This is a genomic window from Legionella lansingensis (assembly GCF_900187355.1).
Classification (GTDB): domain Bacteria; phylum Pseudomonadota; class Gammaproteobacteria; order Legionellales; family Legionellaceae; genus Tatlockia; species Tatlockia lansingensis.
This window is the reverse complement of record NZ_LT906451.1, coordinates 173,014-230,000: the sequence shown is the minus strand read 5'-3', so window position 1 is coordinate 230,000 and position 56,987 is coordinate 173,014. Positions and strand designations below refer to the sequence as shown.

Below are 56,987 nucleotides of genomic sequence, written 5' to 3'. Positions count from 1 at the left end.
TCTTGTGCGCAAATTATTAACACTGTTAATGAGGATTGACTAATGCGCATCATTTATATACTTCTGATTGCTTTTTTTATGCAAGCAAGCTTCGCAGTTGGCAATATTCATCGCCATGGAGAGGACAGCTACCCTTTAGCAGATGCACTAAAAACAGGTGTTGATACGGATGGAAAACCGTTATTTTTGTGTGTGGCGAGATTGTTTAATAGCACCCAGCCTGGCAAAACTTGGTCCGGATATGGTCATTGCAATGTGCCTTATGGTGGTAAGGAATATGTGATTGATCAATTTGAGATTCCTTCCAAAGACATGTTTCGTCGAGTCTACTGGTCAAATAATCCAGGAGAAGCTTTAACTATCGGGCGGGATACTAATGGAAACCCTTTGTTTTTATGCCAAACTTACTTTAAAGGAAGTAGGCAACCGGGTAAAACCTGGCCGGGCTATAACCATTGCAACATTTCTTACGCTGGACAAGAAATCATTACCAATAACTATCAGATCTTAGTAGAAGCCGGGAGAGGTTCTCTTCATCACGGACATAATGGGCAATATCACAGGCATAATGAGCAATCTAACAGCCAATATCATGGTCATCCCAGTCAAACAAATCAACAATGTCTACAAGGGCCGTTTAATCAAGCTTGTGGCTACAATTGTATACGTTCTATTAATAACGTCGCCTGTGCAGCTTCACCAGACCAGCAATGTGTTAGTGATAATTTCGGGCATATTGCCTGTGGTTATGGTTGTGTCAGAACCCCTTTTAAAGTGGCCTGCGCTAGTCACCGGGGTGAACGATGTGTTATTGATCGTTTTAATACAATCCATTGCACAAACCATTAATCAAAAAATCAATTTCGAGAATGTGAGCCACCCCAAAACTCACATTCTCCTTTGTTCATTGCGCTCATAAAGATAAAAGGTCATATCATAACTATTTTTTTCATCTTTTGGGTGAATGCTCGTCTCGCTTATTTGCCAAGCCTGTTGATCGAATTTAGGGAAAAAAGCATCAGCTGGGAACCGATGATGAATAACTGTTAAATAAATTCTAGATGCTAACGGAAGGGCCTGTTCATAGACACTTGCCCCACCAATAATCATAACCTCAGGAGCCCCAACTACCAAAGCCAAAGCCTGATTTAAAGAATCAACCACGTCGACTCCTTCAATAACTCTTTCTTGTCGACTCAATACAATATTTTGTCGTCCTGGCAAAGGCTTACCAATCGAAACAAAAGTATTTCTACCCATGATAACGGGTTTGCCCATAGTAATGGATTTAAAATGTTTGAGATCTGCAGGTAAGTGACATAGCAAACGATTGTCTTTCCCCAACCCATAATTCTCATCGATGGCGGCAATTAAACTGATAATTGGCATTGGTATTTTCCTTTATTTTTGCCATTGTTTCAGCCATTTTGATCGCAGCGACCAAGCTGCCGACGTCAGCCAAACCGGTTCCCGCTAACTCCAAAGCCGTACCGTGATCGACAGACGTTCTAATAATAGGCAAGCCAAGTGTTACATTAACTGCGGCACCAAAACCTGCATATTTTAAAACGGGTAATCCTTGATCATGATACATGGCGACAAATGCATCACATTGAGTTAAATTGCGTGGAGTAAATAAGGTATCTGCAGGAAATGGTCCGTGCACATTGATACCTTCTTTTTTTAAAATGGCCAAAGCCGGACTGATGATTTCAATTTCTTCACGGCCCAAATATCCTCCTTCTCCAGCATGGGGGTTTAAACCAGCCACGTAAATGCAGGGATCCTTTAGGCCAAACTCTTCTCGAAGTCCTTTATCCAGCCGCTTGATTACCCTTGTAATTGTCTCAACGGTTATGGCTTGAGCTACATCCCTTAATGGTAAATGTGTCGTAACCAAAGCCATTTTCATCGTCTCACAAGCAAGCATCATCACCACACCATCTGCTGCTTTACAATGCTTGGCCAAAAATTCAGTATGACCGGTAAAAGCAATTCCTGCGTCATTAATAACGGCTTTGTGCACAGGAGCGGTTACTAGCGCCGCGAACTCACCTTGCAAACATTTGGTACTTCCTACCTTAAGCATCTCAATGACATAGGGGGAATTTTGTGGATTTAACTCCCCGGCTTTTACTTTTGCAACACATGGAATGGAGAGTACTGTGAGCTGGCCTCGCTTAATGGCCAAGGGCACATCGGGTTGATACGCAACGAAATTAAGCTGTAATCCTAACTCTTGGGCTCTTTGGGAAAGAAGATGCTTGTCACCCAAAATAACGATAGGTAGTTCCAAACTAGCGAGGGCAAGACATAAATCCGGCCCGACCCCCGCAGGCTCACCACTACTTACCAAAAGTGGCTTCATGCCAATTCCTTGTCCAGGATATTGATGTAGGCACTGGATCGAATATGTTGCTGCCAATTCTGTACTGCTTCAGTGAATTTGCGTTGTTGTAAGAATTGTCTGACCTGTTGTCGCTTGAACGATTCAGAATCATCAATTTTTTTACGCTCTAGCACTTCGATTAGATGCCAGCCAAAAATTGTTTTTACGGGCTTACTGACTTTGTGTAAAGGTAATTTATCCATTGCATCTTCAAATTCTGATACAAGTTCGCCAGGGTTTACCCAACCTAAATCTCCGCCTTTTACAGCACTCGCTGCATCCAAAGAATACTGCTTGGCCATCAAAGCAAAGTCTTTCCCTGATTTAAGTTGCTGATAAAGATTATACGCTTGTCTGCTTGCCTCTTCAGACGTCATGCTTGTGTCAGGTTTTAACAAGATATGACGAACATGAGTTTTGGTCACCTCATGGTGTTGGTTGTTGCCCCCAACGGCTACTAGTTTAATCAGCTGAAAACCATTTCCTGTTCTGATCGGTCCTGCAACTTCACCCACTTTCATGGTCACCACTTGCTTGGCAAAAATTTCAGGAAGTTCCGCCAAGTGACGCTCCCCCAAATCACCACCTTCCAAAGCAAATTCGCCACTGGATTCAGCAATAGCCAAACGATTAAAATCTTCACCATGTTTAATCTTTGTTAATAGTTCTTTTGCCTTTCCACGAGCCTTATTTAATTGCTCTGTGGTAGGCTCTTCTGGCAGAGGGATAACGATATTTTGGATATGATAAGTCAGCTGACTTCTATCGTCCTGGGCCGTTTTTAAATAATCCTCTACCTGTTCTGGGGTCACAGTGATATCTTTGTTCACAGCCTTTTGCTGCAGCCTACTGATTAACATTTCCTTGCGGACATTTTCTTTATACGTCTGCCAGGCTAACCCTTGTCGGGCAAGTTCCTCACGTAGTTGGGTCAATGTTAAATGATTGGCAGCCGCAATTTTCTCAATGGCCTCATTTAATTCCGTAGTATCAATAGTAATATCGTTTTTTTTAGCTAACTGGAGTTGCAGATCAACATCAATCAAGTGCTGCAAAACTTGCTTGCGTAATACGGTGTTAGAAGGCAGTTGCATGTGCTTGGCTTCGATTTGCTGTCGCAAGAGCTCAACCTGAGCATTCAATTCACTTTCAGTAATCACACCGTCATTGACGATAGCAACCACTTTATCCAAAGGCTGTGCTGCTTCTGCAACAGTAAGTGCTGGCAATAGCAGCATTAGAAGTGCAATTCGCTTTAGCATGCAATTATCCTCTATTCATTTTTTTTTGGCAATTTAGGTTATTCTTAATCAAAATTCAAGCAACTTTGATTAGAGAACGTCCCTAGCTATTATGAAAGTTATCAAGGTAAGTAGGCAAACTAGTATGTATGATGCTTGAAGGATCACTATTGCCCACTGAACCCAACCCCTTTAGCAAGATTTGTAAATAAACGTTGTTATTATAAACCGGTTGCGCCTCAGAATTTAGACTTTGAAAACTCCGCCCCCCCAACAAACGCACCGCCCAACAACAACTATCATATTGTATACCGAAAAAAGACAGCATTTCATAATCTGTAGCAATGTTGTAATTATACCCACCCAAAGTACTCCATCGCTCCGTAAATGGCCAAGCATAAGAAAAGGTTATTTGCTGCAGGGGGTCAACGTTAACATTCGTATTAGCTACTTGAGTGATATCGCCATTAGTAAGATAGGTATAACCAAAATTAACGATGCGATTTACGCCGGGTTGATAATGCAAATTGATACTAGCATTCTTCGAGGAATTGGAGTGTGCGTCCCAAGCATAATCGCCAGTCACAAGCAAGGATGGATTAAAATGATACATGGCGCGGGCTGCCACAGGAGAATACTCTTGTGTTGGTGATAAATAACCCAGGGTAAGTGGATTATCTTCGCAATTGCCAGCGGGATTTTGACACAATTGCACTCGTCTATCTTTAAAATAACGAATTTGCCCAATAGCTACACTGGCTTTCTCAGCACCTGTCTTATCAGATAACCAACGCGAAGTCGCAGCATAGGCCAGTTGATTTGCGTCCCCTATACGATCAAAGCCCGAGAAACGGTTATTACGAAACAATTGATCCACGCTAAATATCATATACCCCGAATCATACACAGGAATCGGTGTCTGATCGTAGAATGGGACATAGAGATAATACAGACGCGGTTCAAGAGTCTGAGTAAGAGGTTCACCAAGAAAAGATGTTGATCGCTCAAAGAATAAACCGCTATCAATGCTATAGCGAGGAATGGTGCGATTATAACTATCAACCGTGGGGGCAATGACCCGAAAACCATAGTCATTCAAGGGATTGCTATCATTCAAGGAAGCGAAATTATTTCTGCTCACGCTATAATAATTTTCCACCACGTCTATTGCCGGTGTGAAAAAACCCCAGGGTTTTCTCTGGGGAAAAGCTAACGCTGGATTTAAATGATAGCGTGGACCTTCCGGAGGCTTAATGTTTGGGTTAACTACGAGTAATGACTTTAGGGCAGGATCATTAGGCCATCTAAATTCATCAAATTGCCCATGTATTGAAAGATTCCCGTTAAATGGCAACATATCATCATATTGCCCGAGTGCCAACAGTTGGGGGAGTCGTTGATAGACATCAGCAATAGGCGTTTGATTTACTGGATGCAACGTTTGATAGCTTTGTACCATTCCTCGAAACAACCAGTTATCAGTCGTGTAGCTCAAATTGGCTTCTCGTAACAACTGTCTCTCAGTGAGCACGGCAAAATTACTACTAAAATCTTGTAAAAAATAGTCATCGGAAACTTGTTGGAAGTTGACACCGAAGTGCAAATTCTGAGTTATCCAAGTGCTATGTAAAGCTTGTATTGACCAACGATCTGTCGATAGTCCCTGCAGAACAGGGTACTGGAGTTGATTATCAAGGATAAAATCTTTAAAAGCACGGTCATTTGGCAAAAAACGGCCATTAAAGACCCCCGTAGAATGAGGGGTTAAATATCTAAATTGCCCACCTAACATTAAACCGCGAAGAGAATAATAATGCGGGATCAAGGTAGCATCATAATTAGGAGCAATATTCCAATAATAAGGTTGGGCATAATCAAAACCCCCTACATTTGATACCCCAAAAACAGGCATTAAAAAACCCGACTTGCGTTCTTTTGAAGTAGGGAAACTGAAATAGGGAGTGTACAATACAGGCACATCATAAATTCGTAACTTCGCGTTGCGAGCAACGCCTGTTGCGCTGGAATCATCTAAAGTGATGGTATCTGCTTCAATTTGCCATGCTCTGTCTTGCGGGGCGCAATTACTATAGGTGGCTTGTTTTAAAAAATAGTCCTTATTGGCGAATCGCTCTATTAAACTTGCCCGTCCCCATGCAGGCAAAACAGCACCTGGACGTTTCGAACTAAAGCGATATAACACATCTTCTACTTTCCCTGACTTATCTTGAGGATTGATTGTCGCCTTTCTTGCAATCATTAAGCGATCAGGTTCCAAGTAATGAACTTCACCAAACAATTCAATTTTGGTGATCTTGTTGGTCTTGGAATCACGATAAACATAAGCCGTTTGGGCATTGACCACGCGCTGCCCCTCCCGGACTTCAACACCACCACTTAATTCTGATCGCCCTTCACTATAAAAAGAAGCTTCACCTGCTGTAATATGTATTGCATCAGGATCATCTAAAGGCCTGATGCTAATGGCTTGATAAGCCCCACCGCAAACTGGGATAGGTTGGACGGGAGGTGGAGATTGCCAGCCTAAGCATTGGGCAAATCGCGAGCGAATAGCATGGGTTAAATCCACATCGCGAGCTACAACGCAGGCTTGAACAGGTTCAACGACCATAGTATTGGAGGCATGGCTACGAACATGATAAATACTCAGAGTTATACTGAGCACACCCGCTAAGGTTGCAAACATATATTGATTGCAAACCATTTTTTTTATTGTTTGCGAGATGCAATCAAGCCTAATGTTCAGAGCCACCAAAATACCTTATCATGCACATGCATAAGATGCACAATGGTTAAATGACATACAACATTTCATCATGTCGCTGCACATTGAAAGTAATATGGCTTGGGAGTATAGCATGCAAAATCGGCAAAACGCACTTAGCAAATGGCTAGAACAGACCCTTAAACTGGATCACATTTATCTCAGCCCTTTATCAGGTGATGCCAGTTTTAGACGATATTTCCGTCTTAAGACCAACGGAATTACACAGGTGGTTATGGATGCTCCTCCACAAAAAGAGGCCCTAGAACCGTTTTTAGCAGTCAGTGAATTATTATTAAATCTGGGAGTAGACGCACCAAAAGTACATAGGTTAGATAAAGTGCAAGGTTTTGCTATTTTGGATGATTTTGGTGATGAACTTTTATTGAGCCACCTCTCTCTTAAATCTGCGGACAGATTATACGCAGCGGCCACGTCTATCATTCTCCTAATGCAGCAATGTCCTTCGGAAAACACGGCTAGATTGCCTTGTTTTGATAAGCAATTTATGCTGCAAGAATTAGCTATTTTTAGAGAATGGTTTCTGCAAGCCTATTTAAACGTTCGACTTAGCCCTTCGGAAGAACAACTGCTGACCACCACATTTAATGACCTCACCGATGAAATTTCAGAGCAGCCCCAAGTCTTTATTCATCGTGACTACCATTCCCGAAATATCATGTTATTAAGTGGCGAAGAACCCATCAGATTAGGCGTCATAGACTTTCAGGATGCGATGCGAGGGCCTTTTACCTATGACTTGGTGTCTCTTCTGAAAGACTGCTACATCCAGTGGCCGTGTGATCAAGTGAGGACTTGGTTGACGTCTTTTTATGAACAGTCCTCCCTGGCACAGCAATGGTCTTTAGCTGCTTTTACACGCGCTTTTGATCTTTGTGGTTTGCAAAGACATCTTAAAGTACTTGGGGTTTTCTCCAGGCTACATTTACGTGATAACAAACCTAACTATCTTCGAGATCTACCTCTGACGCTTCATTATGTCATGTCATGCTTAGAAGGCTATAAAGACTTGGAACCTTTTTTCCAATTCGTGCAAGAGAGGATTCGTTTACCATGAAAACTGCCATGATTTTAGCTGCGGGCCGAGGAGAACGCTTGAGGCCTATTACCGATGAAATACCAAAGGCCATGTGCAGGGTTAATAATAAACCGCTTATTGAGTATCATGTCGCTAAACTTGCAAGCTCTGGGTTCCAACGCATTGTCATCAATCACGCCTATCTCGGAGGCCAGATACGACACTATTTAGGCGATGGTCGTAAATGGAACATAGAAATTTGTTACTCACCCGAGCCCCCCGGTGGACTTGAGACAGGTGGTGGCATCTATAATGCCTTATCTTTATTAGGGAAAGACCCTTTTTTAACCGTAAATGCAGATATTTTTACCGATTTTGATTTTGCAACATTGGCTTTGGATAATGCAGCGTTAGTTAAGCTTGTGTTAGTGGTTAATCCTCCACATAATCCCAAAGGAGATTTTGGCTTAGATGAAGGCTATCTGACTAACGATAGGACTTATACCTACCCAGGTATCGCCTGTTATCACCCTGATGTCTTTCGCGAATCTCATCCTGGGAGATACACTGTTGTTCCTTTAATCAGGAGCCTAGTCCAGAAAAAGCTAGCGGCTGGAGAACTTTTCACAGGACAATGGCTTGATATTGGCGCTCCTGAGCGACTGGCATTTGCCAATACTAGCAATTAGGAAACGTCCCTAAGCAGCCGGTGCTGTGTGACCACCACTCGGAGTCTCCGGTGGCGTTGGAGCTTCTGCTTCTGCTGCGGTAGCGGCAGCTTTGGCTGCTTCTGGCTTTTGCTCTGGGTATCGCTGCAGTCGCGGTGTCACTTGGATTTCTTGGCCATCCTTATTAAATTGCTCTAAAAAATGTGGGAAACCTTTTGTTTTATCAGAAACCATTTGTCTAACGTCTTCTGGATTTGCTCTAAGGGGTTCATCTTTTGAGTCGTGAAGAATTTGCCCTTTTTCATTTCCTTGATAGATGACACTTTCTTTGCTAATCATGTTATTTTCAGCCAGCCAGGCATTGAACAATTTATCCACACCTTGATTAGAATCTTTATCAATGGGTTTGCCATCCACAGAGTTGGCTCTCACAAACTCTGATTTATCACTGATAGCGAAGTTCATGGTAATAGGGCCCTTAACATTAGATGCAACTTTCTTTGCGGCTTCTTCGGCCATATTGTGTTGTAGATTGTGGAAATCAGAGAGCGGCCCAGAGACACCTGCCCAGGGATCAAACTTAAATTCTCGTTGCAGTCTTACTGTCTCAGCAAATGCCTCTACGTGAGCAATAGCATCCTTTCCTTTTTCGCTCATACCGGCTCTTTCTACTTTATTTTTAAACCGATCACGAAAATAATTTGCCGATTCTGGTCTAGTAGCGACTTCTTTGCATTGCACCAAAGCCTCTACAGAAGGTAATGAATCTTTTTCATGCCTTAGCTTCATAGCTATACTCTCAAATTAAATTAGCAACGTCAGTACAAATACTCTGAAACATGGTTTTCTGACTGAGTATCAATAAAATTATTATAACAAAATTAGTACAATTGATTTATAGCTTCACAGACGACAATCGTTAAGAGAAAGTAAAATTTTATATTTTTCTATAATAAAGATACTTCTTAAGTAGGGCACAATCATTCAATTGAAGTATTGTGCCCTGCTGTGGTTATTTATCTAATGGATTAGGAATCGTATCAGTCACTGAAGCAAAGGATTTCTTTTTCATCGATTCAAAAGAAAATTCATCCACCTGAATAGCATCCCAGCGAGCTCTCTCTACAGCAACGAGCTTATCCATTTCATCCTGAGTTAACTCTCCTTTTTTGACCTTAGTTACTAATTGCTCTTTCAAAACACTGAATTTCGCACGTCTTAATTCTGGTATCTTCTTGTATAACGCACCATGCTTAATTAGCAATTGTAAAGCCTCTTCCATTCTATCAACAGGTTGATTGTGGTCACCACTTAAGTAGATAAAACGTTTTAATTGGTCACGATAATGATTATTGGACATCATTAATTGAGCCAATTGATGATCAAGATGATCATTAGGATAACGCATGGTTTGTCCTAAGGGGAAAGCTATTAGTCGCATTAGCAAACCAAGCGCTTTTGATGGGAAATTTCGACAAAGAGAAAGCATTGATTTTTGCGCATGATAGAAGCAATAACGTGCTGCCCACATTGCATGTAATTTTTCGTCTGCGTGTTCTTCATTTTTTTGATAATAACGAAGTGCAGCCATCGCCATATATAAGTATGACATACCATCCGCCAATCTTGCAGATAAACGCTCTTTTCGCTTTAAATCACCACCCAAATAAATTAAGGATAAATCTGCTAACCATGCGTATGCATGACTCAAACGTGTAAGACGTTGGTATTCTCGTTTTAGACTATTGTCTGGGGCAGCAATAAATAATCCACCAGTCCAACCTGAACATATTGTCTTAGCAAAATTACGCATAAAATAGGTAATATGCTGCCAAATTAATCCTCTGAAAGCGATTTTATCCTCTTGTGATACAGCATAGAATTCATCGCGCACAAAAGGGTGACAGGCCATCGAGCCTTGCCCAAAAATCAATAGGTTGCGCGACATAATATTGGCGCCTTCGACTGTAATAGAAACGGGTAAACCCAAATAATAGCTAGACAGATAATTACGTGGTCCCACAACCACAGCACGGCCCGCATGAATATCCATCGCATTATTAATACTTACTCTGGCAAGTTCTGTATTGAAGTATTTAGTAATGGCTGATGCAACAGATGGTTTTTTGTGTTCATTTACAGCAGCAACCGTTAACAACCGAGTAGCATTGGCTAAAAAATTTAATCCAGCAATTTCAGCAAGTTTTTCTTCCACTCCCTCAAACTGGCCGATCTCCACATTAAATTGTCGACGAATTCTTGCGAAAGCGCCGGTGGTTAAATAGGCAATTGTCGAAGAGGCTGCTCCTAACGCTGGCAAGGAAATTGAGCGGCCAATTGACAGACATTCCACCAGCATTTGCCATCCATGCCCAGCATTTTTTTGTCCTCCAATGATAGTGCTCAGGGGTACAAAAATATTCTTGCCACGTAAAGTGCCATTCATAAAGGGTTGCATAGCTGGAAGATGACGATTACCGATTTCAAGGTTCTCGGTATCGCGAGGTATTAATAAACAGGTGATACCTTCCTCCCCTACGCCATTAAGCAAACTGTCGGGATCCTTTAGGTTAACAGCTAATCCTATTAAGGTGGCAATAGGAGCGAGAGTAATCCAGCGCTTATTTAGTGTGATATCAAGGCCTAAAACCGTTTTGCTACCCACTTTTTTTCTTACCACAATCGCTTCAGATTGAAGAGAAGTGGCATCACTGCCTGCACCAGGCTCAGTCAAGGCAAAACAAGGAATATCAATTCCCTTTGCTAAGTTAGGTAAATATTGGGCTTTTTGCTCCTCGGTCCCGTAATAATTGAGCAGTTCTCCTGGACCTAAGGAATTAGGTACCATCACTGTCACTGCCGCAATACCAGAACGACTTGCGATTTTCATAACCACATCGGAATGAGCACGTGCAGAGAATCCTTTACCCCCATACTCCTTCGGGATAACCAAACCAAAGAATCCCTTCTCCTTTATAAAATTCCATACCTCTTCTGGGAGATCACCAGCTTGACTTATTTGCCATTCATCAAGCATGTCACATAAAGCTTTGGTTTCATTATCAAGAAAGGCTTGTTCCTCTGTGGTCAATTCGGAAGATATCGTTGCTAGCTTGTCCCAGTTAGGCGAGCCAGTAAAGATATCTTTTTCTAGCCAGGTATCACCCGCATTCAACGCCTCTTCTTCCGTCTTTGTAAGTTTTGGGATGAACTTGCCGATTCGTGTAAACAAAAAATCACTAATAGCAAAGCGGATTGACTCCACACGCATGATTAATACCGCTGCCAGGATCGCCGCCCAAACGAGAATCCCCGGCAACCAATGCATGCCAATAAAAAACGTGGCAAGCAACAAATAGATTGCACTACCTACCTCCCAAATCAATGGGTTCAAACCACGATAGAGCACGATGAGGGTAAACCCAAGGTAAACAAGAAACAGAAGTGTGGCCATATCAATACCTTCCTTTGTCTTTGGTGGTGATAATCGTAGAATAGACGAAGCAATTCTCCACTGCAGTAGAGTTTCGAAAGAAGTCTAATGAAAATAAGTATATACTCGACTACTGTCATTTTGCGAGATAAGCTGGACGTCAGAAAAGAAAAAAATAAATTTTTACACTATAAAAAAGCATTGATCTCAGATAGCTATCTAACTGCATAATTTTTTACTAACTATAACCATGAACCAACGCCTAATTTGGAATTTTGAAATTAACCCGCAGCCACCATTGGACTTAAACGCTTTAGCAACTAGCGAAGAAGATAAGATCAAATGGGAAGCAAGGTTTTTTTGGCCCGAAAACACGATTATCGTCTTAACAGGTCTTCCTGCTAACTGTCTTGATTTGACGAAATATCAAATCAAAAAAAGGGAAGATCAATATCTATTGCTCCCGGGTTGTGACTACAACATCAAACGTCGGCGCGGCCAATTGCTTTATAAACCCCAACTGCAATGCACAGATAATATTCGTGGCTACGGCAAGAAAATTAATCTTAATGAGGATGGACTCGGGCAACTTTTGATAGAAAATCAACGTTTATCCATCTTAACTAATGAAATCACAGTATGCAAAATTGCTCTAATCCACGAATTTCCAACCGAACCTACAATCAAGCTTGAACTTGCAAGACTAGAAGTAGCACAGAAAATTTTTTTCAGTGCTTGTATCGAAGGGAGGTCACAAAACCTAGTAGAGCAAATAAGCAAACATTTGCTGGGGAATGAAGTTTCTTGTGACTACGTTAGTTTTCTGCAAAAAATACAAACATCATGATTAAAACCTTACTTTCTGTGATCTGGAGTTTTGGAAAAATTGGTATTATCTCCTTAGGCGGAGGGAACTCCATGTTGAAATTGCTTGAATATGAGTCCGTAAATTATCGCCATTGGATTGGTCAGGAAGAGTTTGTGCAAATGGTAGGCTCCACCTTTTTATTTCCGGGATTAACAGCCGTCAAACTATCCGCATTGATTGGCTATAAGGCAGCAGGGATGACTGGTTTAATTCTCGCGGTTGCTTGCTTGAATTTACCGGGGTTGGTACTTGCTGTTTTAGGTTACCAATTATTAAGCAGCCATAATGGACCTGTAACATACAAGATCATGGTGGCCGTGCAATATGGTGCTTTGGCATTGTTGGCTGCTGCTTCTTTTTCTGTAGCTCAGGGTGTGGTAGCAATGCATTATTCTTTGCCTTTGGCGTTGGTATGTGTGCTGTTCTTCTTCTGTTTAGTTTATTGGCAACTCTCTCCTTTTTGGGGCTTCATTGCCTTCATCGGTGTTTGTTTCTTTCTGGTGCGTTAACCTTGCCTCAAACAGCAAGGTACATTACCCTAGCCCTATATGAGGCTCACTACTATTAAGTTAAGGACTTTTTCTATTCTCGAATTACCGCGGCTTGACCGCGGTATCCATTCGAAATCACTTAACTTAATGGCAGTGGATAAGAGGCTGTCTCTCCTTAGGAGTTTTGCTTTGACTGATGAGTTAGATAACCCGGAGTACTATATTAACCGGGAATTTACAGCTTTGGCTTTCAATGAGCGGGTATTACAACTTGCAAAAGATGAGCACGTCCCTCTTTTGGAGCGTATGCGTTTTCTTTGTATTTGTAGTGGCAACTTAGACGAGTTCTTTGAAATCCGCGTGGCTGGTCTGAAAGAAAAAATTGCCCTTTCATCAAGAAAACAATACATCGATGGCTTACAAGCTGACGAAATTTTCACTCAGCTAAGCAAGAAAGTACACATACTTATCGATGAGCTTTATCATATTTTTAATAAAGAGCTACTTCCGGCAATGAAAAGAGAAAATATCCACTTTTTGGCAACGGAAGAATGGACCGATGATATTCATTTGTGGGCAAAGCACTATTTCAAAAACGAAATTTTACCTATTGTCAGTCCTATAGCCCTCGACTTAGCTCATCCTTTCCCACGATTATTCAATAAAAGCTTAAATTTCATTATTTCTTTGCGAGGTAAGGACGCTTTTGATCGTAATATTGATTATGCAGTTATTCATGCTCCACGTTCTATACCACGTCTTATTCATTTACCTTCAGAACTTTGTGAGGAAGGAAGCACATACTTTGTCTATTTATCTTCAATTATTGAAACACATGTTCATAGTTTATTTCCGGGAATGGAAATCAATGGTTGCTATCCTTTTCGATTAACACGCAATAGCGATTTGTTTTTACGTGAGGAGGAAATAGAAGACTTGGCTGTTGCTGTTCAGCGCGAGCTTTTTTCACGCCATTATGGACACGTAGTACGTCTTGAGGTAGATAAAAATTGTCCGGCTAATATCGTCGATTTTTTATTGCAAAAACATCATCTACATCATGAAGATGCTTACCACTGTGATGGTCCAGTGAATTTGCAGCGTTATTTTAGTGTTATCAACCGTATTGAGCGGCCTGAGTTAAATTATCCACCACTCATTGTCCATTATCCTGAGATGCTATATAAACGCAATCTATTTAACGCCCTTGATGAACAAGACATTCTCTTGCATCACCCCTATCAAAGTTATGATGTGGTTATTGATTTTGTCCGTCAGGCTGCAGCCGATCCCAATGTTTTAGCGATTAAACAAACATTATATCGCACGCACTCGGAATCAGTTATGGTCAAGGCTTTAGTTGAGGCAGCGAGAACAGGTAAAGAAGTCACTGCCGTTGTTGAATTAAGAGCTCGTTTTGATGAAGAGTCCAACTTAAGGCTGGCCAACCATCTTCATGAAGCGGGTGTTCTGGTTCTATATGGGGTTGTAGGTTACAAAACTCACGCAAAAATGACCTTGGTTGTCAGAAGAGCACACGGAAAATTAAAGCGTTATGCCCACTTGGGCACTGGTAATTACCATGAGCAAACGGCAAAACGTTATACTGATTTTGGTTTGTTGACCTGCGAGCCAACCATCACGTCTGATGTACAAATTATTTTTCAGCAACTGACTGGTTTAGGAAGAACAGTAAAACTCAAAGCATTGTGCCATTCTCCTTTTACCTTACAGAAAAATTTACTGCAACTTATCGAAGATTGCATGCAAGCTGCTCTCGAAGGGAAGGAAACGGAAATCAATATTAAAGTAAATGGCCTTACTGATAAAACCATGATCAAAGCACTTTATCGTGCTTCACAAGCAGGGGTAAAAATTAACCTTCTGGTTCGTAGTGTTTGTTGTCTTAAACCAGGAATTCCGAATGTTTCTGAGAATATTCGGGTAATATCTATTGTCGGACGTTTCCTCGAGCATCATCGAGTTTATTATTTTCGAACAGGAAATGAGGAGCGGTATTATTGCTCAAGCGCAGATCTTATGGAGCGTAATTTATATACTCGAATAGAGCTGATGTTCCCTATTCTTGATGAGAGTCACTGTAAACGTATCAAGCAAGAAATTTTTAAAAATTATTTAAAAGACAACTGCAATGCATGGGAAATGCAAGCAGATGGAAGTTATAAACCGATGACCAATGGAAAATACAGTGCTCAAGAGAAATTAATTGAGCTTTACAGCAACAAAAATGGGGATTAGTACAAATGAACAATATATTAGTACAGTGACAGCCTAAACAAAAATTGTCTTACTTTCTTTTCCTGGTTCTTCACGTGCCAATCGTGGTAAAAGATAACCAGGCAATCTCTTTTGTAATTCTCTATAAATGCTTAATGCTTCTTCTTCGGGAATATCAAAGTGAGCTGCTCCCTTTACCTTATCTAACAAATGTAGATAGTAAGGTAATACTCCACAGTTCAATAATTGCTCGCTTAGCTCAGCAAGCGTATCTACCTCATCATTAACGCCTTTTAATAACACCGACTGATTCAACAAGTGACAACCGCTTTCACGTAATGCCTTGCAAGCCTCAAAGACAGCATGGTTTAATTCTTGAGGATGATTTGTGTGCAGAACAATCACTTTTCTAAGGGGGGTAGCTTCAAGACACTGCAAAAAACCTGTATCAATACGCTCCGGAAGAACAATAGGGATGCGTGTATGAAAACGGATCGTTCTGAGATGACTGATTTCTTGCAATTGTTGTAGAAGGGAAGCAATAACCTGGTTGCTAGCCAATAGCGGATCCCCTCCACTTAAAATGACTTCGTGAATTGTGCTATCTGCTTGAACGTAATCGAGAGCCGTCCGCCATCCTTCTCTGCCTGGGTTATGGTTTTCATATGGGAAATGACGTCGAAAGCAATACCGACAATTAATAGCGCAAGCTCCGGTTAAGGTTAGCAACACACGGCCCTTATATTTATGTATTAGACCTTGTCTGGGATGATTGTTGTGCTCGGCAAGAGGATCGGAAATATAACCTTCGACATCGGTTAACTCCTCATTTACCGCAAGAACCTGCAAAAGAAGCGGGTCACGAGGATTTCCTTGTTGCATACGAGCAACAAAACCACGAGGAACACGCGTTTTAAAATTCTGCTCAGCCATAGTACTACCTAACGTCAAAGGCAAGGATAAAAATTCAAGTAATTCATTGACCGAGGCAAAACCCTGCGCCAGAATTTTTTGCCAACTCACAGAGGAATCTCGCATTAATTGTACAAAATTGATAAACTGCATGAACTCTAACGAAATTAGAACAAAATCTCAACAGTGGAGCACTGATGGCAATCTACAGCACCAATGAATTCAAAAATGGTTTGAAGGTTATGGTTGATAATGCACCTTGCAGCATTGTCGATTGCGAATTTGTTAAACCTGGAAAAGGACAAGCTTTTACAAGGGTTAAAATTCGCAACTTAAAGACGGGCCGTGTTGTTGAACGTACCTATAAGTCAGGCGAAACTTTGCCTTCCGCCGATGTAGCCGATGTAGAGATGCAATATTTATATAACGACGGAGAGCATTGGCATTTTATGGTTCCTGATACCTTTGAACAATACGCCGTGGGACATGAGGCGGTGGCTGATGCTGCGCAGTGGTTGAAAGAACAAGATCTGTGCGTTGTGACACTATGGAATAATGAGGCCATTCAAGTGACGCCACCTAACTTTGTGGTATTGGCGATCACTGAAACCGATCCAGGGGTTAGAGGAGATACTTCTGGTGGTGGTGGTAAACCAGCCACCCTGGAAACAGGTGCCGTTGTCCGGGTACCTCTTTTTGTGCAGACAGGTGAATTGATCAAAGTTGACACTCGTACCGGTGAATACGTGTCGAGAGCTAAAGAATAAGGAGATGAAAAAATGACTGCAATTAATTTTAAAAAGGCATTTAAAATATTGCAGCTCTTACCTGGTGCTGATTTAAAGACGGTCCAAGATCGATATACCTCCTTGGTTTCAGCATCTGATTTTAATCTCAGATGGGAACAAGGAGACAAAGAAGTGCAAGACATTGTGGATGCTTACAACGATCTACAACTCCTTTTAGAGCCCTACGAAAAACTATCAAGTCTTGAACAACAACGACTACTGGGGGCATTGAATGAACTGCCCGAAAATGAATTAAAAGAACTTCTCCTCCTTTATCCACATAATAGTGTTAAATTTTATTGGGATAGTAAAACTTATGAGCACCTGCGTAATTATCTCTATCTACCCAAAAACACAAACCTTACCAGCTTGATAGGTGGATTCTTCGCCATATTTAATACTTGTCCTGTACCTTCTTTTGCTAAAGAAAATCCATATGATAATGTTGGTCCCTCTTTATGGGAGAAAAAACATCAATAAGCTATTTCTCTTGACGAATTAAAAATAGACACTTGCATTTCAAATTTGCCAGTTGCCAAAAAACATCACTTGGATACAATGCTCTCTTTGTATCTACAGGTAACTCTTCATGGGATTTTATTTTAATACCCCCGATCAGATTAACGGGGATAAGGCTTATAACGAGGGGAAGTTTGATGAGGCACTCACCTATTATTCACATGCTTTAGAAACCCTCCTTCGTCATGCTGCTTCTAGTGACCAACATCTACAGTATTATGATGCCATAGCTCACGTGTTTGCCGATATTATCATCACCAAAAGTGTACTCATTAGGATAAATGCTCGAGATTTTACCAAGGTTGCAATGTATTGGCGGGAAATACTGTCAATGATTCAAGAAATGGAGGTAGTTTATAATCAGAATCTTAAAGATAGAAAGCACATTTATTCTAGAGAAGTAATAATTAAAGCTTATTCGATGCTTGCTGTTACTTGTGAGAAAGTGAGTGACAAGATCATGGATTACCTGGACGACTCAGGTACGACTTCAAAAAATATTCTCGTTAACCAGCCCACGCTTAGTGATGCTATTCAATGGATGCAAAACGCTATTATCTATCAAATAAAAAGCGGTCAAAGCATTAAGATCGATAGCAGTTGCGGTTATTTAAATTTGCTTGAACGTCAGTTTAAAGAAACAAACGATGAGCAAACTCTTGCTCTAATGTCTGCGTACATGGCAGAACATAGACTTCTCGAGCAAGTTATTGAAGACCCTATGCAAAAACTTGAACTCCTTAGCTATGCTATTCGTATAGCGATAGTCACCAAGCAAGACAACCTTGCTGTACTTACTACAACTTGTCATGAAATCTATCAATCTCTTCCCAGAGAGAATGATGACAATCCTATACTGCAAGATCTCTCAACACTTATTGAGCTAGAGCCGAGGAATCCATCTCTCGAAGACCAACATGGCATAGAGAAGCTTGAAGAAGAAGAGGGTATACTCAGTCCTACTGAAATGTCTCTTGAAACACCTCATCCTGATGATGAGAATTTAGGACAAATTGAGCTTCATCCCTCTACTACATCCCCAATTCCTACTGCCCCAATGCCTAATGAACAAGTGGCACGCGCTTCACAGCAAGGCATGTTTGCTATAACGAAGGGCATACCATCAGCACCCGATACGCTTGAAAATCACAGCCATGCTTTCATTACAGCACTTGATAGGATTACCAAGCGCTCAGGGGATACAAAATATTTAGCTAATTTATTGTCACTTGTTGCTGACTTTTTTAAGGACTACCAATCAAGCGGTATACCCAAAAAAAATTGCATTCTTATAGCCTTTGATGCTTATCAACAGGTATTACGCATCTATCCAGAACATCGCAGGGCTATGCAACAGCTAGGGCATTTGCCACAACTGCATCCCCAATTGGTTATACCGTACCAACAATTTGGGTCTACACCCTTAAACCATAGGGATCCGCGAATGAAGGTGATGGAACCAAAGTCATTTTTTATCGAAGCGTTAGAGGAAATCACCACTCAAGTAGAAACTCTTCTCATCCATTCGCCACAAGATGCTACCACTACTTTGGATAGGTTAATACATTATCTCGGAGCCAAGCTAGCAGAAGGTGTAATAACCCACAGACCATACCCCGAGATAAGAGATAAACTTGTCATGGCTTATCAGGAAGAACTTAATAAAAAATCTCCCTCTTCTATTTTGAGCTAACTTTAAGGACGTTCCCTATGTCAGCAGACTTACCATCTGCTGACATAGCCATACCAAGCTTGAGGGGCACCACCAAAGTAAACACCACGGTAACCACCCCAATAACCAGACCTCCAACCATAACTTGTAAAGTAAGGAGTTCCCCAATAAGGCCGGTATCCATAATATCCTACGGAATAGACAAAATCATTCCCATACCTAGGAGAATAGCTGGCCGTTGTTACAGAGCAGCTAGTCAGGAACACCGTTGGCGCAAATAGAATCACAGCCAAAATTAACTTTTTCATAACGCATCCTTGCCAAAGGAGGTGTTATATTATTATACGACATGGCCATAATTTATTCAAAATGATACTTCTTTATTTGCAAAGCTCGGGGTTCTTTTTATTATCAAAAATATCAATCACGGAAATTTTCAAACTGCAGTGGCAATTTGATGTCGGATTTTTTCAATAAAGCAATAACATCTTGTAAATCATCACGTTTCTTCCCTGTTACTCGTACTTTTTCACCCAATATCGACGTTTGAACCTTTAACTTGCTATCCTTGATTAATTTAACAATTTCCTTAGCGGTCGGCTGATCAATGCCTTGTTTAAAGGTCATTGAGAGCGAAAAAATCTTACCACTGTGGACGGGCTTGTCCTCAATATCAACACCACCTGTATCGACGCCTCGCTTAGTACAATGATTGCGAAATAAATCTTCTAACTGACGTACTTGAAAATCGGATTCGGATTTAAGCGTCACAATCAAATCATTCAGTTCAATACTCGCCTCCACGTCACGGAAATCAAATCGCGTACCCATTTCGCGCACGGCATTATCCACCGCATGACGCAACTCAACTTTGCTAACCTCAGAAACGATATCAAAAGAAGGCATAATTCCCTCGACGAAAATTAAAGAATTTATTGTAACTAAAAAAACGGCGCCAGGTATATATTAAAGCGTTTGCCTATATCTCTTTTGCCGCCCTATATTGAAAGAAGAGCTTTTTTTGACTATAAATCAAAAAGGGGCACATGATCTCAATCTCAGCACAATAACAAGGAGGGTAGAACATGCAACTTCCTATTCAAGTGGTATTTCGCAATATGGAGCCCTCACCCACTGCTGAGCAAAAAGCCCGCTCGTTAGCTCAAAAACTGGAACGCTATTTTGATAAGATTATGGCCTGCCGCGTAGTTATAGAATCTCCTCACCGACATCATCATAAGGGAAAACTTTATCATGTCCGCATTGATCTCACTGTACCGGATGCTGAACTGGTAGCAAGTCGCGAACGTTCGGAACATCATGCTCATGAAGATGTTTATGTCGCAATACGGGATGCTTTCAATGCGATTAAAAGGCAACTTCAAAGTTATGCAAGACAACGTCGTGGCGAGGTGAAACATCATGAACAGCCGCTCTACGGCCATGTGCTTGAAGTTTGTCCCCCTGCCGATTATGGTTATATCGAAACGCCAGACGGACGACAAATTCGCTTTACAAGTCATAGTGTAATTGATTATGACTTTACCAAGCTCGAAGTTGGCGACAGGGTGCGTTTTGCAGAAGTAGAGAATGCTAATGCTGAGGAACCTGTTGCTAGTACCGTCTATGTTGAAAATACGACTCATCGGTAGTTTGATCATCTTAACACAAAGGAGGTGTTATGCGAGTAGGTGAATTCTGTAATCGAGAAGTCGTCATGATCATGAGCGACGAGTCGGTAAAAAAGGTCGCAGAGCTTATGCGTTTGCATCATGTGGGTGATGTCATTTTGGTTGAAGAACAAGATGGTAAAAAAACTCCCGTGGGGATTATCTCTGACCGTGATTTAGTCATTGAAGTGATGGTACCAGGCTTAAACCCTGATGACCTGGCCGCACGTGACATTGTCACCCGTTCTTTAATGGTCGTTCATGAAGACGATAGTCTTTTAGATGCTCTTGATTTGATGCGAGAAAAAGGGGTACGTCGTTTACCAGTAGTAGACATTAAAAACACATTAATAGGAATCATCACCCTTGACGATATTACGGATCTCTTAGCTGAAATGCTAGGCAATGTCTCAGGTGTAGTCGAACGTCAACGACAACTTGAGAGTAAACAAAGACCTTGATGTTCTTACTCATATTTTTGCGTTGTCTATGACGTTGATTTAATTCAGAAAGAATTGCATTCCTAAAAAAGCCCCTGTTAAACCAATCGCGATTATAGGGAAAATGATAGGTAATGAGAATGTGCCCGATTTTTTCTTTTCTCTAAGCTTAATTTTAATGAGAGAGACATGAATCATTATAAAAATACAAAGAATAATACTACTGGTTAATTTAGCCAGTGTGGTAATTGGCAATGCATATGCGAACACTAAAATAATAAACATAACTAACAGGGTGGCATAAACGGGTGTTTGAGTTCTTTCAGCTACGATCGAGAATAATTTCGGAGCATTTTCTTGCTTAGCCATACCATAAATAAGTCGTGACGCCATGATAATCTGTACCGCTACTCCATTCGTTATCGATACCAAAGCAATTAAGGTAAATAGTGTTGGTGATTGTCCTTGCCGTTCGATAATTTTTACGAGCGGTATATTGCTTTGGGCTAAAATGTCTGTAGGTAAGGTCGCAACAATGACCCAAGCGATGAGCAGATATAAAATACTGGCACTTGCTATCGCGAGAAAAATAGCAACAGGGAGTGTTCTCTCAGGCTTGATAGTCTCTTCTGCAGTATTCACCATATCTTCAAAGCCAATGTATGCATAAAAAGCGATAAAGGCACCGAGCAATACCCCATCAAAGGAATGGGGCATAGTCAATTGTGAAATATTAAGAGGGGTAAAGGCACTGCGACCATAAACAATGATCATCAATATCCCTCCCACCTCAATGATAGTCATGATCATGATAAGCGTAGCCGATTCACGAATACCCCAGAGAGCAAGACCGCCTAAGATGAGGATTAAAATGGTGATACTTATGTAGGAAGGTATGGGAAAAAATAAAGCAATATAATTGGCAAAACCATGAGCTATTGTAGCTGCTGAAATGACACCTGTTAACACAACAACCCAGCCAATTAAACCTGATAACCACGCATGATCGAACGCTCTTCTCACATAAAGAGCAGAACCCGCACTTTGAGGGAAACGCGAGCTTAATTCCGCGTAAGAAGCAGCAGTAAAAAAAGCAATGACGGAGGCGATTAAAAATGCTAACGGTGTGAATTCTTCGGCCTGTTTTGCGACTTCACCTACAAGGGCATAAATGCCAGCACCTAAAATCGTACCTAAACCATAAAAGGTTACGAGCGTTAAAGATAATGTTCTCTTCAGAGGCATGTTACATCCTTGTAAGCTGTGAGAGGCCTTAGTTACTCCAGAATGGATTCCCACCTGCGCGGGAGTGACACCGTTTAAACGAACAGTCCCCTATTTATAGTTTCGCTAATATTAAAAGATGGAGTAAGATTCACATTGTAACTTAGAGCACTAATTAAAACATCACATGATGTGAGCTCATTAGTATAGGGCAAGGAATTGAAGCCAATTACGCATACTGGTTTTGACATAAGGCAAGTTAATATAAAGCAAATTATTGCCTGGGCATTATACGATTTTGCCAACTCATCCTATTTTGTGGTTATATTTACTTTTGTTTTTGCTACTTATTTTACCAATGAAATAGCTGCCAATGAGATTGAAGGAACCGCTCTATGGGGGTATACGATTTCAGCCTCAGCATTGCTCATTGCTGTGATGAGTCCATTTGCTGGTGCATTAGCAGATTTTGGTGGTTATCATAAATCCTGGCTGTTCTTTTTTACTTACTTAGGTATTATTTCGACAGCTTGTTTGTGGTTTGCCTACCCTAATCAGAATTCCGTTCCTCTGGCTTTGGCATGTATATTCATTAGTAATTTTGCTTTAGAGGTCGGTACCGTTTTCTATAATTCCTTTTTGCCAAAACTATCACCCCCAAATTATATAGGACGCATTTCTGGCTGGGCCTGGGGATGTGGATATTTAGGTGGGCTATTATGTTTAATCATTGCGTTGGTTGTATTTATCAAGGGGGATTTTGGACTTTGGTTCGGGAAGGAACAATACGCGAATATTCGTGCGATCACTTTATTCGTAGCATTGTGGATCTGTATTTTTAGCTTACCTTTATTCATCATTGTTCAGCAGCAGAAAAGTAAGCAGTTTTCAATGGCTATTGCTATCAAAAAGGGAACAGCAGAGTTGCTAACCACTTTAAAGAACTTACCTGGGCAAAAAGATCTACTGTTATTCTTAGTGGCTCGTATTTTCTACATTGACGGCTTGAATTCGGTATTGGCATTAGGCGGGATTTATGCCGCAGGCACATTTAAATTAAGTATCAGCGACATCATGACATTTGGGATCATTCTTAATATCACAGCAGGATTTGGTGCAGCATTATTTTCCTGGTTTGATGATTGGATTGGTTCAAAGAAAACAATCTTTATTGCCTTGGGTTGTTTAACCCTGACGTTTTGTTTTTTACTAACGGTTAAATCAGCATTTATATTTTGGATTTTTGCACCAGTCATTGGTATTTTTGTAGGACCAACTCAGGCCGCCAGCCGTACTTTCCTCGCTCGTTTGGCTAAACCGGAAGAAATCACTCGCATGTACGGTTTATATTCCCTTTCTGGCAAAGCCACCAGTTTTCTAGGTCCTCTATTAGTAGGGTTAGTAACCGTTTATACAGACAGTCAACGCTGGGGTATGTCGATCCTCCTGCCCTTTTTTATTATCGGCGGCGCTTTATTATATTTCGTGAATGAACAAAATAAAACGTAAACCACTAGATGAAAACTCAATAATCATACAAATGTGTGCTTTTAGGCACATAACATTTTATTTGCAAAGCAAATTGACGTAATACCTCAAGGCCAGACGCTTCTGCTTGTTTACACCATTGCTGTAATGATTCAATCAGTTGATTTTGAGATGAAGAGGTTTTTAACCAAATATTTTGCAGTGACTGGCGATAGTGATGCACGAGTTGTAGCTTTTCATATCGATTCAACAAGGCTTGTAAATAGGAGTTAGCCTGTGGAGATAATAGTTTCTCCTCTCGTCGTAATAATTTCCCCGCATGTTTAAACACTTGTTTATCAATTTTCTTCTTATCGCTGTTTCTTTTTTCATGACGCAGGATAGGTTTTATAACGAGTTTGTAATACTCAGACATGATATGAAAGCGATTACTGATCACTGCTTTTACTGTATCGAGGTCAACGTATGATTTGTCTTTGTTTGTGACCATTTTGGGGGGCAATTTTTTAACGTGGGCAAGCCGCAAAAAGGCTAAACAGCGAATATAAAGCCAACCTAAATCGATTTCCCACCATTTGATCGAGAATTTTGCCGAGGAAGCAAATGCATGATGGTTATTATGTAATTCCTCTCCGCCAATAAACAATCCCCAGGGGAAAACGTTGGTCGAAGCATCCGGACATTCGAAATTCCGATATCCTGCAAAATGCCCCACACCGTTAACAACACCTGCAGAAAGTGGAATCCACATCATTTGTATAGCCCAGATTGTAATACCAATGCTCCCAAAGAAGAAAAGGTCGAGTAAGAACATCAGTAATATGCCCTTCGCGTTATGGCGAGAATACAGTTTGCGCTCAATCCAATCATTTGGGGTGCCATGAGAATATTTTTTTATCATTTCCTTATCTTTAGCAGTTTCACGGTACAATTCCGGCACTTGCCAAAAAACTCTTTTTAAACCAAATATCTTAGGGCTGTGTGGATCGCCTTCAATATCTGTAGTTGCGTGATGTTTGCGATGAATAGCGACCCATTCTGCAGTAACCATCCCAGTGGTTAACCAAAGCCAGAAACGGAAGAAATGACTAACTATCGGATGTAGTTTTAAAGCTCGATGTGTTTGATAACGATGTAAGTAAATCGTTACTGAAGCAATGGTAATTTGTGTGAGAATTAAGCCTACTAAAAAATAGCCCCATAACGGCAAGTTTAAAACACCAAACATAAAAAGCTCCATTGAGGAACTGGAAATTGAATAAGGATCTTACACTAGTTCGGTCCCGCAGTCTGTAGCTCATCAAAACTAATGAATGAATAGACGCGGGATTTAATCAGATATTTGGCAAATCCCTGCCAATAAATTTCTATATATTTAAATGGTTATTCGCTGGCTGGGCCAAACCAGTGGGTAAATTAAACAGGTCGAATTGTTCAGCCACTCGTTGGAATACAATCCTGTCATTTGGGTTTTGGAGAAAATTAGCTGGACGAATAGCCATTCGTTTAACAATCATATCAGCTGCTTCTAATATATCAGGATGTACATCTACGTCATTACCACCTAAAAGATAGTTGACATACTGATCTGCGACATTATTAAAATTAAGAAAACGTAAGAATCGAACAAGTAAGTGATTTTGTGGGTTCATAATTTAGGTCCTCTGCTTGAAATTAGGCGCTCATTCAAACATATGCAACAAATATTGTCAATTAGATATTTAAATGTTCACTTCTGGCCGATCTCGTTTTCGTGAGTTTTTGCCATAACCATAAAATGATTACATCGTTACACAACCTGATGGTGATTCACTGACATCTGGGTTATCCGGAATATTGAATGTAATGTCCGCTACGTCCTCTATGGTTTTCTTTTCCTTTAATTCTTGCGAGGATTTTTGTAATAATAATAGTATTCCTTCGGACGATTTTTATTTTTCTTATGATAGTCTGCAGCTGATAAATCTCCTACCTCATCTAACATACTCGCTGCCACAAATTTTCTATCCACACAGAAACCAGACTCTTCAACAAATGCAATAACATTTTGCGGTGCCAAGGAAAAACGATACGTTTCTTTTGAGCGCTTTAAAGAAGCCTCTGCAATTTTTGAAGATGCTATTTCTGACATAAAACTTAATAGTACTTCATCGTTATCTTTTAATATTTTTGCAAGAGACGTTAGTAATGCTCTATTTTCTTCTTGACTGAGATACATGGTCAGCCCTTCGCCAATGACTAAGGTCTTTTTTTCTTTTTCAAATCCATGAACTTCTAGCGTATTTAATAAATCATTCTTACCTAAATCACATTCAATATATTTTAAATTATTGCCTACCGAGATCGTACCATCAGAAAGCTCAGTAATACTTCCCTCTTCTAAACTGATTTCTTGCGGCATAGTCTTTAACCCTTTTATCTTATGTTCGCGAGTTGGTCCACGATCCAACTCATAAACTCTAATGTCAGGATGAATAAGAGCAGTGACTAAAGCGCGAATATCGTAACCCCCACCTAGAAAAATAATCTGTTCTACGCCTGCCTCAATAGCACTCTCAATTTTATTTTTTATCATCAGCTTTCGCAGCATGATAAGTTGATCATAACCGGGAACTACCACTGCATTAAAAAAGGATTGCTGAATAGAGTAAGGCATATGAGACAAGCTCTCAGACAATACCCAATTAAAACCGTAGAGGGATTGTTTTCCTATATTAACGAAATGTTTAATCAATGCTAATTCTTGTTTACTGAATAAATAAACATGTCCTGTATCAAGCGAGCGTGCAAACGCCATTGCCACTGACAATGCAGTCACGCTTGGTTTGATATCATCTGGAATTGATTCATGTTTACTTTGCATAATAATGTCCTTATTTATATAACAATCTTCATCATCTAACCGCGGCAAGGGAACTGAAAACCTGGGTTACGGCTTCGCCTAACCCAGGCTACGTTTGCTAATATGCCTTTAAAAATCGATTCAGAATTATATTGTTTAACTCTAGGCATGCCAAATAATTTATTACATGATTGGAATCTAAATATGATCAGTACAAATACTCTTATTTCACAGTTAAAGCACCTTGATCTTCAGTCAAGAGAAGTCATCATGGTTCATGCTTCCATGCGTGCAATAGGCAAGGTATTAGGGGGGCCTGATCAAGTTCACCAAGCGATTATGGATGCTATTTCCCCAGGTGGCACCCTCATGATGTACGTCGGTTGTGAACCAGAATATGAAGCCGTTGGTCGAGGCAAATTCACCACAGATGAAGAAAATACCATTTACCAATATTGCCCTGCCTTTAATTCTGCGACTGCCAGGGCGAGCCGTGATTATGGTATTCTGGCAGAGTTTTTTCGCAGCTGGCCAGGAGTCATTTGTAGTAGTAACCCTGGCGCTCGTATAGCTGCCTTAGGTGACAAAGCGAGCTGGCTGGTAGCTAATCATCCGCTCAATTATGGTTATGGGTCGGGATCACCTCTTGCTAAATTGTATGAAAACCAGGGGAAGATATTGATTTTAGAATCCGATTTAGATCAGGTCACCATCCTGCATTATGCAGAACATATCGCTCCTATCAAGGAAAAGCGCATTAAGCGATTTAAAGTACCGCTTATTAAAGATGGACAACGTGTTTGGTTCGATATCGAAGAATACGATACAAGCGTTGGCATCCGACAATGGCCTGAGCGCTTTTTTGCAACCATCGTTGAAAAATTTATAGAAGAATATCGTCTTCAAGCCAAAAGAATCGGTCAAGCTAAGAGTTACCTCTTAGATGTAAAATCGTTGGTTGATTTTGCTGTACCTATTTTTATTCAAGCCGCAGATAAATACTCGTGCTAAGAATGAAAAACTGTTGACACTCACGTAACGTTACCCCTTACGGTGCCAATCGTCAAACAGAGGAATCCAAAATGGCATACACGGTAAAGAAATTGGCAAAGCTTACGGATTTGATTCAGAGAGACAAAAGCAAGCCATGGTTATTGAACAGAACCCTCTATATAAATTGGCTTATGGTCCTCATTCAATGACCATTGGATGGGTGAGTGAGGGGAGTGCTTTTGTAATATCTTAATAAGCCATTTGCAGTCATCCATTTGAGCGTAATGAAGTGTGAAATTTTTTATAACAAGAGGAACCATTAAAAGGTGCTTTAGTTTTAGAGTATTCACATCAAACTCCAAAAAATACATTAATGATAAATGGCCTTTAAATTCTTCATAGCCCGAAATTCCTTCATAGTCATTTATAAAGTCGCCGCATCCATAAAAAATCGGACACCCTTCAAAAACTTCGAGTCCAATTGGATGATGAGATGAGTGACCATGTACTAGATTGACATGCGCTGATTTAATCAAGCCTTGCGCAAAGATTTGATGAGCCAAGGGAATTTGATACCCCCAATTTTTTCCCCAGTGAATGCTAACGATGCAAAGATCACCTGGTTTTCGATAACATTCAATTGTTTCTTTAACCTCCATTAGTGAATGTTCACTTAAGTCATTCAGCAGCCACACTCCAGGTTGATCGACTTTGGCCCCCCAGATATGAGGAATGCCGCTTGAAGGAACGCCAATAGAGAAAATCAATATACGACACCCTGGCAGTTCTAGAATGACTGGTGTTTGTGCTTCATCCAAGTTTTCCCCAGCGCCGGCATATTGAATTTGAGCCTTTCTTAGCGTCGCCAAGGTTTCTCTTAGACCTTGTACTTCCCAATCCATAATATGATTATTGGCCAAGGCACAAACATCAATTTGCGGGGTGGTTAGGGCATCGATGTTTTTAGGATGCATCCGATAATTGATTCCCTTATATGGCCAAGGAGTGTCGTGAGAGGTAACACTTGTTTCCAGGTTAATCAGTGAAAGATGAGGGCTTTGGTGTCTTAACTCAAAAAGTGCGTCTCCCCACAAATAATCCCCAGATACACCTCGTGGGATAGGACCATTCATTGATTCAGCCAGTCGCACGTAATCTCTGGCATCGGTAACATAAGGCTCATAAATTTCAGGGTTTACCGGATGCGATAAAATTTGATCGATCCCACGCCCAATCATAACATCACCGCATAAAAAAACATTTATGGATTCAATCGGCTTCTTTGACATCCACCGCTCCTACCTAGCGAATAAAAGAATTATAGTTCATCGATCTTGGATCAATGGAATCATAATTATTATGAACAGGTCAGTTGGTTTTCCTAAGAATTTGTATCTATAATATTTTTTCTCTTATTACATGTTTCTGCAAAGGCTCATATTTTATGGATTATGTGACCTATTTTACTCCTTATCGTGGTCTAACCGGTGGAATATTTATCGGGCTTTCAACGGTTTTATTCCTATGGCTAAATGGTCGAATCGCAGGTATCAGCGGTCTTTTGCATGGTCTTTTACCACCTGAAAAATCGACATCCTTCTGGCGTAGCGCTTTTCTATTAGGCTTAATCATTGGTGGCTTTTTATTTTATTTAATGCCTGTCATTCAATTCCCTTTGCGCCACTCTTTTCCTGTTTACTGGCTGTTGCTTGGTGGTTTTCTGACTGGGTTTGGTACAAGGATGGGACAGGGGTGTACTTCAGGTCACGGCGTTTGTGGAATAGCACGATTATCACCGCGATCCATTGCTGCAACAGTGATCTTTATTTTATCCGCCATGATTACAGTGTATTTGTTCCGACACGTAGGAGAAGGGATGCATGTATAGCTTAATGGCTTTTTTGACTGGGATTTTATTTGGCATAGGACTGACCATCTCGAACATGATTAATCCCAATAAAGTTTTAAATTTTCTGGATGTTACCGGAGCATGGGATCCGACCCTGTTAATGGTTATGGTTGCTGCGGTTGTGACCACATTTTTAGGATATCAAATCATCCAGAAACGTAAGAAACCCATTTTCGCCGAGACGTTTTACTTCCCTGAAAAGAAAAAAATCATAGACAAAAACTTACTAATAGGCAGTGCTATTTTTGGGATTGGTTGGGGAATGGCAGGTTACTGCCCGGGACCATCCATCACCGCCTTAGCTACATTCAATTTTGATCCTTTATATTTTGTTATTGGCATGATTTCTGGTTCGCTGGTTTACTATTGGCTATTCTTGCGTAGGTAATTTTTGAAATTCTAATATATAGGCATCTATCCAAGTCGTTGAATCACAATTCAACGATAAACATTATGCTATAATTAACACATTATATTGTATAAGCATTTATTTTTCGAATACTTCCTAAAACTTGTAATCACATTATACCGTCTCTTGTTCGCACTGATAGTGCGCCTCTAATTCACTTTTCTTATTGGGAATAGGATGTCTACTTATACTGCAAGAATATATTGATAATTTAGAAATAGCCCATCGCTCTGGAAATAATTTAGAATCTCTTTTTGTTTGGATGATGGCTCATGTCCAGGGGAAATTTGGTAACCTCAAAGGTCAAATTACTAATAACAAAACGCATGTGGTTGAAAAAATATTTCGAGCTTGTTCTTATGATTAATTTGCTTAAAGATCGTCGTTTCATCTGTCAATTAGTGAACTAATTTCAGTACCTTATTAACAAAAACGGGCCCTGGATCGTTTTTATCGGTTTGATAATTGGGATCTCGTTCCAGCCAAAGATGAGTGTTCTTGAAATTTAAATATTCATTATGACCAATAACATATGTTATTTCTGGATATTTCTTTTTTAAATAGCAGACTAAAAATGCATTTGCTTTTACTTGTTCTTCGGTTAAGTCGTCCTGACTATCTACTCCCCCTATATTTTCAATGCCAATTGCATAATGATTTAGACCTATAACATGCCTTGCCATCCAAGTCTCAGGCATGAGCTGATAGATGCTTCCATCACGATCAACAACAAAATGACTTGATACATTTAGGTTCCCAGGCAATTCCTTTGTGCGCGGAGAGCTTCGTGGAAAAGTAGGAGGATCAAATACACGAAAAGTTGCCTCGAGAGTTGGTATACATGTCCAATGCAACACAATCATTCTCGGTTCAATTTCAATTGATTTGGAGTCAATCCCATAATGGGTTAATTGATATTGCCGTGTTAAAGCAATACGCTCTTCATTAAATTGAATGGGTGCTTTATGAATTATCTGAGGATCATGACAAGAAAAAGCATGCACCAGAGAACTTATAAAGAATAAAAAGGATATTAAAATTTTCATGTTATCTTTTTAGCACCATGAAATAGGCCGTCACATAATTCGGTAAATGGCGGTTTGCTTGATAAAAAGCCTCCCTACCCGCATAACTTCCTGTTAAATAATCAACCTGATACAAGTTATTTTCGAATGCACCACCAGTATCAGCGAAAATACCGGCGCGTGTCACCATTTTTCCTGTCTCATCGAGATATTGTACCACCAGTAGTTTTCCCAAACCGAACTGCTCAAGATCAGCTGCAAAAGTGACTTCGCTATTGACTTGTTATATTTTGGTAATGAGTAACTCTATCTGTAGCTCTGATCACCTCATTACAAAAAATTAATCCATAAAACTCCTGATTAAAGTACATTTATGAAAAAACTGTCGACTCAAAAACATTAAAAATAATTGTAATAAACTATCTGCCTGCTCACCAACAAGAAAATTTTTACCGTCGCAAATATTTCTCAGTTTCTTTACTGACACCCCTAGTGCCAAAGCGAGTTTATTGATATCCATCTCACTATGCTTTGTTAAAACATCAATTATAATTTTCTGTTTGTCACCTTGACCACAAAACTCAACTCTGACAACTGACTCAGGAAACTCTAAGGCACATCCCATGTGTTGCTCCTACAAATAAATTGATAATAATTTATTAAAAATATTAGGTTGACAATTGATCTACAATGCCGACCTGCCATTGTTTGTCTACGCTAGACATAGCGCCGTGAATAAGTCGCGGGACGTAGTCTAAGATGAAATGGCAAGAGCCCCTGATATTTTTATTCTAAAATTTATTAGCCAATTTTAGCCAAATAACTTTATCCTTGTACCCGTAAAAAATACTCGGACAAGTTATTGTATATTTGAATGACGTAAGATCTGAATTGTTTGCTGTTTAGTTAAGCTTCTATTTAAGGATGCTTGTAATTTGTTCTTTATATCAATAATGTAACCTTCTATCGTTCTATGAGATAAACTCATTTCTCTAGCAATATGCTTGGATGTGTAACCCTTCGCAAACAATCGAGCACAATCTGCCTGTTTTTTAGTTAAATACAAGTTATCTGATTCATTTAGTAAAAAGTATCGATTCACTTGCGTTTGTTCGAGAAATGTTTCTCTTGTTTTCTTAGAGGCGACAATATTATTTATTCGTTCCTGATTTATTTTTTGTTGGCTAGGTAAATAAATGCGATTATTTGATGCTTCCCGTATTAGTGGCCTTGCTTTATCATTAAAATAATGGATAAAGCGTTGAAGCAGATCAATATTCCCAATATAGAAATTATTTATTGCGTATTCTTCTTTGCTTGCGGCAAAAATATATAAATAGGTAACATCATTTCTTTTTATAATAAAGCTAATTCCATTATCAATGTTAAAAAAATCTCGTCCTTGAAGATACACTGGATCCTCGCAATCCAATTCTGACCAAAGAAAATAACCTTTTGGCAACAAGTGCTCAATGTCTACTGCCCCAACTGAATTAAATAATGAATTTTTATAAAAATGATCAATCCACTCAGGATTATTTGTTAATAACTCTCGAGAACAATCATCGTTGTATATTTTTAAGTAGTTAAAATAGGTAATACCTATGGAGTTAAGAATAGGATTAAACAATTCTTTTATGTTATTACTGCTGGATAAAGCATAGTGTTTTTCTAAATTTATTTATACCGCCCATAAGCTACTCTAACTCTTTTAAATCAACACAGGTACTTTATTTGTTATATCAATTTGTTTCATCGGTTGAATTAAATTATTAAGTAATAAACCAGGGTCGCTATTTACTATAGGGATTGCAGTTTGTTTTATGTGCATAAATCCACTGCTTTGACAATGCTCTATAAACCTGAATAACTCGTCGAAGTAGTTATCAACATTAAGAAACCCTATTCTTTTATCTATTTCTCCTATCTTAATAGCATTCCATGTTTCAATGGCCTCCTCTAAAGTACCTAAACCTCCAGGCATTACTATAAAGACATCTGCCAGCCCTTGGAGCATCTTTTTTCTTTCTTGCATTGATTCAACCACATGCAGCTTATCTAGAATTTCTAATGGTTTCTCTTGATCTAAAAGATGAGTAGTTATAATGCCAATTGCTTTACCACCCAATTTTTTCACAGTAGTTGCTAAAAGCCCCATCATTCCTAAACTTGAACCACCATAAACCAATATAAGCCCCATATCAACGATTTCATGAGCAAGTTTTATAGTGGCCTGTTCAAATGCTTTATTATTGCCAGAGCTTGCACCTAAATATACACAGACTGCTTTCATAAGAAATTCTCGTTATCAGTTTTTTGCATAGTACAAAAAAATAAATATGCACAATAGGGGTAAAAAATACGGTAATCTTGTAACTTCTTGTAAACATCTTGTTTGAATAAATTCAAGTTCCTGCTGTTACTACAGGCAGGGATACAGGAGAAAACATTAAGCACTGGCAATTCTTTGATTCGTTGAAGGTTTTCTTATCTTTTTAGCACCATGAAATAGGCCGTCACATAATTCGGTAAATGGCGGTTTGCTTGATAAAAAGCCTCCCTACCCGCATAACTTCCTGTTAAATAATCAACCTGATACAAGTTATTTTCGAATGCACCACCAGTATCAGCGAAAATACCGGCGCGTGTCACCATTTTTCCTGTCTCATCGAGATATTGCACCATCAGTAGTTTTCCCAAACCGAATTGCGCAAGATCAGCTGCAAAAGTGACTTCGCTATTGACTGTAATTTTATGCTCAGCATCTTTGCCATAACCTTTGATGCCATCTACGGACTTAAAATACCAGTATCGCTCTTGTTTATACGGGTTTTGGGCTTTATCGTAGGGAATATTGTTGCAGCGGTGGACGTTAAAGATTTTTTCCGGGCTATCATGAGAGCCAAAATCAGCGACAATAGTGCCTTGCATCAAAGCAGCTTCTAAGTCATCTCGATTTAAATAAGCCAGAACGGGGACCTTTTTATTTGTCAACGCTCCTTTTAATATCGCCTGTTTCCCATATTGAAATCGAATAAGTTCAGGTTTAGCGTCCGCTTCCTCAACTGTCAGGGATTCTTCGTCCCTTGGAAGCGCATAAAGCGCTAAGGGATAGGCTGGGGTGGGTTTGCTTGATGCCTTGGCACGATGGACATAATACTTAGTCATTAAAATTTTATCTTTTGGCAAGTTGGCGACTAACGGTTTATTTAATCTCAGCGGCTTGGTTTGTTCGATGTCCGGATACCAACGAACGAAATCAAAATGGTTTTTAATAAAAGCGGGATCCTGTAGTTCATTTTGATGTTTGCAAATAAATACTAAGGTTGCTTTGACACGTGCAAGTGACACCTTGAAGACTTTGCCTTCGTGAATAACACGCGGATCATAGTGGCTTCCTTTGTTTAAATAGGCCAAGGTTTCTTTGGCTGTTGCACATAAGGCAGGTCCATTAATCCTATAACGAGCGGCAGGTAATGGCTCTGCAGGGACAAAACGAGGAGCAGCAATAGCCTGGCTGCTAATGATTAAAGCAAAAAAGAAAATTTTAATTTTCATTGTTAACAACATTCTAAAACTGTTAATGAATAATTCTTTATTTTGAGTGGTAATTCCAAAATTTGGGTAACGCAAAACAACAGACGCCTACCCCTATCATACATAAAATACCGCCAGATATTAACGCAATTGGGATACCAAAGCCTGCTGCCACAAGGCCCGCTCTGGTATCACCCAATTTGGGACCACTTAAGTAACTGATCATTTCAATCCCAGCCAAACGCCCCCTTAATTCTTGAGGTATAGTATGATTCCATAAGCTGACTCTAAAAATACCGCTAACAGCATCAAATGCACCCGCAAGCGCAAGAAAAAGAAAAGACAACCATAATGACCCTGCTAAACCAAACCCAATAATGGCAGCCCCCCACAAAGCAGCAGCAACAGCGATTGCTCTTCCATCATGAGTAATTTTTGCAGTCCAACCGCTAACGAAAGAAATAATTAATGAGCCAACCGCTGGGGCAGCATAGAGTAATCCTAGAGTTTTAGCCCCTCCAAACTGCTGGGCAATGGCAGGCAAAAGAGCGTTTGGCATAGCAAAAATCATGGCGAAGAAGTCGACAAAATAACTTCCAATTAATTCTTGTCGACTAAAAGCAAAACGGATACCCTGTTTCAACGATGATAAAATGGAGGGATGTTCGTTGATTAGAGGCTTGGGTATTGAGTGCATTAAGCTTAGATTGACCAATGAAATGATAAAAGTCAGCAAATCAATGATATAAGTTATTACAATACCATATTGAGCAATGATTAGTCCTGCAATCGCTGGCCCAACAATCATACAAAAACTAAACTTGAAACTGCTAAGAGCCCCTACTTTTTTATAATCCTCTGGCTTAACAATTTGTTGTATGATGCTGTCAAAAGCAGGTCGATGCAATCCGGTAATCGCTGACATTATTGAAGCGATAATAAATATCAGGATTACGTCAGGATGAGCAAGATTGGAGTTGAATGCCAGGAAAAAGCAACCAATAGCAAGTAATAATTCACTGATAATAAGTAATCCACGCCGATTATATCGATCGGCAAAAACACCACCTAGCAATGCAGTAATAAGTAGAGGCAGCAATTGCACCAGGCTGAGTAGCCCAACCATCAGAGTAGATTCAGTTAAATGATAAATTTGATAAGGCAGAGCCACACCAGTAATCATTGTGCCTATAAATGAAATAAATTGACCTAAGTAGAGTAAGGAAAAGTCACGGTTTTTTTTAAGAATAGATAAATCGAGTAAATGGCTCATGTTAGGGATCTGCAAATCAGACGTTTATCGTTAATCACATATTAGGGGCTGTTGACAAATGTCAACAGCCCCCTATTTAATGGAGCGGGTGATGGGAATCGAACCCACGCCATCAGCTTGGGAAGCTGAGATTCTACCATTGAACTACACCCGCAAAAATAAGCTAACACTTGGAGGTAAAATTTAATTACCAGGCGAACGTATAATGCGTTGCTTTAGAGCTCCAGCCATCAGTTATGTGTACTTCTAGCTTTTTTTCAGATATCAAATTAAATTCAATTACTGAGCCCCAATAAGGGTTATAAAAACTAAAATTTTGCTTTGGCCGCTCGCCTGAATAATCTAGCTTACAGTTAATTGATCGCGGCTCAGGTGCACCAAGTCCATCGCCATAACCTAAATCCAATTGAGTGGATCCCTCTGAATGACCCGCAGAAAACAGCTCATTTAGCCCATTGCAATTAATTCTTACAAGCTGAGAGTGTTGATTCTTGAGTTTTAAACAGCTTCTGTGTGTTATTGTACAGGGTTTCGCAAAACTAACTCCTGTCATGAGTGCCACACCAAGGAAAATATAAAATCTAAACATTGCTAATACGAATTTGAGTTTGAGGTTTTTTATCATTTTTACTAATCTACTGTCAATAAAGAAAAATAAATAATCAACTTGGTTATTTAATGTTGACTTAAGGTGAGAATGATATTCTGCAAGTCTGTAGCAATTAGAGAAAATATTTAACTCCTTGGTTAAAAATCAAATATTTTATCCGTTGCTACAGACTCCCAATTCCGGTTTTCGGAATATCTTTATACCATGCTCCTTAAAGGCCGCAATACTCTTGGTCAGTGAACAGCTAGATGTGCCTTTCCATTCTTGGCAAATGCCCTTAATATAGCCATAAAACGTGGGGTACCACAAAAACAGTATTTGATAAATTCAGAGATGAATGAGGTATAAATGAATCCATCTAATTGTGTGGTAATGAAAGAATTTAATTTATTAGGTGAAGACGAACGAGGTATTACCCAAGAATTTTCCTTACCAAGAAAACAAAAAGATTTTATTTTTATTACTCGCAAGAAAGGAAGCATTTCAGGAAATAGCTATCACACAGGGAAAAGTATCGTTACCAATCCTAAAACGTTTATCCTTTTATCTGGACAAATAGAGTTCTCATACAGAACTAAATCAGCAGCTGATAAAACGCTCCAGATAATTAATGCCCCCATGATAATAGAAGTACAACCCCATACCGTTCATGCTGTGAAAGCATTAACTGATATTATTCTTATCGAATGCAATTCTATTGCCGAAATTAGAGACGATATAATCAAGGAAGCTGTTTAATCTAATTAAAGTAACAACGCCCATGGTATATTGCACACAAAATTAATGCATTATGCGATGTAATAATGACTAAAAAACAATACAATATTGTCAAATTAACTGCACTGGGTGGCACGTTAGAATTTTACGATTTTACTATCTATGCTTTATTCGCCCCATTTCTAAGCCATCATTTTTTTGCCAATACAAACCCAATGGTTGGGTTAATTAATACGTTCGCCGTGTTTGCTTTAGGATATCTGGCGCGCCCACTGGGTGGAATCTTTTTTGGTCATTTGGGTGATCGATATGGTCGCAAATCAGCTTTTTCACTAGCCGTTTTTATGATGGCTGTGGCTACCTTATTGATGGGATGTTTGCCGAGTTCTCAATCAATGGGAATTGTTCCATCCCTTATATTGATCGGACTGAGACTCGTTCAAGGATTTTCCGTTGGCGGAGAAATTCCTGGGGCGGTTGTCTTTATCTTGGAACATATTCCAAAAACAAGACACGGATTTTCCATAGGCCTTGTGTTTATGTGTATTACACTCGGTAATACACTAGGGGCGGGGGTGGGTTTATTGTTAACGACTATTCTCAATCAACAACAAATGATGGCGTGGGGTTGGCGAATTCCTTTTATTCTTGGCTTTCTTTTAGGGATTATTAGTTATGTAATACGTCGAAAAGCCATGGAAACACCCGTATTCATTGCTATGAAACAAGAGGAAAAAATATATCATGTTCCTATTTTACAATTACTAAAATCATCACGAAAAAAACTACTGACTGGCTTCTTACTTACTGCAGTACCAGCGTCCATAATTTCTTTATTTCTTTATTTGCCCACCTATCTAACCAGTATCGCTAAGATGGAGATTTCCTATGCGTATTGGATAAACTTCATCAGTTTTTTAAGTTTTGCTCTTATGACTTCCTTGTTTGGGCGAGTATCTGATTATGTTTCTCGCAAAAAATTGTTGACTGTTGGGGCCTTAGGTTTACTACTCCTCAGTTATTTTTTATTTTATCAATTAACTGTTTGTGGTGAATGGTTTATTTGGGTATTCGTGCTTGGTTTTTCTGTTTTAGGCGGGATGATTAATGGCAGTTATGCAGTACTGCTTGCTCAATCGTTCTCAGGACCCATACGTTATTCGGGTGTTGGCTTCAGTTACAGTCTTGGGATTGCTCTATTTGGTGGAGTAGCTCCCTTAGTATTTACTTGGTTCATTCATTTTTTTAATTTGATAGAAGCCCCTGCTTTTTATTTATTAGGATGCGCTGCAATAACCTTAACTGCTGTTGGTTGTTATAAATTGGGATCCTCTCTTGACCCTAACGTTGCGTGATAGAAGACACTTCAATATTTTGGAGACTACTAGCCAATTTGATCAGAATGCTGCGATTATCATGCTTCCATTAGTCTTTGTTTTTTGAACTATACTAGTGACTGGAATAATGCAAAATATTAAACAATAAAAATTTCAGGGATGATTCAATTAAATGGATAACAATTGGCATAAAAACGCCTTAAGCTACTTAAGTAACTTTCGATTGAGTAGAGCTACACTTAATATCATTTTTATTGTCGCACTTTCTTTGCTATTAATTATCAACATCATATCTTATAATCAAGTAAAAAATTTAATCAAAGCCAGTAATTGGGTTTCTCATACTTATGAAGTCATCCAAACTATAGATAATTGTCTTTATAATGTGGTGGATATCGAATCTCGTCAACGTGGCTATCTTATTCGAGGTTCAGATCCCCAACTTCTAGTTGATGCGGATCTTATCAAATCAACATTGAAATTGAATTTAGACAAACTTGTTCAATTAACAGAGAATAATCCAGAACAAAATAAACGAATTCACCATTTTATCGATTTGATCGAACAGAGACTAAATTTGTTAAATCAAGTCATGCAATTAAAAACAAATGGCAAACTGGGCACTCAAGAAGGCTATGACTTGCTCAATCAAAGCCGGGATCTGTCCAATCAGGTTAAAAGTCTTGGACAAGAAATCAAATCCGTCGAGCTTGTGTTGCTATCAGAAAGAAATACCAATGCGGTTCAATGGGCTGATACAAGTAGTTTCATTTTAATTATTGGGGGTACTGTCAGCATCTTGTTTTTAACGGCTGCTTTTATTCTGGCAAATATTGAATTATCGACTCGCAGAAAAACTGAATTTCAGAATCAGAGTACACAAGTCCAATTGCGGAGAATTATAGAAAGTGCCAGTGATATGATCGCAGCTTTTGATAAAGAGCATCGATTTATCACTTTCAATGAGGCTTATCAACGTGAATTTAAACATCTTTTTGAAAAATCGATAACCATTAATATGTCCATGGAAGAGGCTCTTGCTGATATTCCTGAAAGTAAAAAAGAATTGGTTCAAGCTTGGAAAAACTCTTTGCAAGGTGATGAAGAAACAAAAAATATCGAATTTAATACAGACCAGGAAAAAAATATTTATGAAATAACCTCCAGACTCATTCAAAATGGTGATAATGAAATTAGAGGAGTAGTGCAGAGCGTTCGTAATATTACCAAACGTGTTCAGGAACATATTGAGCTACAAGAGTCATATGAAAAGCTTGCTAATGGCATGAAGGAACTGCAAGAGAAAAATGAACAAATTACCTTACTGGTTGAAATGAGTGACATCATGCTGGCTTGTAGTTCCCAAAAAGAACTAAGTGAGGTCATGTCCAAGTATTCACAACGGCTGCTTCAATTTTCCAGTGGCTATTTGTTTATCATGCATCCTTCCAAAAATTATTTAGAAAAAGCAACAAGTTGGGGAGAGCCTCGCAAGCAAGAAATAACATTCACCCCCGAGCAATGTTGGGCTATTCGGCTTGGTCGAATTCATTATGTAGGTTCATCTCGTCTTGAGTTGATATGTAGCCATATAACACCCCTCGAACAACAAAAGTTATCTTTTCTTTGTGTGCCCTTAATGGCTCAGAATGATATTTATGGTTTGTTATACTTTGAAATTAATCAAAAGCAATCACCATTGTCTGATGAGAATCAACGACTGCTGATAACAGCATTTGCAGAGCTTACAGCATTGGCACTGGCTAATGTCCGTTTAAGAGAGAATTTGCGATATCAATCCATCCGTGACCCACTCACAGGATTATATAATCGCCGTTATCTGGAAGATTTTCTATTTAAACAATTGCACCAGGCAGAACGTACAAAAGCTTCATTTGCGATTCTAATGTTAGATTTGGATCATTTTAAAAAAATCAACGATTCTTTTGGTCATGACGCCGGAGATGTTGTATTAAAAGAGATTGGTGAAATTTTAAGTGGCGATGTTCGCCTTGGTGATATTGCAGCTCGATACGGTGGAGAAGAATTTGTTCTATTACTCTATGATGTTGATGCTGAAGTTGCTAAGCAGCGGGCTGAAAATTTCCGATCTACCATTTCCAAATTACAGGTTAAATACGGGGCCCAGCCAGTTGGTCAGATAACCGCGTCAATTGGGATATCGGTATATCCTGACGATGCCAAAACACCTGCTGAACTTGTTGACGCCGCTGATAAGGCTTTATACGAAGCGAAAAACAAGGGTAGAAATAAGATAGTCTTATTCTCAGAAATAACATATTGATATTAATCGCCGTTAGTTCCCGGATTACGCCATCATAGGTGGCTAATCCGGGCTACGCTTTTTGGCTTTAACTTTTTACTTTACCGGCACAATTGGTGCGATCTTGCCAGCCGGTGCCAATTCTTTTAGTGACTTTGTGCCTGGCTTTGCTGCTCTCATTCGATTTGCATCTCTGCAGCGCTTGGTTCGGCATTGCATTTTGCATACCCCGTTGTAGCAGCCATAACAACCCCAGTCAGCCCAACAGCATGCCCAATTACCCCCTTCATTTCCCGTCCACGTTCCCCCGGCCAACTCACATACACCTTTCAAATCGTCACCACCTCCTTGTTGCCGCGCACATAAGTTGAATGACAATCCAAACAATACCACAAACAGAAAAAGACTCCATTTTTTATACATAAATAATTCCCTTTGCTAAATTGAGAATCTTATTATGAAATGAAATAGAGAAAGAATATAGGGGGCAAGATCGGCTTTGTTGCAAAAAAATCACTTGAATAAGATAGCAAAGCATAGTCTGATCGTAATCTGAGCGCTTTCTGAAAAGAAATTACACCATAAGGACATGACATGAAAAAGCTAATCGCAATCGGAATGTTGTTAGGAAACTCCATTTTTGCTGCCCCCAATAATGACAACAACTTTCTTGCTACACTAACCGACTTAGCGGGCGCACCCGGTTTCGAAAACGCCGTAAGAAACGTGGTGAAGTCACAATGGCAACACTCCTTGAGCCAAGCCACTACAGATGGTATTGGAAATTTAATTGGTCAATTCAAATCCGATCAAAAAGGACCTAGAGTGTTGCTGATGGCCCATATGGACGAAGTGGGCTATATGGTAGAATTCATTACGTCAGATGGTTTTTTAAAAGTGATTCCTTTGGGAGGAATCCCAACTGCCGTGATTTACGCGCAACGTTGGATCATTTCAACCCCCAAAGGACCTGTGCTGGCCTATTCAGGAATGGACTCCACTCACCTTCTCGATGAAACCAAAAAATCGCTAACCCCTATTAACAATGCCATTTTTCTGGATATCGGAGCAGAAAATCAAGAAGAGGCGGAAAAAAAGGGTATACGTCCAGGGTTGCAAGTCACACCCGCCAGCCAATTTAGTCAATTAAGTGAACATCGCTTTTTAGCAAAAGCCTTGGATGATCGCTTGGGATTAGCTCTCATTAGTGATGTTTTAAAAACCATTAAAAATCAAAAACTCCCCAATCAACTTTATGTCGCTGCCACGGTTCAAGAAGAAGTTGGATTGCGAGGAGCCGGGACTGTTTTTAATAGTACCCATCCCGATATCACCATCAACATTGAAGTGGGCATTGCTGACGATTATCCAGCCTTAATTGCCGAACGTAAAGGTCGTATTACTTTAGGTAAAGGACCAAGCGTATTTATCTATGACCGATCGATGATACCTAACCAAGCTTTATTGGATTGGATTTTGACCCTCGCCGAAAAAAATAACCTGAAGGTGCAACTGGAAGTCGAAACCGGTTATGGTCAAGACGGTTCCAAAGTTCAAGGGTCAGGTCCTGGGGTACCAACCATCAATATTGGTATTCCTATTCGTTACGCCCATCAACAGGCTGGTGTTTTTGATAAACGCGATTATGAACAAGCCGTTAAATTGGTGAGTTTAATCATTAACAACTTGAATCAACAGGCAGTGGATCAAATTAAAATGGGTTAGAGGGTGATATCGCTTTTTTATCTTGGAGTGAAATGATTTGCTCTTCGATAAAATCAATACGGCTAACTAAATTTTGATTGCGGCTTATATCTGGGATATCTCTTAACTCATCAAGAATCTTAAGCGCGTGGGCATTTTTTTCTTCTGGTGTTGCGCTGTCTTCGATGCGTTTTATTTCATTAATCAATTCCCGCACCCTTGACACGGGGGAATCGAAGAAATGACTGACAAAAGCTTCTCTTTTATGCTTATTCACATAATTTTCCAGAATCAACCGGGTAGCCTGCAGGGGATTGGTTGCTTTAGAAATTAGAATATCTTGGTCGGTAAGATATTTTGCGATTTCTCCTTGGTTCGCTTTTTTGGCTGCCCGTATGGCAATTTTCAACTCGGTAGGCTGGTTGGGGATATCAAGCCCAAAGAGTTGTTTGATGATGTTCAATTGGCCAGCCTTAACCGCGAGATGCAAGACTTTGTTGGCAACCAGGGAATTGGGTTGTTGTGACGAATTCAGAAGCGTTTCTACCTGACTCCATTTTTTGTTGCGAGCAGCCTCGGTTAACTTATCATGGTAAGCCAGTTGTGCCATCTCAGAGGCCTTCGGCAACTTTCTAAAATAAATCTCGGAAGGCGGTATACCTGGCTCTCTGAGCTCAGAGTCCACCTCAGTTCCCTTTTCCTTATGTTCTTCTTCTAATACTAATATTCGATCATCTCGAGGGGTAACTAGTTTTCCAGTAACCTTTTCTTGAATAAAATTCAGATAACGCTCAAACTCCTTGTCCTTGTAATCACGCAAATCTTTAAAGCCTTTCAGGACTTCGACAAATTCACCCATTATGGCCATTAAGGCCTGTCTGTCTTCCGCTTTTTCGAGCTGTTCAAACTGCTTAACCGCGTGGACGAGGCGTTCAAAATCAGGAACCACACCGTAGAGATGTTGATTGAAACGGACATAGTGTTCAATTACTGACCTAACGCCTTGTAATGGATCCTTGTTTGAAGAAAATCGTTTCTGCAAAACCAAATACTTGCCCATTTCTGACGTTTTAGGAACAGATTCTAAGGCTAAATTTAATGCTTTTTGAGTAGGTTGGTTGGTGGTGTTAAGGAACAATTTCTTAATATAATCCAGCTCTCCATTTTCAACCCAACGGTAAAACAGCGCATTAGCGTTTTCTTTATCTGGGATCGCAAGCGAATTGCTATCATCCATAAGAATAAGCTGTTCGATAATATCAAACTTCTTTTCTTCTAAAGCGAGTATTAATACAGCATTCGCAACTTCTTGACTTGGTTTTTGTTGTTCTAATAGTGAGGCAACACTACTCCAATCCCTCAAATATGCTGAGCATTTTAAAGCACGATCAAAGTCATTTTGGGAATTAACTTTAAATATGGGTTTAGCCTCTACATGGGTTTCTAACGGAAAATCTCCTGCCTTAGCAGCTTTAAGCAAGTTAGTTATTTCTGTTTTTTTCGCATGCTTCGCGGATGCTAGCGCTTCCTCAAAAGCCTTGAGGGAAGGCAAGGTTTTAAAACTAAAAATTTGTTCGACTATTGTTAATTGATCATCCTTCACAGCCTGCCTTAAGAGCTCATCGACGATAGAAACAGCAGTTGGCTCATTAATTTGCAGAAGAAATTCGACAATATCCCACTCTTTTCGTTCAAATGCCTGTTTTATAGCGAAGTCATGAGCTTGCTGAGATGGACTAGGCATTCGCTTAAAATATACTGTAAACGCATCATACCATTTTCCTGCAATAGCATAATCTGCAAATTCCTCGTCAACTTTCTCTTGATCTAAGGGTTTAGACCATGCGGATTCTTCTAGGAACCATGCTAATTCTTCCTTAGCGTATGCTGACAGGGCTCCATTTAAAACTCTCTCTTGACCTAGGGGATCAATTAAACTTCTCAGTACTTTGCTTTGTTGATTTTTAGCAAGTTTTACTAAGGCCTCATCTATCACTGAATCACTAGGACGATATCCTTTTAACGTTAAGGAGCATAATACCTGGATAGCCTCCCAGTATTGAGAAGCTGCCATCTGATTCCCTTTTTTCGCTTCAGCTATCCCTGAATCTGTTAACTCCCTTAATAATTTGTCAAGACTTGTAGCTGGTAGATCAACGGCCTTTACTTCGTCATAAGAATCCGCAACCAGTTTAATTTGCCTAAGACGTAATGCACATAACGTTTTTAAGCTGGGCTCATACTTACTTACTTGCTCCCTCGATTGTGCTTTTGATCCTGCTTGGATTGCCTCTTTCAAGGCTTTATCACTCGTTTTTAAATCTAGCGCTTTCAGGTACTCTGGTATTTTACAGAGGTAGGCCACAGTTTGTGGCAGACCTTTCCTGGCAGCATTAATCAATCGATTCTGTACTGCTTCAGCAGGAGATAAAGGACGTACGCTTGTTGGTTCTTGATGACTCCCCAGGGCTCGAATTTTCTTAGCTAGCTCAGTTTGTTTATTTTTATCCAACGTGGATAAGATTTCCTCAAGAACTGGGTCGCTTGCTTTTGGAGGTGTCTTTAAGGAAAAAATAGACTCCACAATTTTCCAATATTTGCCGGCTTTTTCAATATCACCCTTGGTGTGGGCCGATAAGCCTGCTTTTGTAGCCTGTTGTAATGCTTCATCGATGCTTTTACTGTCAAGCCCCTGGTGTTGATCCTGTGTCCCAAACATATTAGCTACCGTACGGTGTAGCCCTGTTTTTGCTGCATAAATTAATCGTTCTTTTGGATCGTTGAATTTAGCCATAGAAAAAATCTGAAGGATAGGAATTTAAAAAGTAGTTTAGCATAAAATAAACTTTATGCTTTTTTATTGCGCATAACTTGAGGGTTAATCATGTCTCTTTTTACAAGAGATCAATCTGATCTTTTAAATGATCCAAACCATATGAAGAATTCGGAGTTTCAATCCCTATCATCATTCTATCTAAGCACCTCTATTTATCTTAGCCTTTAATGGTTCAAGATCCCCATCAGTTGGTTCTTCTGAATCAAAGCACAATTAATGAGCATAATTTACAATTTTTACTTAATATTTTCTTAATAAAAAATGATTACTATATGCACAAACATAATCTGTAGGAGAAACTACAATGCAGCAAAAACATGAAACAAGTAATAATTCAGGCAAGAAAAAACCATCTTTTATGCTAACGCCGTATGATTTGACCAATTTGACCTTTAAAACGATGGTTATTTCTTTTGTTGTTTCTGCGACAACCCAGCCCTTTCAAATAGTGTTAACTCGGTTGCAGCAACAATCCAGTGCACCTTCATCAAACAAAGGACTTTTGGGCTTATATCGTGGTTTTCTATCTTATGCAATTGCTGGTCAAAAACGGGGGGCCGTGGCTGTAACCTCTAAGCAAACTAATCGAGAATCACCAGAAGATGAAATAAGAACTATACAGCAACGTTGGCTTGGAACCTTCCTTTTCTCGCAGGCAGATCTCGGACTAAGTAGCGCTTTGAGTAATAAAGCAAAGTTGCAAGGTGGCGCAATTATTACCAAAACAAACTTTAAATGGTCTCTAGAGAATTTTTGGAAATTAACGAAGGTTAATTGGGGTTCTCGTTCTATCGCAGGCTTTATTAATTTCTCTGCTATCGGTTTTATGGGAGATTACATTAGTTCTTTCTATAAATTTAATAACGATTTTTATAATAAGTTAGCAGGTGGTGCTACTTCCGGTGTGGTTGCAACCATTTTCACGACTATTCCTAATTCTTATGCTGACAAAAAGGTCTTAGCATCCAGAGTGGTAGATGGCCGTTTATTGACAGTAACCCCTTATACTATGTTCCAGAATACGAAATCTCACGTAAAAACTGTAGGGCTTAAAGAAGCTACTATGGCCTTTTTCAAGCTTAGTTTCTTAAAAGAAGTGCTCATTAGAAGCCCTCAAGCGGCTATAACTTTTGGCCTTATTTTTAGTTTGGATCATATAATGGGACCTGAGCCGTTGCAAAAAGTTTGGCCTGGAAAAAGCCCTAAGTAAGGCTTTTAAATGTACATTAATAATGAAATAGACCAGGATGTTATTTTAAACACGGATGTTTTCATTAATGTTTAATCAATTTTTCTCATCATTTATTTTTTAATATCTTCTTCATGATTCTTATGTCATTAGAGTTGCATTCCCAATTGCATTTCGTTTAAAATTCCTGCATAAACATTTAACAGGATTATCAAACATTAATCGGAGGGAGTTATGCTATCATTTTTTAGGAGAAGTGCATTTAGTTTTTTAGGTCGAGCTGCCAAAACAAGTGTAATAGATAGCGCTCGAGTAACAACGGTAACGGGGTTAGTGTGGGGTAGCTATTATTTGTATGACAAAGTATCTAGACATCGCTTTTTTAACCCTGGCAAACCTGACTTGTTTAAAATCACTAATGAGCCAGATTTGACTACCTATTGCATTTCTGAAAGCAATTTGCAAATCAAAACATAAGTGAATACGGGTAATAACGTGTTTATTCAGGTTTGTACATAACTGAATAAACACTTGATATTTATTTTTTCTCAGCCCATCTGACAATCCTCAGTCAATCGCAATACATGCGGTCATAAATTCTTTCAATCTATCACTCAGTTTTCCATGTCTTTGAAATGACATAAATCTCGCTTTATCACATGCGATCCTCAACCGATATTGACCCAATGCCTCATAAATTATCCATAATAGGTGTGCTATCTCAAAAGCATTTAATAAATGTTTTTTAGACTCAAAATTCATATAATTTTTAAAACAGGCATCCATAAGCTGCAGATACATATTATCTTCCGCTGTCAGTGCATGGTGAAGTTTTACCTGTCGCAAACAGCCTATCAATGAAAAAAACGGATGTGAAATTACTACCTCACCTAAATCAATGATCGTTATATCTTGCGATTTATCTGCTATGAGGATGTTATTGTCATGAAAATCACATTGAACAATGGTTTGCTTGAGAGAATAGCCGGATAATTTTTTACATAGCTCGGAAACCTTTGGAAGCAGCGTCTCTAATTCACTAATTTCTACGTCTGATAGCCCGTCCGCTATTAATATGTCTTTTTGTGAAAGCAATTGCTTGTATAAGGCTGGTAATTTATCCAATCGCCAGTCGGGAACACCAATATTAAGAAAAATATTGACATGATCTGCGACAGCCAACTGTATCGATGTAAATTGATCGATAGCCTTACAAAGCAAGGTTGCATCGAATTGCTTTTTCAGAATTTCTCTCAATGGCCTGCCTGCATCTTTCATTAAAAAACAATTTAATTCAGCATTGTGTGCGATAACTTTTGGAACAGAAGCATGAAATTGATCATGCAAAACCCGGGTAATGATAGCCTCCAATGCAAGCAGATCTGGCGTGTGTTTCAAATAAATGTAACCTTCAGATGTTGCAAAGCGGACCACATAAGACCAAGGTGTGTTTTGCACATTTTCTGGCAGGTTGCTTTTGAGTGTATATCCATGAGATGAAAGGTATTTGCCACCCCATCGAATAATTTCTTTATTCAGATTGTCATTTCCTGTCATAGGTTCATCTAGCGTAGATACTGTCTTTAAAAGCAAGCAACATTTTCATTAAAAGGTTGCTTGCTTTTAAAGACAGTATCTACCTTGCTAAGTTTCGTGGAGGAACATTGAAAAAATCAACACCCCTCTCATTATTTTAAAATTTTCATGGAGCTAAGAAAAATTTTCCTTAACTTCCATATTTTAGTGCTCGTAACTGGAGTCGGTGTCTCCGCTATCGTTCATTTCTGTTCCAGTAGTGGTATTAGGATTTGTATTAGTGGTTCCTGTTGAGGTACTTAGATTATTTGTGGAGCCATCACCTACTCCATCGTTAATTGTGGTGGTATTACCCGTATTAGTACCCGTGCCAGAACCAGGAGTTCCAGTGTCGGAGCTTGTTCCCGCCCCAGAAGAGGTGCTGGAAGAGGTTCCGGAGCTTGAGCCACTACTACTAGCATAAGCTGAGCCCAAACTAATTAGACCTGTTGCAAGTAAAATGGGAAGAAATTTTTTCATAGTGCCACTCCTTGGTTAATAGATTTTTCAATGTTAAATATAGTCAAATTTGGAACCTTCAAGAGCAAATACTTTCTTATTGATTACTGTGATTGATTTTCCTAATTATTCTCAGCTAGCGTAGCCTATTGCTTGCAAACAGGATTTTTCTTCTCTATCCGAAGGATTTCTCCCGTTTGCAAGCAAACGCGGCAAATCCTGATTTAAGTGAAGATAAACTGGATGGAGATACTTTAGAGAAAAGGGTGTTCGAACATGCCTACTTGTTGACCCCAAACTCAGTTTAAATATGACATCCTTCAATAGCGATCATATTTCAGGTAATGCTTATTACGTAATTCCCAGCGACCGTCCGCATCGACTGCTCATTACTTATCTAGAGCTAGATAATGTTGAAGCAAGCCGTAGGCTGGGCTGTGAAGCCCAGCAGGATCTCTATTCTCCAAGCGGGATTTAATGATTGCTGGGCTTCACAGCCCAGCCTACGCTTGCTTGATGAGAGTAAGGCCATCAGCGCCACACATTCGCGCGCGTCGCGCTTAAATGATTAATAGTTTGAACTTAGATCTGGACAATTCCACTTGCCAAAAAAACAGCATAAATAAATAATGAACTCATTGCTTCTAGAAATGTATCGACAATAAGTTTATTTAAAAGGAACTCACAGAATGGAGTCAGTCAGGACCGAAAATCAACTATTTCAAAGCTCTAAAGCTTCTCTGGCTCTGGTCATTGTTTTAGTGGGTGTTGGTTCAGGATTTTTAGGGATGTGCCTCGCACTATTACTACATTATCTTCAACATATTGCTTATGGTTACAGCCCCCTCCACATTATAAGTAATGAAACCTTTCTAGAAGGAGTCAGAGCTTCATCCCCGGAAAGAAGAATCACTATCCTCTTTTTATGTGGATTAATTGCAGGTATCGGTTGGTGGGCTCTCTATAGCTTCGGTAAGCCTCTGGTCAGTATTGCCTTGGCAATAAAATCTGGTAAACCTATGCCGCCACTCAGTACCTTCATTCATGCCTTTTTGCAAATCATAACCATTGCACTAGGTTCCCCTCTTGGTCGAGAGGTAGCTCCCCGCGAAGTAAGCTCAGTCTATGCTTCTTGGTTATCAGCCAAAGCAGGATTAAGTCCTGAAGAAAGCAAAATCATGTTGGCCTGTGGCGCTGGAGCTGGGTTGGCCGCAGTTTATAATGTGCCTTTAGGTGGTGCTGTTTTTGTTTTGGAAGTATTACTTTGCACTTACAATTGGACTATTTTACTTTTTGCATTATCCTCCTCAGCCATAGCAGTTTTAGTATCCTGGTGGGGTTTGGGAAATGAATCCATCTATCAAATACCTGATATTTCATTGAATGCATCTTTAATTATCTGCTCCATTATTGCAAGTCCCGTACTAGGTTTTTTTGCCTTTTGGTTTATTCAAATCGCCACAGTACAACGCAGCAAAGCAATTCATAGCTGGCACATGATCTTTTCCTGCTTGCTTAATTTCCTAATCCTTGGGTTATTTTCAGTCTATTTTCCTTCCCTATTAGGAAATGGCAAGAGCCCTGCAGAAATGGAATTTGATCAATCCGTAGGAATTGGATTAAGTATTTTACTATTTTTATTAAGGAGTATATTCGTTTGGACAAGCTTGCGTGTTGGAGCTCAAGGAGGATTGTTAACTCCTTCTCTCGCTAATGGTGCTTTACTAGGGGCTATACTTGGAGGAATTTGGAATTTGTGTTTACCTTCTGTGCCCATACATGCCTTTGCTATTATTGGCGCAACGGCATTTCTTGCCGCAGCACAAAAAATGCCGTTAACAGCCATTATTCTTATCTTTGAGTTCACGAGGATGAATTTCGTCTTTCTTATCCCTATTATGCTTGCTGTTTCTGGTTCAGTAGCTATGTGTCAATTAACCAAAAACTATTACATTAAATACAAAGTATGATACTTGTACAAGATTGAATTATTTAACCATTTTTTGCAATTTCACCAGCAAGTAAATCCTAATTCGCCTCTAACTGCCAGCATGTCTTGATGAGAGTAAGGCTAGTCATTAACTTCCATAAACTCAGGTAATATGATATCTAGCCAAGAGTCACCTCTAAAATTATAGATATAACCTACATGACCGCCATGATGGGTGATATGTAGTTTTAATAATGGATTGATATTTTTAAGTTCATTAAAACCACTAATTGGAATTACTGGATCGTCCTCTGCTGTTAATATAGTCATGGGTACACATACCGCTTTAAGCTTTTCGGGCGAAAAATGATATTCAGCGAAATAAGCATCAATGTCTTTAAATTCAAAATATTTTATTAATAATTTTTCTGTCATTTGCCAAGATTTTTTTTGCAATAAAATGGTATTAAAATCGTATAGCCTGGGAAAACAGCGTTGTTTTTCTATCAAGTTTTTTTTCCATCTGGCAATAAAATAACGCCGATATATGCTGGAATTATCAATGGCTCTCGTCACTTGCTCTGGATTAACGGAGGGACAAATAGCAATGATCTGCTTTAAATTGGATATTTTCTGTGATTCAAAGCTGTCTCTCCAACCTATTCTTAAAGCAAAACTTCCACCCATAGAAAAGCCAATTAAGGTAGTAGGTAATCCCGAATAATTGGCTGTAATTTGTTTTATTGCTTGAAAAACTTCTTCTAGCCGAGCACCATGAAATATACCTTTATTTAGTCCAATGGTGGAGCCATGATCCCGCAGGTTGAGACGAAAGATTTCATAGCCTTGTTGATAGAGCTGTTCGCCTCTGCCCAACATATACGTGGATTGAGCACAACCGAGCCAGCCATGAAGAAGAATAATCAGGCCTTTTGCCGTCTGGTTAGGTTGCGGTGAAAATAGCCCTGTCAAATATACCGTTTCATCTGTTTTAACTGTTAAAGTTATAGCAATTTCATTCTGAACCATATTTCCGATAATAGGTTTTTTTTTGGAACTCAATATCGTTTGAATGTGTCTATTTTTGATATAAAACTGAGGCTTGAAGTTTAAAAGTGACATAACTGTTCACAATTATTTACATTGTTAGTTATGAATTATAACAAATCCGCTTATTAATTGACCAATCAAATTTGGAATCAGGGTTATTACTACTCTGGAACATGTCTTTCAGATTGATTTAATGATAGAGAGCTTTTTATTCCAAGTTTAAAGTAGGTTCTTTTATAAAATTTGCTAAGCTAAATAGTGAGAAGCGTGCTTCACATCTGCCTAACATCGAAGAGTAATTAATGAATAGTAACGAACTAAAATCGTTTCTAATGGCCTATGAATATCGCTCTTATTCCCTGGCAGCCAAGCGATTATTTATTAGCCAATCAGCAATTAGGAAACGAATTAATAACTTGGAAAGGGATATTGGCGCTAAATTGTTTGAAACAAGAAGTAACATGCTCTTTCCCACCAAAGAGGGTGTATTACTTGTTCCTTACGCCAGGCAGTTAATAAATACTTTGAATAATGCAGTCGCTGATTTAAAAGATCCTGATTTTTCCAAAATAGAAATCACACTTGGGACTACTTTGTATCCCTCATTAAACTTTGTACCGTTTTTTATGGAGTTTTTAATAAAAAGTGGAGTGAGTTACCCAAAATTTCATATAAGACAAATCGCCAAACAAGAGTTGTACACTCTTCTTCTTAATGGTTTCATTGACCTGGCCCTAACCACAGAAGATATGGATATCGATAGTGCTATTCAATGTTCAGTCCTTGATCGAGAAGAGATTGTCATTGTTACTTCTCTCACACATCTTTTAGCTAAGAAAAAAGAAATTGATCTACAAGAGCTTGCAAAATATTCATGCGTTCTTACTCCTCCTGGTTTTTCAATCCGCGATAGATTAGAAGGCATGTTTCTTGATTTAGGATTACCGCTTTTAATAGAACATGAATTATATTCTTTCGAAGCATTAAAAAAGCTTGCACGGTTGGGGATAGGCTGGAGCGCATTGCCTAAACAATATTATAGCTCAGATTTAATCAGATTAAATGTAAGTGATTTCTCAGAAACAATAAACCTGGCATGGTATTGTCACAAAGACAGATTTGATTCCAAAATTATTCAATATACAGCCTCACTGTTTGAGCAATCGATCGCTTCAAAGCATACTACTCAAACTCCTTGCGCGGGACCAGCTCGAAGCAACTTATAGTTATGTACATAAATTAAAGTTGGGGTGTCTACAAAAAACTTTAGGGGTAATTTATTTCCCGGTTGCCACTAATGTGTCAACCGGGCTTGCTATGTTTTGTCTGTACAAAGATAAATAGATTTTGGTCAGAATTTTTTAATATGGGTAATAAAATTAAGGGGATATGCGAAAATACTTCTTATGGTATTTTAAAGCAATTGGCCGCAGATAATTTGGATATGGATACACTTGATTTGATAAGTAATCGGTTGAATGCATATATACCAACCGAGTAGAGCAAAATACATCTCTGGATCTGCTAATAGCATAGGACTCAAAAATAGCTTTTAAGAACACAAATAAAGATGTTTTGTTAGATACTCTATTGTTTATTAAGAGGTATTTGGTCAGACCCCTATATGTGGCTTAAGAACAATTTTGCGACAGAACCAATTATGCGCCTTCTTTGGGAACAGCTGCTTTTTTAGGTTTAGGTGATGATTTTTTCACAGTTTTTTTTGAGCTTGTTTCTTTTGCAACTGACACATGAGCAGCTTTTGAGGTTTTTTTGGGAGTTGGTGTTTTTACGGTTTTTTTCGCAAGTTTTTCACTTTGAACGTTCTTGTTGTTTTTTGCATGTAGGATTAAATTTGCTTTTTCTTTTAATGTACGTCTTATGGCTTTGAACTCTTCTGTACGAATTTTAGCAAGTTCCTTTTGATGTGCAGCACTAATTAATACGTTTCTCTCAATTTTTTCAGATAATAATGCGTATTTTTTCAGTAAGCGTCGTGCATTTTTAGCTAGCTCTGTGGAATCAATCTTAGCTGGAAATTCTTGAATTTCAGCAACAATTTTTTTAATTTTTGTTAATTCCATTGGAGTGCCTTGTCCCATGATGACCTCACTTTTGATAGCAGTAAAAAAAGTATAGCCCATGGCTGGGGTTCTTCCAAAGGCCTCCTAAGTGACTCCAACGAAGATTAAGAAATACGCTTAATTCTATCGTTTAATGTAGCATGTCTTAGTTAGCTATAAAGATATATTTAAATTTATTATATCAAAACCTTATCAAATTCTTTTTTCTATTTCAATGTTAATACTTCTTTTCAGCAAGCGAGGCCTTTGAATTAAACAATTTGAGATACATTTTAAAGAAAGCAGCCCACTTGTGGTGCCGCAATGGTACTAAGATTTGATTAAAATACATCATATTTATCTCTATGGAATTTTATTAATAAATGCGGGATAAAGCGCTAAGGGTTTGGTATCAGGCCATCTTGCTTCGACAGCTACGAGCATATTCTTCGACATTTCTTTTAGATGAGGTAGCAGACCGTTCTTAGTTGCCACATCAACAAAAGATTGAAGACGAGATAAAAACCTTGGTCTCACTGTATTATCTTCTGATTTCCACAATGAACCATCAGGTACAGGGCCTGATGGTCCTATCCTATCTTGAAGTAGAATACCTTCTAGAAAAGGTAAGGTTTGTTGTAACACCCAAAAACCACACGCTTTGGTATAGGCGATGTTATAAGCCAAATCATCAGAAGCAGCGGGAATAGTGCGTTTTAATTCTTCCCTATAAATAATCTCCAGGGATTCAATAACATCAATAGGGATTGCTTTAGCACACCAACAGGTAGGCATACTCATTCGTAAATAAGTGCCATCTAACAACGCATTTCGAACAGAGTTCCACTCAAAATCAATCAATTGTAGATCTTGACCATAATGATCAAAAACATTATCAGGACAAATATCACCGTGGGTCAAAACAGTAAATGGATTTGGCCTTAGCATTGTTGTAATGATATCTATTGCTTCATCAATTAACGCCTGCGTAACAGGTAAATTTAATTGCTTATTTGCTAACTCAAGTTTTGGCAATAAGTCCTTTAAAATAAAATCAAGTTCCTCTTGCTCTGTTTCTGCATTTACATGAATTCTGCGTAAGATCTTTTCATAATGTTCTGTATGACTATACGTACTTGCATGAAAACTGCCTAACGCTTTCATAAATCGACTTAATGCAGCAATGGCTTTCTTTTGATTGGGAATAGTTAAAGAATCAACAAGGCTAATGTGCTGTTGTCCTAAATCTTCCATAAGAAGAAAACGATATTGTTTACTTGCACCATAAAATTTAGGAACATTATGAGCAGGTTGAGGAATACTACTCAGAAATTCAAGGCCTGCCCAATCACGAGCAAAACGAGCATAAGCCTCTTGATCATCTTCATCGGATTGCTCTGGCAGGGATTGTTTTAAAATAATACTTTCTGGAACTCCACTTTTCGTACTTTCGAGTGGTATTCTTAAAACAATATTTCTTCGATCAGGTTCGCTTAAAAAATGAATTGAATCAATATTTAGTTCTGCTGCAAAACGTGCTTGCAGTAAATTTTTAACCTCTCGTAAAACTTCAGGGTTAATCAGTTGTTTAACCATAACTAAATAATTGGGATCTTCACTAAATGAAGTGTTCATAAACCCAGATTTTTCATAACATCTTATCGCGGTAATATTAAGCATCTCAGGATCAACTACAACAGCAGAAAAATTAGTAAGAAAATCCTCGATAAATTGATTGATTATCCTAATGCCAAAACCTTGCCCACGCATGTTTTCTTCGGCTATAAATAAATCAATCCCAACTAAATCAGCTTGCTTATATTGTTTAAATAGTAAGTTATGCTGCCCATGAATCCCTTCAGGGAAACCATGTTCAAACTGATAATATTGAATAAAGCCAATAGGAGTCTCGTCCTTATAAATAATAAAGCTCGGTACATTTTCCTTACCTAAAATTCTTGGCTCATATTTTTCTTTAATTGCTTCTAATGACCAATACTTTCCTCTCGCATACCATTGGTTAATAATCGGTTCTTGAAACCACTGATAGATAAGAGTTAAGTCATTTTGGTTTAGCGTTTTAAATTTAAACATATTTATTTGAATCTATATCACGGGCTAATTTATTTTAACATTACCTACAAAGAACCAGGCTCTTTCAAAGATTTTTTCCTTTCAGAAGCAAGTCTGCGCTCAACTTTTTTCACATCCTCTGCAGCAAAATCTTTCGCTTTTAAAATAATAGTTGGAGCGAAGTCAGCTAGCGGGCGATTTATCAGGCACTTGCCCATTGTTTTTTCATAGCTTGAGTCGATTTTCCAAAAAGTGCTCGATCACCTTTACTTCGAGTAACAGCAAAGCTAGTGTAGCCTGTTTGCTTGCAAACAGGATTTTCTTCTTCATTCGAAGGATTGTCCCGTTTGCAAGCAAACGGGCTACTTTGCTGGCCCCTACCCCAATTAAAGGGGCACTTTAATCAAGTTAAGGATTATGTTAGTGCTGGAATGGTGCCGATTGGAGAAATCAATAAAAAATTAATATAAAAATCAATATGTTATGGTGGAGGCGGCGGGAATCGAACCCGCGTCCGCAAATCCTCTGCCGTCAGATCTACATGCTTAGCCTTGTCTTTTTAGTTAACCGTGGCCTCTCCGACAGGCAGGATGGGACACGGCGATTCCCTTGATTTAACATCTTGGTGCGGGACGAACCAAGATGCGAGCTTATCTCTTATGACCGTTGATTCGATACCGATAAGCGAGCTCGGTCAACGGGGCGCTGGTTTTATGGCAGCGCACTATCGGTAGTTGACTATCAAAGCTTACGCAGCGACAGCTTCACCACCAGCAAAGTTTTCATCGTTTGCATTTATATTTAGTGAGACTGATTTACGAGAGTACTCTTTCTCGGCATGCACATCAGGTTTCGCAACCCACGTCGAAGCCAGGTCGCCCCCTTCTTGTACAACTTTTATTATACCACAATTTAACTATAGCAAATATGAGTCTTGAGCAATTTTTTCAATAGTGTCTTTTCTTTAGCAAATATAATATTTAAGAAAAAAACAGGGACTTAATGCATGCTTAAAAAAATCATATCAGGAGGTCAAACAGGGGTTGATAGAGCAGCCTTGGATGTGGCAATTAGCCTAAGTCTTCTCTATGGAGGCTGGTGTCCTAAGGGAAGATTAGATGAAAACGGTATCATCCCCAATCAATACATTAACCTGGTTGAGGTTAAAGGAGATTTTCAAACGGAAGAAGACAATTATGCAGCGAGAACAAAATTAAATATTTGTGATGCACATGGTACGCTCATCCTCCTGCCCTCTTCTTCCATCAAAGAAACGCTTCAAGACGGAACCCTACTCACTTTAAAAG

Annotated in this window: 50 protein-coding genes, 1 tRNA gene, 1 other RNA gene and 1 pseudogene (1 of these 53 running past the window's edge); 24 read left to right on the top strand and 29 right to left on the bottom strand. The window is 39.2% G+C overall.

Annotation, left to right across the window (positions count from 1 at the left end; translation table 11 throughout):
- Positions 1–42 precede the first annotated feature (42 nt).
- Complete coding sequence (locus CKV79_RS01050; RefSeq protein WP_051546047.1) at positions 43–849, top strand: DUF3421 domain-containing protein; 807 nt, start codon at positions 43–45, stop codon at positions 847–849.
- Between the two features lie 39 nt (positions 850–888).
- Here CKV79_RS01050 and CKV79_RS01045 read toward each other — a convergent pair whose 3' ends face one another.
- From CKV79_RS01045 to CKV79_RS01030, 4 genes are all read right to left on the bottom strand, one after another.
- Positions 889–1,389, bottom strand: coding sequence for a dihydrofolate reductase (locus tag CKV79_RS01045; protein WP_028372264.1), 501 nt, complete (start codon positions 1,387–1,389; stop codon positions 889–891).
- Positions 1,355–2,368 (bottom strand): 4-hydroxythreonine-4-phosphate dehydrogenase PdxA, encoded by a 1,014-nt coding sequence (gene pdxA, locus CKV79_RS01040; RefSeq protein ID WP_035914851.1) that lies wholly within the window; start codon positions 2,366–2,368, stop codon positions 1,355–1,357. Before pdxA ends, CKV79_RS01045 begins: the two co-directional genes overlap by 35 nt.
- Positions 2,365–3,651, bottom strand: coding sequence for a peptidylprolyl isomerase (locus tag CKV79_RS01035; RefSeq protein ID WP_028372265.1), 1,287 nt, complete (start codon positions 3,649–3,651; stop codon positions 2,365–2,367). Before CKV79_RS01035 ends, pdxA begins: the two co-directional genes overlap by 4 nt.
- Positions 3,652–3,733: 82 nt before the next feature.
- Positions 3,734–6,355: an LPS-assembly protein LptD gene (locus CKV79_RS01030; RefSeq protein WP_095141832.1), complete on the bottom strand. Its 2,622-nt coding sequence runs from the start codon at positions 6,353–6,355 to the stop codon at positions 3,734–3,736.
- Between the two features lie 154 nt (positions 6,356–6,509).
- Between CKV79_RS01030 and CKV79_RS01025 the strand changes: the two genes are divergently transcribed.
- Both CKV79_RS01025 and murU read left to right on the top strand, forming a co-directional pair.
- Positions 6,510–7,493, top strand: a complete 984-nt coding sequence (locus CKV79_RS01025; RefSeq protein WP_028372267.1) for an aminoglycoside phosphotransferase family protein — start codon at positions 6,510–6,512, stop codon at positions 7,491–7,493.
- Positions 7,490–8,143 carry an N-acetylmuramate alpha-1-phosphate uridylyltransferase MurU gene (murU, locus tag CKV79_RS01020; RefSeq protein ID WP_028372268.1) on the top strand — a complete coding sequence of 218 codons (654 nt, stop codon included), beginning with the start codon at positions 7,490–7,492 and terminating at the stop codon, positions 8,141–8,143. The genes CKV79_RS01025 and murU overlap by 4 nt, the downstream gene beginning before the upstream one ends.
- Positions 8,144–8,152: 9 nt before the next feature.
- Here murU and CKV79_RS01015 read toward each other — a convergent pair whose 3' ends face one another.
- Both CKV79_RS01015 and CKV79_RS01010 read right to left on the bottom strand, forming a co-directional pair.
- Entirely contained in the window at positions 8,153–8,911 is a 759-nt protein-coding gene (locus tag CKV79_RS01015; protein WP_028372269.1) for a hypothetical protein, read from the bottom strand.
- Positions 8,912–9,134: 223 nt separating this feature from the next.
- Positions 9,135–11,576, bottom strand: a complete 2,442-nt coding sequence (locus tag CKV79_RS01010; protein ID WP_028372270.1) for an acyl-CoA dehydrogenase — start codon at positions 11,574–11,576, stop codon at positions 9,135–9,137.
- 229 nt (positions 11,577–11,805) lie between these two features.
- Between CKV79_RS01010 and CKV79_RS01005 the strand changes: the two genes are divergently transcribed.
- The 3 genes from CKV79_RS01005 to ppk1 all read left to right on the top strand — a co-directional run bounded on the left by CKV79_RS01005 (position 11,806) and on the right by ppk1 (position 15,173).
- On the top strand, positions 11,806–12,402 hold the full coding sequence (locus CKV79_RS01005; protein ID WP_028372271.1) for a hypothetical protein: 597 nt from the start codon (positions 11,806–11,808) through the stop codon (positions 12,400–12,402).
- On the top strand, positions 12,399–12,932 hold the full coding sequence (locus tag CKV79_RS01000; protein ID WP_028372272.1) for a chromate transporter: 534 nt from the start codon (positions 12,399–12,401) through the stop codon (positions 12,930–12,932). The genes CKV79_RS01005 and CKV79_RS01000 overlap by 4 nt, the downstream gene beginning before the upstream one ends.
- Before the next feature lie 171 nt (positions 12,933–13,103).
- On the top strand, positions 13,104–15,173 hold the full coding sequence (gene ppk1 / locus CKV79_RS00995; RefSeq protein ID WP_028372273.1) for a polyphosphate kinase 1: 2,070 nt from the start codon (positions 13,104–13,106) through the stop codon (positions 15,171–15,173).
- Between the two features lie 33 nt (positions 15,174–15,206).
- On the opposite strand, the gene epmB is transcribed toward ppk1, so the two are convergent.
- Entirely contained in the window at positions 15,207–16,190 is a 984-nt protein-coding gene (gene epmB / locus CKV79_RS00990; RefSeq protein WP_028372274.1) for an EF-P beta-lysylation protein EpmB, read from the bottom strand.
- 71 nt (positions 16,191–16,261) lie between these two features.
- Between epmB and efp the strand changes: the two genes are divergently transcribed.
- From efp to CKV79_RS00975, 3 genes are all read left to right on the top strand, one after another.
- The gene (gene efp / locus CKV79_RS00985) at positions 16,262–16,831 is read left to right on the top strand and encodes an elongation factor P (RefSeq protein ID WP_028372275.1); all 570 of its coding nucleotides are present in this window, start codon (positions 16,262–16,264) and stop codon (positions 16,829–16,831) included.
- Positions 16,832–16,843: 12 nt separating this feature from the next.
- Entirely contained in the window at positions 16,844–17,332 is a 489-nt protein-coding gene (locus tag CKV79_RS00980; protein WP_028372276.1) for a hypothetical protein, read from the top strand.
- 109 nt (positions 17,333–17,441) lie between these two features.
- Positions 17,442–19,064, top strand: coding sequence for a hypothetical protein (locus CKV79_RS00975; protein WP_028372277.1), 1,623 nt, complete (start codon positions 17,442–17,444; stop codon positions 19,062–19,064).
- On the opposite strand, the gene CKV79_RS13700 is transcribed toward CKV79_RS00975, so the two are convergent.
- Together CKV79_RS13700 and CKV79_RS00965 are read right to left on the bottom strand one after the other, a co-directional pair.
- Positions 19,051–19,227 carry a hypothetical protein gene (locus tag CKV79_RS13700; protein WP_154660297.1) on the bottom strand — a complete coding sequence of 59 codons (177 nt, stop codon included), beginning with the start codon at positions 19,225–19,227 and terminating at the stop codon, positions 19,051–19,053. The two genes, CKV79_RS00975 and CKV79_RS13700, sit on opposite strands and share 14 nt — an antisense overlap.
- 236 nt (positions 19,228–19,463) lie before the next feature.
- Positions 19,464–19,949 carry a YajQ family cyclic di-GMP-binding protein gene (locus tag CKV79_RS00965; protein WP_028372278.1) on the bottom strand — a complete coding sequence of 162 codons (486 nt, stop codon included), beginning with the start codon at positions 19,947–19,949 and terminating at the stop codon, positions 19,464–19,466.
- A 179-nt stretch (positions 19,950–20,128) separates the two neighbouring features.
- Here CKV79_RS00965 and CKV79_RS00960 point away from each other — a divergent pair, with 179 nt between their 5' ends.
- Together CKV79_RS00960 and CKV79_RS00955 are read left to right on the top strand one after the other, a co-directional pair.
- Positions 20,129–20,695 (top strand): HPF/RaiA family ribosome-associated protein, encoded by a 567-nt coding sequence (locus tag CKV79_RS00960; RefSeq protein ID WP_028372279.1) that lies wholly within the window; start codon positions 20,129–20,131, stop codon positions 20,693–20,695.
- Positions 20,696–20,724: 29 nt separating this feature from the next.
- Positions 20,725–21,174: a CBS domain-containing protein gene (locus CKV79_RS00955; RefSeq protein ID WP_028372280.1), complete on the top strand. Its 450-nt coding sequence runs from the start codon at positions 20,725–20,727 to the stop codon at positions 21,172–21,174.
- A gap of 39 nt (positions 21,175–21,213) precedes the next feature.
- Here CKV79_RS00955 and CKV79_RS00950 read toward each other — a convergent pair whose 3' ends face one another.
- Positions 21,214–22,398, bottom strand: a complete 1,185-nt coding sequence (locus CKV79_RS00950) for an APC family permease (protein ID WP_028372281.1) — start codon at positions 22,396–22,398, stop codon at positions 21,214–21,216.
- A 198-nt stretch (positions 22,399–22,596) separates the two neighbouring features.
- Between CKV79_RS00950 and CKV79_RS00945 the strand changes: the two genes are divergently transcribed.
- The gene (locus CKV79_RS00945) at positions 22,597–23,886 is read left to right on the top strand and encodes an MFS transporter (protein ID WP_231950166.1); all 1,290 of its coding nucleotides are present in this window, start codon (positions 22,597–22,599) and stop codon (positions 23,884–23,886) included.
- A 16-nt stretch (positions 23,887–23,902) separates the two neighbouring features.
- On the opposite strand, the gene CKV79_RS00940 is transcribed toward CKV79_RS00945, so the two are convergent.
- The 3 genes from CKV79_RS00940 to CKV79_RS00930 form a co-directional block, all read right to left on the bottom strand.
- Positions 23,903–25,093 (bottom strand): DesA family fatty acid desaturase, encoded by a 1,191-nt coding sequence (locus CKV79_RS00940; RefSeq protein ID WP_028372283.1) that lies wholly within the window; start codon positions 25,091–25,093, stop codon positions 23,903–23,905.
- A gap of 139 nt (positions 25,094–25,232) precedes the next feature.
- Complete coding sequence (locus CKV79_RS00935) at positions 25,233–25,517, bottom strand: hypothetical protein (RefSeq protein WP_028372284.1); 285 nt, start codon at positions 25,515–25,517, stop codon at positions 25,233–25,235.
- Positions 25,518–25,744: 227 nt separating this feature from the next.
- A complete protein-coding gene (locus tag CKV79_RS00930) occupies positions 25,745–26,728 on the bottom strand; it encodes a class I SAM-dependent methyltransferase (RefSeq protein WP_028372285.1) in 984 nt (327 codons plus the stop codon).
- A gap of 183 nt (positions 26,729–26,911) precedes the next feature.
- Here CKV79_RS00930 and aac(3) point away from each other — a divergent pair, with 183 nt between their 5' ends.
- A complete protein-coding gene (gene aac(3) / locus CKV79_RS00925; protein ID WP_035914890.1) occupies positions 26,912–27,718 on the top strand; it encodes an aminoglycoside 3-N-acetyltransferase in 807 nt (268 codons plus the stop codon).
- Between the two features lie 140 nt (positions 27,719–27,858).
- Here the strand turns inward: aac(3) and CKV79_RS00920 are convergent, their stop codons facing one another.
- Positions 27,859–28,989 carry a CapA family protein gene (locus CKV79_RS00920; RefSeq protein WP_028372286.1) on the bottom strand — a complete coding sequence of 377 codons (1,131 nt, stop codon included), beginning with the start codon at positions 28,987–28,989 and terminating at the stop codon, positions 27,859–27,861.
- 155 nt (positions 28,990–29,144) lie between these two features.
- Here CKV79_RS00920 and CKV79_RS00915 point away from each other — a divergent pair, with 155 nt between their 5' ends.
- Positions 29,145–29,588, top strand: a complete 444-nt coding sequence (locus tag CKV79_RS00915) for a YeeE/YedE family protein (protein ID WP_028372287.1) — start codon at positions 29,145–29,147, stop codon at positions 29,586–29,588.
- Positions 29,581–29,997 (top strand): DUF6691 family protein, encoded by a 417-nt coding sequence (locus tag CKV79_RS00910; RefSeq protein WP_028372288.1) that lies wholly within the window; start codon positions 29,581–29,583, stop codon positions 29,995–29,997. The genes CKV79_RS00915 and CKV79_RS00910 overlap by 8 nt, the downstream gene beginning before the upstream one ends.
- A gap of 419 nt (positions 29,998–30,416) precedes the next feature.
- Here CKV79_RS00910 and CKV79_RS00905 read toward each other — a convergent pair whose 3' ends face one another.
- The 8 genes and pseudogenes from CKV79_RS00905 to CKV79_RS00870 all read right to left on the bottom strand — a co-directional run bounded on the left by CKV79_RS00905 (position 30,417) and on the right by CKV79_RS00870 (position 36,007).
- Positions 30,417–31,064 carry an N-acetylmuramoyl-L-alanine amidase gene (locus tag CKV79_RS00905; RefSeq protein ID WP_028372289.1) on the bottom strand — a complete coding sequence of 216 codons (648 nt, stop codon included), beginning with the start codon at positions 31,062–31,064 and terminating at the stop codon, positions 30,417–30,419.
- A gap of 1 nt (position 31,065) precedes the next feature.
- Positions 31,066–31,323 (bottom strand): annotated as a pseudogene (locus tag CKV79_RS00900) (hypothetical protein); the annotation flags it as partial.
- A 60-nt stretch (positions 31,324–31,383) separates the two neighbouring features.
- Positions 31,384–31,668 (bottom strand): hypothetical protein, encoded by a 285-nt coding sequence (locus CKV79_RS00895; RefSeq protein ID WP_028374249.1) that lies wholly within the window; start codon positions 31,666–31,668, stop codon positions 31,384–31,386.
- A gap of 234 nt (positions 31,669–31,902) precedes the next feature.
- Positions 31,903–32,673: a helix-turn-helix transcriptional regulator gene (locus tag CKV79_RS00890; protein ID WP_028374250.1), complete on the bottom strand. Its 771-nt coding sequence runs from the start codon at positions 32,671–32,673 to the stop codon at positions 31,903–31,905.
- A gap of 81 nt (positions 32,674–32,754) precedes the next feature.
- Positions 32,755–33,336 carry an LOG family protein gene (locus CKV79_RS00885; RefSeq protein ID WP_028374251.1) on the bottom strand — a complete coding sequence of 194 codons (582 nt, stop codon included), beginning with the start codon at positions 33,334–33,336 and terminating at the stop codon, positions 32,755–32,757.
- Between the two features lie 194 nt (positions 33,337–33,530).
- Complete coding sequence (locus CKV79_RS00880; RefSeq protein ID WP_028372290.1) at positions 33,531–34,601, bottom strand: hypothetical protein; 1,071 nt, start codon at positions 34,599–34,601, stop codon at positions 33,531–33,533.
- Positions 34,602–34,638: 37 nt separating this feature from the next.
- Entirely contained in the window at positions 34,639–35,853 is a 1,215-nt protein-coding gene (locus tag CKV79_RS00875; RefSeq protein WP_028372291.1) for an MFS transporter, read from the bottom strand.
- 80 nt (positions 35,854–35,933) lie between these two features.
- A tRNA-Gly gene (locus CKV79_RS00870) sits at positions 35,934–36,007 on the bottom strand.
- Between the two features lie 804 nt (positions 36,008–36,811).
- Here CKV79_RS00870 and CKV79_RS00860 point away from each other — a divergent pair.
- From CKV79_RS00860 to CKV79_RS00840, 4 genes are all read left to right on the top strand, one after another.
- Entirely contained in the window at positions 36,812–37,201 is a 390-nt protein-coding gene (locus CKV79_RS00860) for a hypothetical protein (RefSeq protein WP_028372293.1), read from the top strand.
- A gap of 65 nt (positions 37,202–37,266) precedes the next feature.
- Positions 37,267–38,535, top strand: coding sequence for an MFS transporter (locus tag CKV79_RS00855; protein ID WP_051546050.1), 1,269 nt, complete (start codon positions 37,267–37,269; stop codon positions 38,533–38,535).
- 154 nt (positions 38,536–38,689) lie between these two features.
- A complete protein-coding gene (locus tag CKV79_RS00850) occupies positions 38,690–40,822 on the top strand; it encodes a sensor domain-containing diguanylate cyclase (RefSeq protein WP_028372294.1) in 2,133 nt (710 codons plus the stop codon).
- Positions 40,823–41,419: 597 nt separating this feature from the next.
- The gene (locus CKV79_RS00840; RefSeq protein WP_051546067.1) at positions 41,420–42,526 is read left to right on the top strand and encodes a M42 family metallopeptidase; all 1,107 of its coding nucleotides are present in this window, start codon (positions 41,420–41,422) and stop codon (positions 42,524–42,526) included.
- On the opposite strand, the gene CKV79_RS00835 is transcribed toward CKV79_RS00840, so the two are convergent.
- A complete protein-coding gene (locus CKV79_RS00835) occupies positions 42,513–45,299 on the bottom strand; it encodes an ankyrin repeat domain-containing protein (RefSeq protein WP_028372296.1) in 2,787 nt (928 codons plus the stop codon). The genes CKV79_RS00840 and CKV79_RS00835 overlap by 14 nt on opposite strands.
- Positions 45,300–45,645: 346 nt before the next feature.
- On the opposite strand from CKV79_RS00835, the gene CKV79_RS00830 reads away from it, so the two are divergent.
- Complete coding sequence (locus tag CKV79_RS00830; RefSeq protein WP_051546052.1) at positions 45,646–46,551, top strand: hypothetical protein; 906 nt, start codon at positions 45,646–45,648, stop codon at positions 46,549–46,551.
- A gap of 213 nt (positions 46,552–46,764) precedes the next feature.
- Positions 46,765–47,007: a hypothetical protein gene (locus CKV79_RS00825; RefSeq protein ID WP_035914856.1), complete on the top strand. Its 243-nt coding sequence runs from the start codon at positions 46,765–46,767 to the stop codon at positions 47,005–47,007.
- Between the two features lie 90 nt (positions 47,008–47,097).
- Here CKV79_RS00825 and CKV79_RS00820 read toward each other — a convergent pair whose 3' ends face one another.
- Both CKV79_RS00820 and CKV79_RS00815 read right to left on the bottom strand, forming a co-directional pair.
- Positions 47,098–48,087, bottom strand: a complete 990-nt coding sequence (locus CKV79_RS00820) for an aminoglycoside phosphotransferase family protein (RefSeq protein WP_035914859.1) — start codon at positions 48,085–48,087, stop codon at positions 47,098–47,100.
- A 183-nt stretch (positions 48,088–48,270) separates the two neighbouring features.
- Positions 48,271–48,585 carry a hypothetical protein gene (locus tag CKV79_RS00815; RefSeq protein WP_028372297.1) on the bottom strand — a complete coding sequence of 105 codons (315 nt, stop codon included), beginning with the start codon at positions 48,583–48,585 and terminating at the stop codon, positions 48,271–48,273.
- Positions 48,586–49,253: 668 nt separating this feature from the next.
- Between CKV79_RS00815 and CKV79_RS00810 the strand changes: the two genes are divergently transcribed.
- Entirely contained in the window at positions 49,254–50,534 is a 1,281-nt protein-coding gene (locus CKV79_RS00810) for a chloride channel protein (protein ID WP_028372298.1), read from the top strand.
- A 101-nt stretch (positions 50,535–50,635) separates the two neighbouring features.
- Here CKV79_RS00810 and CKV79_RS00805 read toward each other — a convergent pair whose 3' ends face one another.
- The gene (locus CKV79_RS00805; RefSeq protein WP_028372299.1) at positions 50,636–51,616 is read right to left on the bottom strand and encodes a YheT family hydrolase; all 981 of its coding nucleotides are present in this window, start codon (positions 51,614–51,616) and stop codon (positions 50,636–50,638) included.
- 230 nt (positions 51,617–51,846) lie between these two features.
- Here CKV79_RS00805 and CKV79_RS00800 point away from each other — a divergent pair, with 230 nt between their 5' ends.
- Positions 51,847–52,770 carry a LysR family transcriptional regulator gene (locus CKV79_RS00800; RefSeq protein WP_051546053.1) on the top strand — a complete coding sequence of 308 codons (924 nt, stop codon included), beginning with the start codon at positions 51,847–51,849 and terminating at the stop codon, positions 52,768–52,770.
- A 432-nt stretch (positions 52,771–53,202) separates the two neighbouring features.
- Here CKV79_RS00800 and CKV79_RS00790 read toward each other — a convergent pair whose 3' ends face one another.
- The 3 genes from CKV79_RS00790 to ssrA all read right to left on the bottom strand — a co-directional run bounded on the left by CKV79_RS00790 (position 53,203) and on the right by ssrA (position 56,563).
- Positions 53,203–53,688, bottom strand: a complete 486-nt coding sequence (locus CKV79_RS00790; protein WP_035914861.1) for a hypothetical protein — start codon at positions 53,686–53,688, stop codon at positions 53,203–53,205.
- A 282-nt stretch (positions 53,689–53,970) separates the two neighbouring features.
- Complete coding sequence (locus CKV79_RS00785) at positions 53,971–55,701, bottom strand: GNAT family N-acetyltransferase (protein WP_065236363.1); 1,731 nt, start codon at positions 55,699–55,701, stop codon at positions 53,971–53,973.
- Between the two features lie 463 nt (positions 55,702–56,164).
- Positions 56,165–56,563: a transfer-messenger RNA gene (ssrA, locus tag CKV79_RS00775) on the bottom strand.
- Positions 56,564–56,686: 123 nt separating this feature from the next.
- On the opposite strand from ssrA, the gene CKV79_RS00770 reads away from it, so the two are divergent.
- Positions 56,687–56,987 carry the 5' portion of a putative molybdenum carrier protein gene (locus tag CKV79_RS00770; RefSeq protein ID WP_028372300.1) on the top strand. It continues 218 nt past the right edge of the window, so 301 of the gene's 519 nt are visible here — the first part of the coding sequence; the start codon lies at positions 56,687–56,689; its stop codon lies off the right edge, out of view.

Excerpts from the sequence above, each read along its gene's own strand:
- CKV79_RS01050 (WP_051546047.1), top strand. The coding sequence starts at position 43 with ATGCGCATCATTTATATACTTCTGATTGCTTTTTTTATGCAAGCAAGC.
- CKV79_RS01045 (WP_028372264.1), bottom strand. The coding sequence starts at position 1,389 with ATGCCAATTATCAGTTTAATTGCCGCCATCGATGAGAATTATGGGTTG.
- pdxA (WP_035914851.1), bottom strand. The coding sequence starts at position 2,368 with ATGAAGCCACTTTTGGTAAGTAGTGGTGAGCCTGCGGGGGTCGGGCCG.
- CKV79_RS01035 (WP_028372265.1), bottom strand. The coding sequence starts at position 3,651 with ATGCTAAAGCGAATTGCACTTCTAATGCTGCTATTGCCAGCACTTACT.
- CKV79_RS01030 (WP_095141832.1), bottom strand. The coding sequence starts at position 6,355 with ATGGTTTGCAATCAATATATGTTTGCAACCTTAGCGGGTGTGCTCAGT.
- CKV79_RS01025 (WP_028372267.1), top strand. The coding sequence starts at position 6,510 with ATGCAAAATCGGCAAAACGCACTTAGCAAATGGCTAGAACAGACCCTT.
- murU (WP_028372268.1), top strand. The coding sequence starts at position 7,490 with ATGAAAACTGCCATGATTTTAGCTGCGGGCCGAGGAGAACGCTTGAGG.
- CKV79_RS01015 (WP_028372269.1), bottom strand. The coding sequence starts at position 8,911 with ATGAAGCTAAGGCATGAAAAAGATTCATTACCTTCTGTAGAGGCTTTG.
- CKV79_RS01010 (WP_028372270.1), bottom strand. The coding sequence starts at position 11,576 with ATGGCCACACTTCTGTTTCTTGTTTACCTTGGGTTTACCCTCATCGTG.
- CKV79_RS01005 (WP_028372271.1), top strand. The coding sequence starts at position 11,806 with ATGAACCAACGCCTAATTTGGAATTTTGAAATTAACCCGCAGCCACCA.
- CKV79_RS01000 (WP_028372272.1), top strand. The coding sequence starts at position 12,399 with ATGATTAAAACCTTACTTTCTGTGATCTGGAGTTTTGGAAAAATTGGT.
- epmB (WP_028372274.1), bottom strand. The coding sequence starts at position 16,190 with ATGCGAGATTCCTCTGTGAGTTGGCAAAAAATTCTGGCGCAGGGTTTT.
- efp (WP_028372275.1), top strand. The coding sequence starts at position 16,262 with ATGGCAATCTACAGCACCAATGAATTCAAAAATGGTTTGAAGGTTATG.
- CKV79_RS00980 (WP_028372276.1), top strand. The coding sequence starts at position 16,844 with ATGACTGCAATTAATTTTAAAAAGGCATTTAAAATATTGCAGCTCTTA.
- CKV79_RS00975 (WP_028372277.1), top strand. The coding sequence starts at position 17,442 with ATGGGATTTTATTTTAATACCCCCGATCAGATTAACGGGGATAAGGCT.
- CKV79_RS13700 (WP_154660297.1), bottom strand. The coding sequence starts at position 19,227 with ATGGATACCGGCCTTATTGGGGAACTCCTTACTTTACAAGTTATGGTT.
- CKV79_RS00965 (WP_028372278.1), bottom strand. The coding sequence starts at position 19,949 with ATGCCTTCTTTTGATATCGTTTCTGAGGTTAGCAAAGTTGAGTTGCGT.
- CKV79_RS00960 (WP_028372279.1), top strand. The coding sequence starts at position 20,129 with ATGCAACTTCCTATTCAAGTGGTATTTCGCAATATGGAGCCCTCACCC.
- CKV79_RS00955 (WP_028372280.1), top strand. The coding sequence starts at position 20,725 with ATGCGAGTAGGTGAATTCTGTAATCGAGAAGTCGTCATGATCATGAGC.
- CKV79_RS00950 (WP_028372281.1), bottom strand. The coding sequence starts at position 22,398 with ATGCCTCTGAAGAGAACATTATCTTTAACGCTCGTAACCTTTTATGGT.
- CKV79_RS00940 (WP_028372283.1), bottom strand. The coding sequence starts at position 25,093 with ATGTTTGGTGTTTTAAACTTGCCGTTATGGGGCTATTTTTTAGTAGGC.
- CKV79_RS00935 (WP_028372284.1), bottom strand. The coding sequence starts at position 25,517 with ATGAACCCACAAAATCACTTACTTGTTCGATTCTTACGTTTTCTTAAT.
- CKV79_RS00930 (WP_028372285.1), bottom strand. The coding sequence starts at position 26,728 with ATGCAAAGTAAACATGAATCAATTCCAGATGATATCAAACCAAGCGTG.
- CKV79_RS00920 (WP_028372286.1), bottom strand. The coding sequence starts at position 28,989 with ATGTCAAAGAAGCCGATTGAATCCATAAATGTTTTTTTATGCGGTGAT.
- CKV79_RS00915 (WP_028372287.1), top strand. The coding sequence starts at position 29,145 with ATGGATTATGTGACCTATTTTACTCCTTATCGTGGTCTAACCGGTGGA.
- CKV79_RS00910 (WP_028372288.1), top strand. The coding sequence starts at position 29,581 with ATGTATAGCTTAATGGCTTTTTTGACTGGGATTTTATTTGGCATAGGA.
- CKV79_RS00905 (WP_028372289.1), bottom strand. The coding sequence starts at position 31,064 with ATGAAAATTTTAATATCCTTTTTATTCTTTATAAGTTCTCTGGTGCAT.
- CKV79_RS00895 (WP_028374249.1), bottom strand. The coding sequence starts at position 31,668 with ATGGGATGTGCCTTAGAGTTTCCTGAGTCAGTTGTCAGAGTTGAGTTT.
- CKV79_RS00885 (WP_028374251.1), bottom strand. The coding sequence starts at position 33,336 with ATGAAAGCAGTCTGTGTATATTTAGGTGCAAGCTCTGGCAATAATAAA.
- CKV79_RS00880 (WP_028372290.1), bottom strand. The coding sequence starts at position 34,601 with ATGAAAATTAAAATTTTCTTTTTTGCTTTAATCATTAGCAGCCAGGCT.
- CKV79_RS00875 (WP_028372291.1), bottom strand. The coding sequence starts at position 35,853 with ATGAGCCATTTACTCGATTTATCTATTCTTAAAAAAAACCGTGACTTT.
- CKV79_RS00860 (WP_028372293.1), top strand. The coding sequence starts at position 36,812 with ATGAATCCATCTAATTGTGTGGTAATGAAAGAATTTAATTTATTAGGT.
- CKV79_RS00855 (WP_051546050.1), top strand. The coding sequence starts at position 37,267 with ATGACTAAAAAACAATACAATATTGTCAAATTAACTGCACTGGGTGGC.
- CKV79_RS00850 (WP_028372294.1), top strand. The coding sequence starts at position 38,690 with ATGGATAACAATTGGCATAAAAACGCCTTAAGCTACTTAAGTAACTTT.
- CKV79_RS00840 (WP_051546067.1), top strand. The coding sequence starts at position 41,420 with ATGTTGTTAGGAAACTCCATTTTTGCTGCCCCCAATAATGACAACAAC.
- CKV79_RS00835 (WP_028372296.1), bottom strand. The coding sequence starts at position 45,299 with ATGGCTAAATTCAACGATCCAAAAGAACGATTAATTTATGCAGCAAAA.
- CKV79_RS00830 (WP_051546052.1), top strand. The coding sequence starts at position 45,646 with ATGCAGCAAAAACATGAAACAAGTAATAATTCAGGCAAGAAAAAACCA.
- CKV79_RS00825 (WP_035914856.1), top strand. The coding sequence starts at position 46,765 with ATGCTATCATTTTTTAGGAGAAGTGCATTTAGTTTTTTAGGTCGAGCT.
- CKV79_RS00820 (WP_035914859.1), bottom strand. The coding sequence starts at position 48,087 with ATGACAGGAAATGACAATCTGAATAAAGAAATTATTCGATGGGGTGGC.
- CKV79_RS00815 (WP_028372297.1), bottom strand. The coding sequence starts at position 48,585 with ATGAAAAAATTTCTTCCCATTTTACTTGCAACAGGTCTAATTAGTTTG.
- CKV79_RS00810 (WP_028372298.1), top strand. The coding sequence starts at position 49,254 with ATGGAGTCAGTCAGGACCGAAAATCAACTATTTCAAAGCTCTAAAGCT.
- CKV79_RS00805 (WP_028372299.1), bottom strand. The coding sequence starts at position 51,616 with ATGTCACTTTTAAACTTCAAGCCTCAGTTTTATATCAAAAATAGACAC.
- CKV79_RS00800 (WP_051546053.1), top strand. The coding sequence starts at position 51,847 with ATGAATAGTAACGAACTAAAATCGTTTCTAATGGCCTATGAATATCGC.
- CKV79_RS00790 (WP_035914861.1), bottom strand. The coding sequence starts at position 53,688 with ATGGGCTATACTTTTTTTACTGCTATCAAAAGTGAGGTCATCATGGGA.
- CKV79_RS00785 (WP_065236363.1), bottom strand. The coding sequence starts at position 55,701 with ATGTTTAAATTTAAAACGCTAAACCAAAATGACTTAACTCTTATCTAT.